Origin of the sequence: Janthinobacterium sp. HH104 (assembly GCF_001758715.1) — a bacterium.
GTDB classification, from domain to species: domain Bacteria; phylum Pseudomonadota; class Gammaproteobacteria; order Burkholderiales; family Burkholderiaceae_D; genus Janthinobacterium; species Janthinobacterium aestuarii.
In genome coordinates this window covers 1-57114 of sequence record NZ_LRIB01000048.1, presented here as the reverse complement: position 1 = coordinate 57114, position 57114 = coordinate 1, and the positions used below count along the sequence as shown (strand labels likewise).

At 62.1% G+C, this 57114-nt stretch carries 52 protein-coding genes and 1 tRNA gene (1 of these 53 only partly in view); 24 read left to right on the top strand and 29 right to left on the bottom strand.

The genetic code is table 11. The features are described from left to right. The 8 genes from ureC to tssK form a co-directional block, all read right to left on the bottom strand. Positions 1-529, bottom strand: partial view of an urease subunit alpha gene (gene ureC, locus JAB6_RS22625; RefSeq protein ID WP_034751934.1) — the beginning only. Its footprint begins 1172 nt before the window's first position; 529 of the gene's 1701 nt are visible here — the first part of the coding sequence; its start codon is at positions 527-529; its stop codon lies beyond the left edge, outside the window. A gap of 1 nt (position 530) precedes the next feature. After that, positions 531-860 (bottom strand): urease subunit beta, encoded by a 330-nt coding sequence (locus tag JAB6_RS22620; protein WP_034751935.1) that lies wholly within the window; start codon positions 858-860, stop codon positions 531-533. A gap of 21 nt (positions 861-881) precedes the next feature. Next, positions 882-1184 carry an urease subunit gamma gene (locus tag JAB6_RS22615; RefSeq protein ID WP_034751936.1) on the bottom strand — a complete coding sequence of 101 codons (303 nt, stop codon included), beginning with the start codon at positions 1182-1184 and terminating at the stop codon, positions 882-884. A 21-nt stretch (positions 1185-1205) separates the two neighbouring features. Next, positions 1206-2072 (bottom strand): urease accessory protein UreD, encoded by an 867-nt coding sequence (locus JAB6_RS22610; RefSeq protein WP_070304677.1) that lies wholly within the window; start codon positions 2070-2072, stop codon positions 1206-1208. Between the two features lie 130 nt (positions 2073-2202). After that, positions 2203-4419, bottom strand: coding sequence for a GGDEF domain-containing response regulator (locus JAB6_RS22605; RefSeq protein WP_070304675.1), 2217 nt, complete (start codon positions 4417-4419; stop codon positions 2203-2205). Positions 4420-4593: 174 nt separating this feature from the next. Continuing rightward, a complete protein-coding gene (locus JAB6_RS22600; RefSeq protein ID WP_070304673.1) occupies positions 4594-6759 on the bottom strand; it encodes a HAMP domain-containing sensor histidine kinase in 2166 nt (721 codons plus the stop codon). Beyond that, positions 6756-9740 carry a PAS domain-containing hybrid sensor histidine kinase/response regulator gene (locus tag JAB6_RS22595; protein ID WP_175444598.1) on the bottom strand — a complete coding sequence of 995 codons (2985 nt, stop codon included), beginning with the start codon at positions 9738-9740 and terminating at the stop codon, positions 6756-6758. The genes JAB6_RS22600 and JAB6_RS22595 overlap by 4 nt, the downstream gene beginning before the upstream one ends. Positions 9741-9957: 217 nt before the next feature. Next, on the bottom strand, positions 9958-11304 hold the full coding sequence (gene tssK, locus JAB6_RS22590; RefSeq protein WP_070304670.1) for a type VI secretion system baseplate subunit TssK: 1347 nt from the start codon (positions 11302-11304) through the stop codon (positions 9958-9960). 174 nt (positions 11305-11478) lie between these two features. Here tssK and tssF point away from each other — a divergent pair, with 174 nt between their 5' ends. The 7 genes from tssF (at position 11479) to JAB6_RS22550 (ending at position 20734) form a co-directional block, all read left to right on the top strand. After that, positions 11479-13284, top strand: a complete 1806-nt coding sequence (gene tssF, locus JAB6_RS22585; RefSeq protein ID WP_070304668.1) for a type VI secretion system baseplate subunit TssF — start codon at positions 11479-11481, stop codon at positions 13282-13284. Further along, positions 13248-14273: a type VI secretion system baseplate subunit TssG gene (tssG, locus tag JAB6_RS22580; RefSeq protein ID WP_070304666.1), complete on the top strand. Its 1026-nt coding sequence runs from the start codon at positions 13248-13250 to the stop codon at positions 14271-14273. The genes tssF and tssG overlap by 37 nt, the downstream gene beginning before the upstream one ends. A gap of 29 nt (positions 14274-14302) precedes the next feature. Next, entirely contained in the window at positions 14303-14557 is a 255-nt protein-coding gene (locus JAB6_RS22575) for a PAAR domain-containing protein (protein WP_070304664.1), read from the top strand. 12 nt (positions 14558-14569) lie between these two features. After that, positions 14570-17167, top strand: a complete 2598-nt coding sequence (locus tag JAB6_RS22570; RefSeq protein WP_070304662.1) for a type VI secretion system Vgr family protein — start codon at positions 14570-14572, stop codon at positions 17165-17167. Continuing rightward, the gene (locus tag JAB6_RS28590; RefSeq protein ID WP_083292912.1) at positions 17164-19074 is read left to right on the top strand and encodes a triacylglycerol lipase; all 1911 of its coding nucleotides are present in this window, start codon (positions 17164-17166) and stop codon (positions 19072-19074) included. The genes JAB6_RS22570 and JAB6_RS28590 overlap by 4 nt, the downstream gene beginning before the upstream one ends. A gap of 94 nt (positions 19075-19168) precedes the next feature. After that, positions 19169-20182: a T6SS immunity protein Tli4 family protein gene (locus tag JAB6_RS29750; protein WP_254671746.1), complete on the top strand. Its 1014-nt coding sequence runs from the start codon at positions 19169-19171 to the stop codon at positions 20180-20182. 72 nt (positions 20183-20254) lie between these two features. Then, positions 20255-20734 (top strand): GNAT family N-acetyltransferase, encoded by a 480-nt coding sequence (locus JAB6_RS22550; protein WP_070304650.1) that lies wholly within the window; start codon positions 20255-20257, stop codon positions 20732-20734. A 102-nt stretch (positions 20735-20836) separates the two neighbouring features. On the opposite strand, the gene JAB6_RS22545 is transcribed toward JAB6_RS22550, so the two are convergent. The 3 genes from JAB6_RS22545 to JAB6_RS22535 all read right to left on the bottom strand — a co-directional run bounded on the left by JAB6_RS22545 (position 20837) and on the right by JAB6_RS22535 (position 23499). After that, positions 20837-21226: an Imm1 family immunity protein gene (locus tag JAB6_RS22545; RefSeq protein WP_070304648.1), complete on the bottom strand. Its 390-nt coding sequence runs from the start codon at positions 21224-21226 to the stop codon at positions 20837-20839. Continuing rightward, positions 21223-22863: a SulP family inorganic anion transporter gene (locus JAB6_RS22540; protein ID WP_070304646.1), complete on the bottom strand. Its 1641-nt coding sequence runs from the start codon at positions 22861-22863 to the stop codon at positions 21223-21225. The genes JAB6_RS22545 and JAB6_RS22540 overlap by 4 nt, the downstream gene beginning before the upstream one ends. Before the next feature lie 66 nt (positions 22864-22929). Beyond that, positions 22930-23499: a TetR/AcrR family transcriptional regulator gene (locus JAB6_RS22535; RefSeq protein ID WP_070304644.1), complete on the bottom strand. Its 570-nt coding sequence runs from the start codon at positions 23497-23499 to the stop codon at positions 22930-22932. 127 nt (positions 23500-23626) lie between these two features. Here JAB6_RS22535 and JAB6_RS22530 point away from each other — a divergent pair, with 127 nt between their 5' ends. The 3 genes from JAB6_RS22530 to JAB6_RS22520 all read left to right on the top strand — a co-directional run bounded on the left by JAB6_RS22530 (position 23627) and on the right by JAB6_RS22520 (position 27925). Beyond that, positions 23627-24613, top strand: a complete 987-nt coding sequence (locus tag JAB6_RS22530; RefSeq protein ID WP_070304818.1) for an SDR family oxidoreductase — start codon at positions 23627-23629, stop codon at positions 24611-24613. Positions 24614-24616: 3 nt separating this feature from the next. Next, complete coding sequence (locus tag JAB6_RS22525; protein WP_070304642.1) at positions 24617-25492, top strand: Ku protein; 876 nt, start codon at positions 24617-24619, stop codon at positions 25490-25492. Between the two features lie 120 nt (positions 25493-25612). Further along, positions 25613-27925, top strand: coding sequence for a PAS domain S-box protein (locus JAB6_RS22520; RefSeq protein ID WP_070304641.1), 2313 nt, complete (start codon positions 25613-25615; stop codon positions 27923-27925). Here the strand turns inward: JAB6_RS22520 and ligD are convergent. Beyond that, positions 27909-30398, bottom strand: coding sequence for a DNA ligase D (gene ligD / locus JAB6_RS22515; RefSeq protein WP_070304639.1), 2490 nt, complete (start codon positions 30396-30398; stop codon positions 27909-27911). The two genes, JAB6_RS22520 and ligD, sit on opposite strands and share 17 nt — an antisense overlap. A 210-nt stretch (positions 30399-30608) precedes the next feature. Here ligD and JAB6_RS22510 point away from each other — a divergent pair, with 210 nt between their 5' ends. The 6 genes from JAB6_RS22510 to JAB6_RS22485 all read left to right on the top strand — a co-directional run bounded on the left by JAB6_RS22510 (position 30609) and on the right by JAB6_RS22485 (position 33882). Beyond that, positions 30609-30920 carry a hypothetical protein gene (locus JAB6_RS22510; protein WP_034751951.1) on the top strand — a complete coding sequence of 104 codons (312 nt, stop codon included), beginning with the start codon at positions 30609-30611 and terminating at the stop codon, positions 30918-30920. A gap of 222 nt (positions 30921-31142) precedes the next feature. Continuing rightward, positions 31143-31514: a hypothetical protein gene (locus tag JAB6_RS22505; RefSeq protein WP_070304637.1), complete on the top strand. Its 372-nt coding sequence runs from the start codon at positions 31143-31145 to the stop codon at positions 31512-31514. Positions 31515-31553: 39 nt separating this feature from the next. Beyond that, positions 31554-31895 (top strand): hypothetical protein, encoded by a 342-nt coding sequence (locus JAB6_RS22500; protein ID WP_034751953.1) that lies wholly within the window; start codon positions 31554-31556, stop codon positions 31893-31895. 201 nt (positions 31896-32096) lie between these two features. Next, the gene (locus JAB6_RS22495; RefSeq protein ID WP_070304636.1) at positions 32097-33110 is read left to right on the top strand and encodes a serine hydrolase; all 1014 of its coding nucleotides are present in this window, start codon (positions 32097-32099) and stop codon (positions 33108-33110) included. Between the two features lie 115 nt (positions 33111-33225). Then, positions 33226-33576: a hypothetical protein gene (locus tag JAB6_RS22490; RefSeq protein WP_070304634.1), complete on the top strand. Its 351-nt coding sequence runs from the start codon at positions 33226-33228 to the stop codon at positions 33574-33576. 42 nt (positions 33577-33618) lie between these two features. Continuing rightward, positions 33619-33882 (top strand): hypothetical protein, encoded by a 264-nt coding sequence (locus JAB6_RS22485; protein ID WP_070304632.1) that lies wholly within the window; start codon positions 33619-33621, stop codon positions 33880-33882. Positions 33883-33948: 66 nt separating this feature from the next. Here JAB6_RS22485 and JAB6_RS22480 read toward each other — a convergent pair whose 3' ends face one another. From JAB6_RS22480 to JAB6_RS29115, 6 genes are all read right to left on the bottom strand, one after another. Then, positions 33949-34506 carry a fasciclin domain-containing protein gene (locus tag JAB6_RS22480; RefSeq protein ID WP_070304630.1) on the bottom strand — a complete coding sequence of 186 codons (558 nt, stop codon included), beginning with the start codon at positions 34504-34506 and terminating at the stop codon, positions 33949-33951. Between the two features lie 247 nt (positions 34507-34753). Continuing rightward, a complete protein-coding gene (locus JAB6_RS22475; RefSeq protein WP_070304814.1) occupies positions 34754-36199 on the bottom strand; it encodes an efflux transporter outer membrane subunit in 1446 nt (481 codons plus the stop codon). 44 nt (positions 36200-36243) lie between these two features. Continuing rightward, positions 36244-39444: an efflux RND transporter permease subunit gene (locus JAB6_RS22470; RefSeq protein ID WP_070304628.1), complete on the bottom strand. Its 3201-nt coding sequence runs from the start codon at positions 39442-39444 to the stop codon at positions 36244-36246. 2 nt (positions 39445-39446) lie between these two features. After that, on the bottom strand, positions 39447-40691 hold the full coding sequence (locus JAB6_RS22465) for an efflux RND transporter periplasmic adaptor subunit (RefSeq protein ID WP_070304626.1): 1245 nt from the start codon (positions 40689-40691) through the stop codon (positions 39447-39449). Positions 40692-40962: 271 nt separating this feature from the next. Continuing rightward, positions 40963-41823, bottom strand: a complete 861-nt coding sequence (locus tag JAB6_RS22460) for an alpha/beta hydrolase (RefSeq protein WP_034751961.1) — start codon at positions 41821-41823, stop codon at positions 40963-40965. Then, entirely contained in the window at positions 41820-42032 is a 213-nt protein-coding gene (locus JAB6_RS29115; RefSeq protein ID WP_139143481.1) for a hypothetical protein, read from the bottom strand. The genes JAB6_RS22460 and JAB6_RS29115 overlap by 4 nt, the downstream gene beginning before the upstream one ends. A gap of 148 nt (positions 42033-42180) precedes the next feature. Between JAB6_RS29115 and JAB6_RS22455 the strand changes: the two genes are divergently transcribed. Genes JAB6_RS22455 through JAB6_RS22445 form a run of 3 tightly spaced genes read left to right on the top strand, consistent with a single transcriptional unit; the run spans position 42181 to position 44566 of the window. Continuing rightward, positions 42181-43143: a LysR family transcriptional regulator gene (locus tag JAB6_RS22455; protein ID WP_034751962.1), complete on the top strand. Its 963-nt coding sequence runs from the start codon at positions 42181-42183 to the stop codon at positions 43141-43143. After that, positions 43140-44111: a D-2-hydroxyacid dehydrogenase gene (locus JAB6_RS22450; RefSeq protein WP_070304624.1), complete on the top strand. Its 972-nt coding sequence runs from the start codon at positions 43140-43142 to the stop codon at positions 44109-44111. Before JAB6_RS22455 ends, JAB6_RS22450 begins: the two co-directional genes overlap by 4 nt. Then, complete coding sequence (locus JAB6_RS22445) at positions 44108-44566, top strand: hypothetical protein (protein ID WP_070304622.1); 459 nt, start codon at positions 44108-44110, stop codon at positions 44564-44566. Before JAB6_RS22450 ends, JAB6_RS22445 begins: the two co-directional genes overlap by 4 nt. Before the next feature lie 3 nt (positions 44567-44569). Here the strand turns inward: JAB6_RS22445 and JAB6_RS22440 are convergent, their stop codons facing one another. The 7 genes from JAB6_RS22440 to JAB6_RS22410 form a co-directional block, all read right to left on the bottom strand. Then, positions 44570-45073, bottom strand: a complete 504-nt coding sequence (locus JAB6_RS22440) for a DUF1993 domain-containing protein (protein WP_254671745.1) — start codon at positions 45071-45073, stop codon at positions 44570-44572. Between the two features lie 60 nt (positions 45074-45133). Beyond that, complete coding sequence (locus JAB6_RS22435) at positions 45134-46009, bottom strand: PHB depolymerase family esterase (protein WP_070304619.1); 876 nt, start codon at positions 46007-46009, stop codon at positions 45134-45136. Positions 46010-46084: 75 nt separating this feature from the next. Next, on the bottom strand, positions 46085-47305 hold the full coding sequence (locus tag JAB6_RS22430; protein ID WP_070304617.1) for a HAMP domain-containing sensor histidine kinase: 1221 nt from the start codon (positions 47303-47305) through the stop codon (positions 46085-46087). After that, positions 47302-48003: a response regulator transcription factor gene (locus JAB6_RS22425; protein ID WP_070304607.1), complete on the bottom strand. Its 702-nt coding sequence runs from the start codon at positions 48001-48003 to the stop codon at positions 47302-47304. The genes JAB6_RS22430 and JAB6_RS22425 overlap by 4 nt, the downstream gene beginning before the upstream one ends. Continuing rightward, entirely contained in the window at positions 48000-48539 is a 540-nt protein-coding gene (locus JAB6_RS22420) for a GNAT family N-acetyltransferase (protein ID WP_070304606.1), read from the bottom strand. Before JAB6_RS22420 ends, JAB6_RS22425 begins: the two co-directional genes overlap by 4 nt. A 15-nt stretch (positions 48540-48554) precedes the next feature. After that, positions 48555-48902: an SMI1/KNR4 family protein gene (locus JAB6_RS22415; RefSeq protein ID WP_070304605.1), complete on the bottom strand. Its 348-nt coding sequence runs from the start codon at positions 48900-48902 to the stop codon at positions 48555-48557. Beyond that, entirely contained in the window at positions 48899-49462 is a 564-nt protein-coding gene (locus JAB6_RS22410; RefSeq protein ID WP_034751971.1) for a GNAT family N-acetyltransferase, read from the bottom strand. Before JAB6_RS22410 ends, JAB6_RS22415 begins: the two co-directional genes overlap by 4 nt. Positions 49463-49600: 138 nt before the next feature. Between JAB6_RS22410 and JAB6_RS22405 the strand changes: the two genes are divergently transcribed. From JAB6_RS22405 to JAB6_RS22390, 4 genes are all read left to right on the top strand, one after another. Then, positions 49601-51184 carry a sensor domain-containing diguanylate cyclase gene (locus JAB6_RS22405; protein ID WP_175444597.1) on the top strand — a complete coding sequence of 528 codons (1584 nt, stop codon included), beginning with the start codon at positions 49601-49603 and terminating at the stop codon, positions 51182-51184. Between the two features lie 8 nt (positions 51185-51192). Then, positions 51193-51960 carry a CPBP family intramembrane glutamic endopeptidase gene (locus tag JAB6_RS22400; RefSeq protein WP_175444596.1) on the top strand — a complete coding sequence of 256 codons (768 nt, stop codon included), beginning with the start codon at positions 51193-51195 and terminating at the stop codon, positions 51958-51960. A gap of 254 nt (positions 51961-52214) precedes the next feature. Beyond that, a complete protein-coding gene (locus tag JAB6_RS22395; RefSeq protein WP_070304603.1) occupies positions 52215-52715 on the top strand; it encodes an ATP-binding protein in 501 nt (166 codons plus the stop codon). A 120-nt stretch (positions 52716-52835) separates the two neighbouring features. Next, positions 52836-53540 (top strand): hypothetical protein, encoded by a 705-nt coding sequence (locus tag JAB6_RS22390; protein ID WP_139143480.1) that lies wholly within the window; start codon positions 52836-52838, stop codon positions 53538-53540. A gap of 40 nt (positions 53541-53580) precedes the next feature. Here the strand turns inward: JAB6_RS22390 and JAB6_RS22385 are convergent, their stop codons facing one another. Together JAB6_RS22385 and JAB6_RS22380 are read right to left on the bottom strand one after the other, a co-directional pair. Then, positions 53581-54726, bottom strand: a complete 1146-nt coding sequence (locus tag JAB6_RS22385; protein ID WP_070304600.1) for an alpha-hydroxy acid oxidase — start codon at positions 54724-54726, stop codon at positions 53581-53583. A gap of 82 nt (positions 54727-54808) precedes the next feature. Next, a complete protein-coding gene (locus JAB6_RS22380) occupies positions 54809-55780 on the bottom strand; it encodes a phytanoyl-CoA dioxygenase family protein (protein ID WP_070304598.1) in 972 nt (323 codons plus the stop codon). A gap of 115 nt (positions 55781-55895) precedes the next feature. On the opposite strand from JAB6_RS22380, the gene JAB6_RS22375 reads away from it, so the two are divergent. Then, complete coding sequence (locus JAB6_RS22375; protein ID WP_070304595.1) at positions 55896-56771, top strand: AraC family transcriptional regulator; 876 nt, start codon at positions 55896-55898, stop codon at positions 56769-56771. 55 nt (positions 56772-56826) lie between these two features. Here JAB6_RS22375 and JAB6_RS22370 read toward each other — a convergent pair. Together JAB6_RS22370 and JAB6_RS29585 are read right to left on the bottom strand one after the other, a co-directional pair. After that, positions 56827-56903, bottom strand: a tRNA-Arg gene (locus JAB6_RS22370). Next, on the bottom strand, positions 56881-57114 hold a 234-nt coding region (locus JAB6_RS29585; protein WP_217494652.1), incomplete at its 5' end, for a hypothetical protein. The genes JAB6_RS29585 and JAB6_RS22370, both read right to left, overlap by 23 nt.

The following is a 57114-nucleotide window of genomic DNA, read 5'->3' as shown; positions in this document are numbered from 1 at the left end:
AATGCCACGGTCCCGGCGTGCAGGTGGTGGCGGCCGTACCCACGGCCGGTCCCGTGCCGCCGCCCAGCATGGTGGTCACGCCGCTCATCAGCGCTTCCTCGATCTGCTGCGGGCAGATGAAGTGGATATGCGTGTCGACGCCGCCGGCCGTGACGATCATGCCTTCGCCGGCGATGATCTCGGTCGCACCGCCGATGGCTAAAGTGACGCCGGGCTGGATGTCGGGGTTGCCCGCCTTGCCGATGCCGAAGATCAGCCCGTTCTTCAAGCCGATGTCGGCTTTGACGATGCCCCAGTGGTCGAGGATGACGGCGTTCGTGATGACGGTATCCATCACCTCGGCCGCGCAGCGCTGCGACTGGCCCATGCCGTCGCGGATCACCTTGCCGCCGCCGAATTTCACCTCTTCGCCGTAGATCGCGTAGTCATGCTCGATCTCGATGAACAGTTCCGTGTCGGCCAGGCGGATGCGGTCACCCTTGGTGGGGCCAAACATCTCGGCATATGCGCTGCGGGGAATGCTGGCCATCTCAATCCTTTCCCGGTGGAGTGTCTTGCAGTTCGCCCATCACTTCGCCATTGAAACCGTAGACCTTGCGCTCGCCCGCCAGCGCCACCAGTTCCACGGTGCGCTGCTGGCCCGGCTCGAAGCGCACGGCCGTGCCGGCAGTGATGTTCAAGCGCATGCCGTAGGCGCGCCAGCGCTCGAAAGCAAGCGCGGGATTGACTTCAAAAAAGTGGAAGTGCGAGCCGACCTGTATCGGCCGGTCACCCCGGTTGGCCACCACCACGGTGGCCGTGGCGCGCCCGGCATTCAAGCTGATTTCGCCTTCTTCCAATTGGTATTCGCCTGGGGTCATGAGGGGCTCCTTCTCAAAAAACTACGGTATCGGGTGGTGGACGGTCACCAGCTTGCTGCCATCGGGGAAGGTCGCTTCCACCTGGATGTCGGGGATCATCTCGGCGATGCCGTCCATGACGTCGGCACGCGAGAGGATCTTGGTGCCGTCCGACATCAGCTGCGCCACCGACTTGCCATCGCGCGCGCCTTCCATGATGGCGGCGCTGATCAGGGCCACCGCTTCCGGATAGTTCAATTTCAAGCCGCGCGCCAGGCGCCGTTCAGCCAGCAGCGCGGCCGTAAAAATGAGCAGCTTGTCTTTTTCGCGGGGAGTCAGGTCCATGGTTTCCTTGTTCTTTCCTGATTAAGTGTTCCAGATGCGGGGCACGACGGCGTCGCGTCCCAGCATGGCGGGGCGCAGCAGCTGCCAGGCGGCCAGCATGACGCGGCGCGCCGCCTCGCTGTCGCCGCACAGCAGGCGCACCACCACCAGCGACTTCATGTGCGTGGCGCCAAACGCGGCGCCGGCCGGCACGGCGATCTCGCGCACGGCCGCCAGCACGGCGGGCGTAACTGGCGTGCCGACGGTGATCAGGGTGGCGCACACGGTGTGGCCCGCCAATCCCAGCGGACTGGCCATCAGCGCGCCGCCACCGGCCAGCACGCCCTGCTCCCACCACAGCAGCTTGCCGCCGCGGCGGATCTGCACCTGCTGGCTGATGCTGCCCGTGCTGAAAACTTCGCCCGAGGCGCTGCGGCCCAGGCAGACGATGTCGCAGCCGATGTAGCTGGCGTCCGGCGCCAGTTCCACTTCGTGGCGCAGGCGCACGCACGCCTGGTCGAAGAAAATGCTTTCCTGTGGCAGCCACTCGATGGCCGCGCCGCTACCGGCGCGCAGCACGATGTGCTGGCCCGAGACGTGGCCGTTGGCGCGGTACCACTTGGCGGCGCCCGGCGACGTGAGCAAGGCGTGCGCGCCCTCGCCCACCGTGGCGTCGACGGCCAGCTGGTCGCCGCCCACGACGCCGCCGGGAGGATGGATGATGATGGCGTGGCAGACGGCGCCCCCTTCCGGATACAGGGGCTTTTGCACGCGCAGGGGCCCGCTGTGCGTGCGCTCGACGAGGCGGCTGACGCCCTCGTGCAAGGCAAAGCCCAGGCGCAGGTGCGCCTGCCAGGCGCCGTGCGCGCTGGCTGGTAAAGGCGTGACTGGTCGGGTGCTGTCTGGCATGCGGGGCAATCGCGTAAATAAGCGATTACCTAAGCAGGATATGTGCCAGCGTCAGGGGAAGGAAAAGTGAGAATCGTGCACCGCGCTGCGGCGGGCGCACCGGCATGGTGCATCGGCCGCACCGCGGCGCTCAGGCCACGGCCACCGTCACGACCAGGGTGCGCCGTTCGCGCAGCAAGGCCGTGAAGGCTTCCGCAGCCAGGGGGCGGCTGAAAAAATAGCCCTGCATTTCATCGCAACCGTGTTCCGTCAGGAAGTCGACCTGTTCGCGCGTTTCCACGCCTTCGGCGATGACGCGCATGTCGAGGTTGTGCGCCAGCGAGATGACGGAGCGGGCGATGGCCGCGTCGCTACTGCTGGTGGTGACGTCGTCGACGAAGGATTTGTCGATCTTCAGCACGTCGATGGGGAAGCGTTTCAGGTAGCCGAGGCTGGAATAGCCGGTGCCGAAATCGTCGAGCGAAATGCCCACGCCGATATCCTTCAGGCGCGTGAGGGCCGCCACGGCCTTGTCAGGGTCGCCCATCACCGTGCTTTCCGTGATCTCGATGCCGAGGCAGGCGGGCGCGATGCCGTATTTGCGCAAGGCCGCCTCGACGAACGGCACCGTGCGGTCCTGTGCGAACTGTTTGCCGGACAGGTTGACGGCCACCTTGATGCTGCCCAGGCCCGCGTCGTGCCAGGCGCGGATTTGCGCACACACGCTTTCGAGCACCCATTCGCCGATGGCCGTGATCGAACCGTATTCCTCTGCCAGCGCGATGAACAGGCCGGGCGGCACCTTGCCCAGCACCGGGTTATCCCAGCGCAGCAGGGCTTCCGCGCCCAGCAAGGCACCCGTGCGCAAGCACATCTGCGGCTGGTAGTGCACTTCGAATTCATCGCGGCAGATGGCGCCGCGCAGCTGCTGCTGCATCGCCAGGCGGGCGCGGATATCGCTGCCCATGCGCTCCGTGAAGAAGGCATAATGGTCGCGCCCCATTTCCTTGGCGCGCACCAGGGCCGTGTCGGCGTGGCGCAGCACGTCATCGAGGCTGTCGCCGTCGGCCGGGCACATGGCGATGCCGATGCTGGTCGTCAGCGCCAGGCGTTCGCCATCGACGCTGAGTTCCTCGCGCAGGCCGGCCAGGATGGTTTGCACCAGCTCCAGGGTACGCCCCAGCAGGGCATCGTCCTGCAGCAGGATCTGGAATTCGTCGCCGCCCTGGCGCACCACCGTGTCGCCTTCGCGCACGCAGCCGGACAGGAAACGCGCCACCACTTGCAGCGCCTTGTCGCCGACGGCCTGGCCGTGCGAATCGTTGATGTTCTTGAAGCGGTCCAGATCCAGGCACATCAGCACCACCTGCTGGCTGTCGCGCACGGCGTTCACGCGCGCCTGCTCGAAGCGCTCGCGCAGCAGCACGCGGTTCGGCAAACCGGTCAGCGCATCGTGGTAGGAAAGGAAATCGATCAGATGCTGCTCGGCCTTGCGTTCGCTGATGTCGAGGAAGACGCCGATATAGTTGACGACGGCACCATCGGGCCCGTGCACGGTGGAGACGCTGAGCAGGCAGGGATAGGTATCGCCGCTCTTGCGCCGCGTCTGCACCTCGCCCGACCAGCAGCCGCTGCTGCGCAAGCCCTGGCGCAGGGCCAGCAGCACCGCTTCACCCGTGTATTCGGCATGCAGGCGCATGATGTCCGTGCCCACCACTTCCTGTGCCGCGTAGCCGGTGATGCGCGTAAAGGCGGGATTGGCAGTGACGATGACGCCGGCCGCATCGGTGATCAGGATGGCGTCCTGGGTCGCTTCGAAGACCTGGCCCGACAGGCGCAGCAATTCTTCATTCGCGCGGCGGATCTGCACTTCGCGTGCCAGTGTGCTGGCCACTTGCTCCAGTTCGGCCGTGCGTTCGGCCACCCGCCGTTCCAGGTTGGCGCGCTCCTGCGCCAGCTGCAGCTGCGCCCGCGCCAGGCGCACATGGGCGTCGGTGCGGGCGAGGATTTCCTCGGCCTGGAAGGGCTTGGCGATGAAGTCGACGGCGCCCAGCGCAAAGCCGCGCACCTTGTCGTCCGTGTCGTACTGGGCCGACAGGAAGATCACCGGCACCTGGCGCAGGGACGGTATCTCCTTCAGGCGACGGCACACTTCAAAGCCGTCGAGGCCGGGCATGCGCACGTCGAGCAGGATCAGCTCGGGCGGGCGCGCCTGGGCCGTCCACAGGGCCAGCTCACCGTTCGGCGCCTGGCGCACGGCATAGCCGGCGCCGCCCAGCAAATCGCTCAACAGCTTCAGCGAAGCCGGCGTATCTTCAACGATCAGTACTTCGCCCTTCGAGTTCACTTCCGAAAAATCGCGGTGCATGTAGCAGTTCTCTCAGCTTTGGATGAGGCGCGGCGGTCGGTTGCCACGCTGGACAAGACATTTCTTTGCGATGAACTACGTACTATCATCATAATCTTTATTGCAATTTAGCACCATCCATCGGCGCTACTTAGTCCTTCTTTTCAGCGAATCCGATGTTGTCAGCCCACACTTTCAAGCGTGCGCCAGCGCCCCCTCAATCTCCAGCAAGTCGCACAGCTGGCGGTACTGATGCTGGTCGAGCATGGCTTGCAGCGGTACCAGCAACGGCGCCGCCGTCGCGGGCAGGGCCGCCAGCATCTGCGCCACCCTGGCCAGGTTCAATTCGCGCAGCGCCACCAGCAAGGCGGCGCGCTCTTCCCCGGTCAACAGCAGCAAATCTTGCGCCCGCAGTGCCGGCCGCGCCTCGGGCGCCGGCGACACGGGCTGCGGCACGGGCACCTGCAGCGGCGCCTCGGCCGCCTGCGCGGGAATGCTGAAGCTGAAGACGGCGCCCTGCCCCGGCGTCGATTCCACCGTCAGTTCGCCTTCCATCAGCTGCACGAATTCGCGCGAGATGGCCAGGCCCAGGCCCGTGCCATCTTTCGGTCCCGCGCTGTCGGCCTGCACGAAGGGCTCGAAAATGCGCTGCTGGTCTTCCGGGGCGATGCCGATACCCGTGTCGCTGACGGCGAACGACAGCATCCATTGATCGCCACCGCGCCGCTCGCCGCGCACGCGCAAGGTGACTTCGCCGCCGCCGGCAAACTTGACGGCGTTCGACATCAGGTTCAGCAGCACCTGGCGCAAGCGCGTCGCGTCGAGCAGCACGGCCTCCGGCAGGCCCGCGCAATCGAGGCGCAGGGCCAGCCCCTGCTGCTCGGCGCGCATGCCCAGCATGTCCATCACTTCCTGCAACAGGGGCGCCAGCGCCACCACGGCCGTCTGCGCCTGCAGGCGCCCCGCCTCGCCCTTCGACAGTTCGAGGATTTCATTGATCAGGGTGAGCAAATGATTGCCGGAGCGGTGGATGATGGCCAGGTTGCGCTTTTCATCGTCGTGCATATTGGGCGAGGCGGCCATCAGGCGCGAAAAGCCGATCACGGAATTCAAGGGCGTGCGCAGTTCATGGCTCATGTTCGCCAGGAAGGTGCTCTTGGCGCGGTTCGCCGCCTGCGCCTGGCTGACGGCCACCGACAGGGCGCTCGTGCGCTCGGCCACCAGTTCTTCGAGGTGATGGCGGTGGCGTAGCAGTTCGAGTTCGGCCTCGCGGTGCGCCGTGATGTCGTAGTTCGACCCCACCAGGCGCATGGGCTGGCCCTGCCCGTCACGGAAGATCACGGCGTCGACCTTGATGTAGCGGATGGCGCCATCGGGCCACAGGATGCGGTATTCGTGCGTGAACGCCTGGCCGGCGCCCAGCGCGGCGCGCAGGGCCTCCTTGGCGGCCGGCACGTCGTCGGGCATCAACGCCGCGCGCCAGATCGCCGCCGGCGCCGTGCCGCTGTCCGCATCGGCCCTGAACTGCGCGTACATCTGCTCGTCCCACTGCAAGGCGCCGTTGATCACGTTCCAGTCCCAGATGCCGATGCTGGCCGCGCCGGTGGCCATCTGCACGCGCTCCTCGCTGCGCTGCAAGGCGCGGTAGCGGCTGTCGAGCAGCGCCACCATGTCGCGGATAGAACGGTACAGCGTGCGCAGCTCGCCCAGGAACCACGCTTTCGGCGGCGTGCCGAACGCTTCGCCCTGCCCCGCCTGGATGCCGGCCGCATACTGGCCGATCGCCTTCAGGGGCTTGAGCATCAGGCACCACATGAGCAGCCAGATGCTGGCCACGAGGATCACGTCGAGCGCCACGATCATGGCGCCGATGCCCAGCGCGCGCTGCCGCAGCTGCGCGTGCAGCAAAGCAGGCGTCGCATACACGGCAACGCTGCCGATGACTTGCCCGCCCATCGTCACGGGACGCCGCTGCACCAGCCAGTCCGGCTCCGCGGACAGCGAGGAAAAGCTGCCGATGGCGCCGTCCGCGGTACGGCGCAGGACCAGCGCTTCCTTGCCGATGCCCGGCGTCAGCGAGCTGGCCACCAGGTCGCGCTTGCCCAGCATGCTGCGCATGATGGCCTGCATCTGCTTTTCATCGAGATTCCACAAGGGCAGTTCGATGGCCACGGCCAGCTGGTCCGCGCTGACGGACAGGCTGCGCTGCAGCTGCTGCCAGCGCTGCTCGCGTTCGGACTGGTAAAACAGCACGGCAAACACCAGCAGCAGCGCGGTGACGACAAAGGTCAGCGCCACGCTGACGGCCAGCACGATGGACACGCCGCCCAGGCGCGCGCCCTTGGATGGGTGAAGCGTCATGCGTCTTCGCCCTGCGGCTCGCTGGCCAGCTGCGCCAGCAAGGCGCACAGTGGCTGGTATTGATGCTGTTCCAGCATGGCGGCGATGTGCGCGGCCAGCTGCGGCAGGCTGGTCGCCACGCCGGCCAGCACGATGGCACTGCGCCGCAAATCGAGGGCTTGCACGGATGCGAGCAGCGCCTGGCGTTCGTCCGCGCCCAGCTGGCCCAGCGACTGCTGCAGGTCAAATGGCGCGACCGGCACGCGCGGCGGCACGGCGCCGGTGCGCTGGAAGCGCACGCCCAGCTGCTGCTCCAGCATGGCGAACAGGTGTTCCTGCTCGATCGGCTTGCGCAGGAAGCCGTCGGCGCCGGCCGCCAGCGCTTCCTGCTTTTCTTCCTCGAAGGCGGAGGCGGTCATGATCACCAGGCGCGGCTGCACCAGCGCCGGCTGCGCGCGCAGCCAGCGCGTCAGCGCCAGGCCGTCCATGTCCGGCATGCGCCAGTCGCTGAGCACGATGTCGTAGCGCTGCGCCGCCAGCATGGCTTGCGCCTGCACGCCGCCCGCCGCCTCCTGCAGCTGGAAGCCCAGCGGCTCCAGCAAGCCGGTCAGCAGCTTGCGGCAGTTGTCGTCATCGTCGACCAGCAGCACCGTGCGCCCGCGCTGGGCCGCCGGCAGGCGCGCCACGCGGCCCGGCGCCAGCGGCGCGACGGCCGGGCACTGTACGCAGGGCGCGCGCAAGTCGAAATGGAACATGGAGCCGGTCCCCAGGGTCGATTCGACGCGCAGCTCGCCGCCCATCAGGCGCACGAATTCGCGCGAAATGGTCAGCCCCAGTCCCGTGCCGGCCTGCGCCACGGCGCTGTCGGCCTGCACGAACGGTTCAAAGATGCGTTCCAGGTCCTCTTCCGCGATGCCGCTGCCCGTATCGCGCACGGCAAAGGCCAGCGCCACTTGCCCATCGTCCTCCGCGTGGCAGGCCAGCGACAGGGTCACGCTGCCCTGCTTGATGAACTTGAGCGCGTTCGACAGCAAATTGAGCAGCACCTGGCGCAGCTTGGCGCCATCGAGACGCACCAGCGGCGGCACACCGGCACGTTCGAGCCGCAGCGCGATGCCCTGGTCGCTCGACCGCATGCGCACCATCTCGAGCACTTCGTCGAGCAAACCGTTCAAGTCCACGGGCCCCGCCTGCAGCTGCATGCGGCCCGCCTCGATTTTCGACAATTCCAGGATGTCGTTGATCAAGGTGAGCAAATGGTGGCCGGCGCGGTTGATGATGGCCAGGTTATGCTTTTCTTCCTCGAACATGCTGCTCGAATCGGCCATCATCTGCGAAAAGCCGATCACGGAATTCAAGGGCGTGCGCAACTCGTGGCTCATGTTGGCGAGGAAGACGCTTTTCGCGCGGTTCGCCGATTCGGCCTCGGTGACGGCCACCGACAGGGCGGCCGTACGCTGCTGCACCAGTTCCTCCAGGTGGTCGCGGTAGCCGAGCAGTTCCTGCTCGCTTTGCTTGCGCTCGGAAATGTCGACGATACCGCTGCGCACCAGGCGCCGCCCTTCCATCGGCAAGCGCACCAGCCGCACTTCGCAAGGGAAGATGCTGCCGTCGGCGCGCCGCACATTGCGCTCGACCAGGATGGGTTCACCGAGCATGGCGCGGCGCAGATGCTCTTCCATCATCAGTCCCAGAGGCAGACCATCGGGCTGCTCGCCCGTGTACAGGTCGAACGGTCCGCGCGCCAGCAGCGCTTCGCGCGACATGCCCAGCATGCGCTGCGCACTGCTGTTGGCGTCGATAAAACGGTCCAGGTCCAGGTCATACACGACGATGGCTTCGGGCGCATGCTCGACGAGGATGCGGAAGCGCTGCTCGCTTTCGCGCGCATCGCCCTCGGCGCGGCGCAAACGGCGGCGCTGCAGCAGCAAGGCGCTCAGCATGCACGCCATGGCGAGAAACACGGCGCCAGCCGACAGCACGGCCGCGCGGTGCTCGTGCCACAGCTGCGGCGGACGGTTGAAGAACAGGGTGTTCGGCGGCAGCCGGCTGATGTCGGCATCCCAGCGCTGCAGCTGCTCCCAGTCATACATGGGCACGGGACGGACCGGCGGCAGCAAGGCGCCCGGTGCGGCTGGCGCCTTGCCGGCCAACACGGCCAGCGACATCTGCGCCACCTGCTGCGCGGCCCCTTCGATGTGCAGGATGGAGCCGCCGAGGATGCCCTTGCCCACGTTTGTGTTGTACATGCCGAAGGCGGGCACGTTCGCCAGCCGCGCCAGTTCCCCGGCAAACTGCACGGGGGTGGCGATGGCGCCGTCCACGTCGCGGTTGACATTGCCCGTCACCAGCAGCGTATCGGCGGGCAGGCGCGCCACCTTCGCGCGCATCTGCGCCAGGGTCAGGCCGTCGAGATACTCCATGAAAACGATACCCTGCCACGCCTGCGCCGCCTGCTGCATGCTGCGCTTCAAGGCCTGGTCGGCTTCGCTGGCGCCGACGGCCATGACGATGGTTTTGGTCTCCGGGAACAGCGCCATCGCTTGCGCCAGGGTGCCGGGAAAATCGACGTTCGCCTTTTGCTGCCAGATGGCCAGCGGGCTGCCTACCGGCAAGGCCTTGCCCGAGGTGTTAATCGCCAACACGGGCACGCCGCGCGCCAGCGGCGCCAGGTCCGACAGCAAAAAATCGAGCGCCGGCTGCTGCATGGCAACGATCAGGTCAGCCTTGCGCCCCATCATCTGGGTGTATCTTAAAAGCAACAAATCACGCATCTCGTTGCGCAGCGCCGGGTCGCCCTGGGTATTGAGGTTCAGGTGCTCGACCATGATGTCTTCGCTGGCCAGGCCCGCTGCGGCCATGGCGGCCACGTAAGTGCGCGTGTACGATTCCACGCCGGCGCGGCCGTAATCGTAGGCGTTGAGGACCAGCACGCGCTGCCCCTGGTGCGGCGGTGCCGCGCCTGCAGCCAGGGCCGGCGCGGCCGCGGCGACGCATAGCATCAACAGCAATGCGCGGCCGCAGCGGCGCACCGCTGCCCTGCCCATCCCGCCGCCAGACACATCACGCATCATTCGCCATGCCCATGCTCACTCTCGCTGTCACCATGTTTCACCATTGCGCTGACTGCTCAGCGACCGACACTTACAAAAACATGATAACGTCAACTGCTGGGGCAAGTCTATTGCTTAGGGCAATCTTTTGCCAAAACAACCATCGTTACGCGGCGGTACCGCTGATGCCGAACAATTCCAGCTTCAGCCCTTTTATGCCAGACGGCACATAAATCGCAATCGCCTGGGCCTTGATCATGCTGTCATAAATGCTGCCCTTGTTATCGATCGAAAAGTAATAGGTATTGGGCCGCACTGGCACTTCAGCAGGAACCTGGGCCATATGACGCAAGTCGGCACCCGGAAGTGCCCTGCCAAGCAATAGTTCGATATTGTCCGGAGACGATATTTTGAACTGCAACGGCACCGTGGCAACCAGTTCCAGCGCCGGCATATCGGCGTTGACCGCAAGGCAGAGTTCAGTCTGACGGTCAATCCGCTTGGCATCGAGCAAGCCGTGATAGTGGGTGTTTTGTTGCGTGTCGTTGGACAGTGCAATCGGGAAGTAACGCGACAGGAGCACCGTATCGATCAAGTCGCGAATGATGCCATCGAGCTTGCCGAAACCGGGAGCCGCGTCATCGTGACAATACGCCGGCAAGTCGCTCAGCGTGTACTTTTTCGAGAACGTCATCAAGCCGCCGGCCAATGCCATCAATTTTTCAAACAAATACACGGGATGGTGGCGCCGGTAACTGGCGCAATGACTGAGCGTGGCGCTGGCCGTGCTCAGTGTATTGAGCATCCAGAACGAGGAAACATCCCCGCCATGAAATTCAACCGTATTGTTACCGGGTTGACGGTGGCGACTGTACAGCGCCTCGATTTTCGCGCCCATGCGGTCGATCAGCGAATCGAGCATTTTCTGCAACGAAGACTCGGCGCTGATGGTCAGGCCAGGCGGAATGAAGGAGGCATCGATTTCAAAGCTGCCATTGCCAGCGCGGTACAAACGGATCACCGGGATGGCAAGATAATCATGGAGCGGATCCAGTTGCGACAGCAGATACACGCGCTTCTTCAGGTAAGCCACATCGATGCTGACTGCCTCGCTGTACAGATCCGGGGTTTCGATATCCGCCTGAACATAGCGCGCGCCGGCAGAACTCACATTGCCGCCGTGTGCCTGCAGCGCCGGCAGCGCGGCGTAAAAAGTGAAACTATGTTCGCTGGAAGGCAGCTTGGACAAGTCAACTGCACTGGGCAATACATCGCCAAGCGGCGCCTCAAAGAATTCCCCATCCTGAAAGACGAGCGACATGGCGTCCGCCCGCAGGCTATTGTTGGCCAGTGCATCCGCATTCCAGCTGACGCCGTGCACGCCCCATAAATGCGGATTGATGAGTGAAGCCAGACGCTGCAAGCGCGCTTCATGGTAGCGGTCCAGCTGCTGGAATTGCTGGGGGCCGATGGCCAGCCCCTCGGACCACAGTAATTTGGATGGCAATGTCATGGCGTTCTCCATGTTGGCTGTTGGAATCATGCTGCCTTGCCAGTCTGATGTTGCCAGTTTGAAAGTCCTTGATGTTGCGCAGCAACCCTGTTCAATTATTGCGCAAACGCAATTTACCTTGGAGCAAACGCTCGGATACTGACCATTCCGCCGCGAAGACACAGGAAAAGAGAGATGGAGGACTTGCTGCCGTATTTCGAACGCGAGCTGGTGATGCTAAGGCGGCATTGCCGTGAGTTCTCCGAACGCTATCCGAGAATCGCCGGCAAATTGCACATGTCCGGCGAGTCTTGCGAGGATCCGCACGTCGAACACTTGATCGAATCGGTGGCCATGCTGGCGGCACGCATCTCGAAACGGCTCGATGACGACTATCCGCAATTTACCGAAGCCCTGTTCGAAGCCCTGTTTCCACATTATCTGCGCCCCTTTCCATCGTGCACCATCGTCCATCAGTCTGTCCCAGCGGCTGGAGCGGGTGTAATGCACCTGCCGGCCGGCAGTGAAATGGACGCCACGCCGGTACGTGGCGTACGCTGCCGCTTCAAGACGGTCTACGACATGACGACCGGAGCATCGGTACTGGAAAGCGCGGTTTTCGATGCGATGATCAAGCCGCCGCCAGGCGTACGCCTGCCAGCATCAGCCAGTTCCTCGCTGAACATCGGCATCCGGCATCTCGACGCGGCGCCCGCATCACTGCGCATCTTCATCGATGGCGAAGCTTCTTTTTCCGCCGCCTTGCGCGATGCCCTGTTCATGCATGCAGTCTGCGCTTTTGTGTCGATCGACGCGGCGCAGTGGATGGCCCTGCCCGCCGTCCCCTTGGCGCCCGTCGGCTTCGCCGACACGGATGCCTTGATACCTTTCGGTGCCCGTTCGCAACCGGCCTACCGCATCCTGAGCGAGTATTTTGCGTATCCGGAAAAATTCAATTTCTTCGACATCGATATCGCGGCGCTGAGCGCTGCCCTGCCGCCTGGTTGCCAGCGCTTTACCCTGCATCTGTGCATGGCCGGTTTGCGCTCCGATTGCGCTGCGGCGCGCATGTTGTCCAGTATTTCCAGCGACAACTTAAGGCTGGGCTGCAGTCCGGCGGTCAACCTCTTCCGCCAGGAAGGCGTGCCGATCGCCATCACCCGGCAAAAAATCGACTATTCCGTGCTGGCCCATGCTACCCATGCCCATGGTTACGAAGTCGTCACTGTCGATGCCGTGCGTTTGCTGCGCCAACGGGGAGGCGAAAGCACGCTGACCGAATTTCGCCCGCTGTACAGCCTGCGCCATGGCGAGGGCGCGGGGCAACAAGGCCATTACTGGATCGTGCGCCACGACATGGCTTTGGCCATGAAAAGTCCTGGCCACGAAAAGAAAATCACGCTGGTCGATAGCGGCTTCAATCCCTTGATCAACGAAAAAGCCAGCTTGTCGCTGTCGCTGACCTGCAGTAACCGCGACCTTCCGCTGTCGCTCAAATACGGCCAGCCGCAAGGAGACTTGCAACCGTGCGGCGGCGGACCTGCACTGCACATGCTGCGACGCCCCAGCCAGCCGCGATGCTTTTCACCCGGCGCGGGCCTGCACTGGCGGCTGATTTCGCACCTGACGCTGAATCATCACGCGCTGGTTCAGGAAGGTCTGCCAGCACTGCGTGAAATGCTGACACTGTATGACCTGTCTCAATCGGCAAGCTCGCAACGCCAGATCGGCGGCATCGTCGCACTCGCGCACTCGCCGGCCACGACATGGCTGCGGCACAAGCGCGGTACCTCGCTGGCGCATGGCGTGGAGGTGCGCATCACGCTGGACGAAGAAGCGTTCGTCGGCAGCAGCATGCACCTGTTTGTGCAGGTGATCGATCACTTTCTTGGGCTGTATGTGCAAATCAACAGTTTCATCGAACTGGTGGTGCTGTCAGGGCAAAGCGGAGAGGAGCTGATCCGATGCAAACCAAGAAGCGGACTGCAGAATCTGGTGTAGTACAACACCTGCTGGCCGAACCGTACCGCTACCAGTTTGTGCAGGCGGTGCGAATTCTGCTGTGCTGGCTACGCGAGCAGAACGTGTCCCATGCGCAAGCCTTCGGCCAGGTGTTGCGCTTCAAGAACAGCTTGTCCTTGAGTTTTCCCGCCAGTGAAATCGAACAGCTATCGCTCGACGGCAATGAACAGCTGACCCTGACGCCGACGTTCATGCGTTTTCTCGGCGTCGGCGGCACCCTGCCCTTGCACCACTCTGAACGCATCGCCGCCTACCGTTTTTCGAGCAAAGATGCTGGCGTCTCGGCCTTTCTCGATATCTTTTCACACCGCATGCTCACGCTGTATTACCAGGCATGGGAAAAGTATCGGCTGGAATCCACGCTCCAGACCCAGGCAAGGGATGTACAACTGCCTTTGCTGACGGCACTGGCCGGCGTGCGGCGCGGTGCGCTGCCGTCGAACGGCGAAGCTGACGCCGTGACGCAGGATGTCGCGGCCTGGTACGCGGGTCTGCTGCGCTGCCGCCCTGTCTCCGCGCAGGCGATTGGCCCCGTGCTGGCCGAGTACTGCGGCGTACCCGTCACCGTGCAACAATTTCACGGTGGCTGGGACTATCTGGAAAAAAACCGGCGCAGCCTGCTGGGCAGTGTCAACTTTACCCTGGCGCGTGGCGCAACGCTTGGCCTGCGGCTTTGGCGTCAGGACATGCGTGTCTGCCTGCATCTCGGCCCGCTGGATCCCGCCGGCCTGCAGCGTTTCCTGCCGCGCAGTACCGGCGCGGCGGCGCTGGCAAAGATACTGGCGCTGTTTGGCGTACCAGACCTGCAATATGAAGTGCGGCTGATATTGAGTCCGCCATGCATTACCCCCCTGCTCCTGAGTTCCAACCCGTCAGAAAGACGACGTCTTGGCTGGACGACGTTCTTGCAGACAACACAAGGCAAGGTACGCGGCGCCGAAGTGCGTTATCTGCTGCAACTGACCTGAGCAGCCCATCACTGGAAAGCGAGGCAAGCATGAAACATACGGGACGCGGCGTCATCCGGCTCGGAGACGCAACCGATCACGGCGGCAAGGTCACCAGCGCCTCATCAGGCAGCACCGTGATGGGGAAGACGGCGGCGCTGGCCGATGACACCACCTTCTGCCCCAAGTGCAAGGGCAACTTCCCGATCAAGCCCGATGGCGCCGGCGCAAAACACATGGGCAAGCCGTACGCCTATGACGGCGACGTCACCGCCTGTGGCGCCCACCTGATCACATCCCTGTAACGGAGGCAGGCCATGCATGCAAACATCCAGGCGGCACTGTCGGCCTTCGACCTCGCCGCGCAAGAACGGCGCCTGCTGAAGATCGACTTTCCCCATGAAGATGGACCTGCCGGCGCCATCCTGCTGGTCAATTCGCTGACCGCCAGGGAGGAAGTGTCGCGCGACTTCCGTTTCGAGGCCGAATTACTGTCCGATGATGCGCATATTGCGCTCAAGGCCATGATGGGCCGCATGGTGACCATTTCCATGGTGCGCGACGATGGTACGCTGCGCTACTTTAACGGCTATGTGGGCGAGTTTTGCCTGCTGCGCGCCGATGGCGGCTTTGCGTGGTACCGGATGGTGCTGCAACCATGGCTGGCCTTCGCCAGGCTGCGCCAGGACAATGTGTCCTTTCATGGCCAAAGCGTAATGCAGTTGACCGAAACGACGTTTGCCCACTACGAGCAGCGCGACTGGAAAACCAGCATCCATGGCGACGATCCGCAGATCACCTGCGCCAACCAGCACAATGAAACCGACTACAACCACCTGCACCGGCGCTGGGAAGCGCTGGGCTGGCACTACTGGTACGAGCACCGCGCCGATGGCCATACGCTATGGCTCGCAGACAACAGCACCCTGGCTGACATGATCGCCACGGCGTCCGGCGACGGCGCCATGCGTTTTCACTCCGAGTCGGGTTCCATGGAAGACGATGGCTTGCAACAGTGGCAAGCCGTGCGCCGGATCGGCTCCGGGCAACTGACCTTGGCCAGTTTCGACTATAAAAATCCGCAACCGCGCCTTGCCAGCGGCTACTCGCTGAATCGGCAGGGTGATGTATTTGCCCACGAACTGTATGAAAACACGGGCGCCTATGGCTATAAGGATGTCGATGCCGGGGAAGCTCTGGCACAACGCCGCATGGAGGAAAGCGACCATTTGCGCCAGTATTTCGAGGCGGCAGGCAATCACCGTGGCGCGCAGCCCGGTCTTTGTTTCCGGCTCGATGGACATTTCAGCGCCGAGGAAAAGCGCTATCAGCCTGGCGAGGAACGCCCGGACAGTATTGCCGAACGCGAGTACCTGATCCTGTCAGTCGAGCATAGCGCCAGCAATAATTATCAGGTCGGTCCGAACGCACCCTCCCACTATGTCAACAATATGCTGTGCGTGCGCCGGGACATCCGTTGGCGCCCGGGCCGCAGCTACAACAGCACGCCATGCACCGTTGCCGGTGTACAGACGGCGCTGGTCGTCGGACCGGCCGGGGAGGAAATCCATACCGATGCACTGGGGCGCATCCGCCTGCAATTTCACTGGGACCGCCTCGGTGAATTCGATGAGCGCAGCTCGCCATGGATACGGGTCATGATGCCGATGGCGGGTCCGCAAATGGGACAAATCGCCTTGCCGCGCGTGGGCCAGGAAGTCGTCGTGCAATTCCAGGACGGCAATATCGACCATCCCATCGTCATCGGCGTGGTCTACAACAGCGCCAATCCACCGCCTTGGCAACTGCCGCAGCAACGCGCGCTGTCCGGATTGCGCAGTCGCGAACTGGGCACCCGCAGCGCCAACCATCTCGTGCTCGACGATACCAAGGGCGCGATTCAGGCGCAGCTGCGCAGCGAGCATCAGGATAGCCGCCTTTCATTGGGTAACATCACCCGCATCGACGACAATGCCGGCCGCAGGGAAGCGCGCGGCGTGGGCTTTGAATTGGCCAGCAGCGCCTGGGGCGCCCTGCGCGCAGCCAAAGGCATGCTGATCACCACCGAAACGCTGGCAGGCGCCGGCTCCGTCAAGCAACTCGACGAAACACAGGCCCGCCTGGCGCAGGCACGCCAACTGCAGCAAGACTTGGCCGGCATGGCCGTTGATGCGGGGGCGCAAGACAGCGCAGCACAACAGGGCGCCGTCGCTGAATCCATCCAGCGGCAAAACGCCGCCATCAAGGGTGCCAGCGGCGATTTCCCGGAGCTGTCCGAACCGCATTTGCTGCTGACCAGTCCGGCCGGCATCGAGCTGAGCACGGCCCAGTCCATGCACCTGGCCGCCAGCGAGCATGTGGCGCTCACCAGCAGCAAGCATATTTCACTTGCCAGCGGTGACAGCATGTTTGCCAGCATCGCCAAGACCTTCAGCCTGTTCGTGCACAAGGCCGGCATGAAACTGATCGCCGCCAGCGGCAAGGTGTCCATCCAGGCCCACAGCGACGAGGTGGAAATCCTCGCCCAGAAAGTCTTGTCGCTGATCAGCGAAGCGGACTGGGTCAACATCAAGGGCAAGAAAGGCGTACGCCTGCACGGCGCCAACCACATGCTGGAAATCAGCGACAAGGTGCAGTTCTTCACCTCTTCCCCTGTGCTCTTCAACGGCAACCTGGAAACCTTGGCGCCGAAGAGCGTGTCGCAGGAATTTAATGAAAGGCCCGTGACCCGTTTTGATCAGGCCGTCCGCTTGATGGAAGTGGACGGGAAACCTGCATCCGATATCGCCTTTGAACTCATACGGGACGACGGCAACATTATTAGCGAAAAAAGCGGCGCCGACGGGCTGACGCCATTACAAAAAGGAGATGGCATGGACAGCTATACGATACGTTACAAGGGAGAACTGCCATGAGTGATGATAACGACTTGAATGAACACGGCAATCACCAAGGCGAGTTTCGGCAGAGTGTCGGCGGATGGGCGGAATACACAGTCAATATGACAGAAATAAACGATACCATCCGCCATGACCTAACTATTCCGCCTAAAAAAATAATCCCTATTATATTTTTACCTGGGGTTATGGGTAGCAATTTACGCATGAGCAAGGTACGCCAAAAAGAACTGGATAAATCCGACAATATCGCCTGGAGGCCAGACGACATGTTGGACGCTGCGGGAAAAATGAATGCATTCGAAGGCAATGGAATTGGCGGGTGGTTTAAAACTGCATCACCGGCGCAACGCCAAATGGCACTTGATCAAAATGAAACAGAGGTTGAATATTACGCATATACCGAAAACAAGGGCAGATTTGAGCCAAGTGGAAGTATTACCGTGACTTCTGATACAAGGCATAAAAATATCCCACACGATCTTCCTGAAGTTCCTCCATTAATTACTATCAGCAAGAAAAAACGGGCAGAACATGTATCCTACAAGTCACCAGGTGTAAAGGACACGTATCTCTCTCCAGATGTGCGAGAGACCCCGGCGCAAATTGCCAGATGGCGTGGTTGGAGTGAAATACTTTTTACAGGCGCCTACGGAGAAATGCTAAAAACTACAGAATTTTTCATGAATAACATAATAAAAAAAGGGGAAGTATTACCTATTTGGCGACAAAAATCATCAAAAAGTGAAAGAAGTTCACATCCTGAAATTACCACGCTGTTGATGAAAAATCCTCAGGAATTTGGGGCATCCTCTGGCACGGCCATTAGCGAAATCGATCTTAAAAAAATAGCTCCGTGCTGGTACCCGGTTCATGCCATGGGCTACAATTTCTTGAAGAGCAATGCAGACTCCGCAAAAGTAATTGCTGAACGAATACGTGGTCTTGTCGCAGGCTACGAGAAATGTGGTTTTAAATGTAAAGAAGTAATCTTGGTCACACATAGCATGGGCGGGTTATTAGCGCGTGCCTTGATACATCCAAAGTATGGAAACATGACTAATGATAAAAATGTAAAGATATTGGGCATTTATCATAACGTCATGCCATCGACAGGTGCTGCGGGCGCGTATAAACGCATGCGATTCGGGTTTAAGGAAAAGTCTGGTCTTAAGGCGGACGTCGAAGCAAAAATTCTTGGTATCGATGGCAAGCATGCCACAGCCGTCTTGGCGAACGCACCTGCTCCATTAGAAATGATGCCAGGCTTAGCGTATGGCTCGAACTGGCTTAAAGTTATCGATACAAAAGACCAAGTGCTGTGGAGTTGGCCTTCTGAAAAACAAACGGCATTGGAAAGTATTTATCTTCAACCAGCTAATAACTGGTGGCGTCTGATCAATCCTTTATGGGTTAACCCAGGAAATGTGCCTAATGAAAAAGGTGGCGGAGCGGAAAAAGTTAAAGCACGTTTAAAAAGAGCATTTCTATTTTCAGAATCCATAAAAAATTTCTTTCATGATACGACATACGCAAGCTATTGCGAATCAAAAGAGTATCTCAGTTACGGCGAAATAGTTTTCAAAGTAATCGATGGAATGAATGGAGGACTATTTAACTTCTCAAGAAAAGATCAAGTCCCTTCGGCGGAAAAATGGAAATTACTTAGTGATGATGCGAAGGGAATATTGACCGTTCAAGCGGGATCACGCGTATTAAAACTAAAGCTACAAACAGCGACATCACCCGGCGACGACACTGTTCCTGCAACCCGTTCGGCTCAACAAATTAAAGGCAACCTTTTTCTCCACGGACAGAAAGAAGACACCGGGTATAAACATCAGGATAGCTACGAAGACAAAAAGGTCTTGGCATCGATGATTTATTCTATAGTTCAGATCGCAAAAAAAGCAGATTTGGATTAAAATGAAAATTTTCTTTATAAGAATTTTCATTTTAACAATAATTATATCGTCAATAACCGCTTGCATACGAACCAACACAAACAAGGAGGAAGTCATGCCTGGAACTATAAAGTTAAATGATCAGCTGACAACCATATTCTCAAAAACAAAATTATTATGCTTTGGTCGCTATGCTTTGAAAGTTCCAATAGATGCGAAACTAATAATTGGAAGTGGAAATATTGACATAATTAAAGCAAACCCAGAAAAAGTCGCCTCAATAATTAATGAGGATATAGGAAAAATATATTTTAAAGATGAAACTGCACAAATTATTTACAATAAAGAAGGCCCGATCGAAAATAGCTGGCAGTTGCGTTACTACGAAGGAATTTTCGAAAAAGAATTAAGTTTACTTTTTTTTAAAACCTATATCACCAAAGGAAATTTCACATTCATCGCAGGAGATTCCGTGTCTAATGGACAAGGAGAGGAAGATGTGGCTAAGCGACAGCATGTTCTCGCCAAAAATATTCGACTGCGTGATGAAGAGGAAGTTCCTGAGGATCCCGGGCTTTGCCTGGAACATGGTTTTTTGGCGGAACAGATATATAAGACACAAGAAATCGATAGCGCAGGTATTTATATTCCAAGCCTTCCCGATGTGCGTTTTTCCATCAGCTCAAACAAGGATGCATACGGCGATTACCCACCCGAACAGTTTGAGAAAGAAGAGCGGGAAGAATTATCATTGCTTAACCGCATACAAAGCGCAAAAGATATACAGGGTAGCGATTATCCCAAGCGCACCTTGCTGCGCGAAGGCAAGCGCACTGTTCAACACTGGAAAGGCGAAGAGTCGCTGATACGGCGTACCGATGGTGTCCATGATTTTGAATGGGCATTGGTAGGCAAACCGAAAGACATCGCAAATCCGTCTGTGCTGGAAGTCAAGATGTACACCAAAGTCGCCCACAACATGGTCGGCGCCGCCGACGCATCGTCGCTGACTGACGAGGAGGCGATTGCCTTGTGGGACAAGCTGCTGTCCGGCTTGAAGTTCCGGGTGAAGGTGCCGGGTGCGCCGCTGGGTTCGTACTACATCGATCCGGACAAGCCTGCGCAGTGACAGCTGAATAAGCTCATGCTGGCGCCATGCCAGCCATTGCGCTAGCATGATCCTTTTGCCCCGAAAGCTTCCATGCCCATCACCCTGCGCCCCGCCCTGCCCCTTGATATCGACGCCCTGTGGGCCCTGCGCACGGTGGCCGTGCGCGTCAGTTGCGCCACGCATTATGCGCCGGAGCAAATTACTGTGTGGACGGCTTCGCCCGTGCCGCCAGCTTATGCCGCCATGCTGGCTGCGGGTGTCGGCATTGTGGCGATGCAGGGCGAGGCCATTGCCGGCTATGCCATGCTGGACGTAGATAAACACGAAGTCGATGCCGTGTTTGTCGATCCCGCGCGCGCGGGGCTCGGTATCGGCAAGCGGCTGCTGGCGGCGCTGGAGCAACTGGCGCGCGGGCGCGGCATTGCGCGCCTGCACCTGTCCGCGTCGCTGAACGCTGTGCCGTTTTACCGGGCCGCAGGATTTATCTCCTTGCGCGAGGAAGCGTATGCGCATCCCAGCGGCATCAGCCTGGCCAGCGTGGCGATGGAAAAACAGCTGGTAACCGCCTGAGCCGTCAGTCTTTGCTGGCAGCAGCTTCGGACTCGGCCAGGCATTGCTGCAGCTTCGCGATCAGGGCACTTGCCCGTCGTCCAGGTCCAGCGGGTTAGCATCTCAATCCGCTTCCCACGCAATGCCGGCCGGCCGCGCGCCGCCTGTCTTGAAGAACGCGATGATAGCCCGCTGGCATTGTTCCACATCCACGCACCATGCTTCCGGATACACGTCCACCTGCCCGTTCGACAGCAGATAGCTGCATTCGCCCGTTTCCTCTTGGTCTCCCAAGGAGTGAAAACTCAGGTCGTCCTGTCCCGACAGATACATCAGCCAAGCATTGCCGCCATTGCGCAGCATGCACAGGGCCGGGCCCTGCTCGGCATCTTCGGCCATGGTCAGCCACAGTTCGCACTGGGCCAGCGTGCGTGCGTCCAGCAGCGCCTGCTCCAGCATAGGGATGCTATCGACCACACGCGGCTCGCCATGCAGATTCAGTTCCATCGTCATGCTTTTTCCCCGCTCAGGTCATCCATGGCCAGCGCCGTGCTCAGATACAGCTTGCCGCTGAGGTCCTTTAACAGGCTGCTCTGGCGCAGGCGGTCCATCACGGGGCCCTTCACTTCGGCCAGGTTCAGGCTGATGCCGCGCTTGGCCAGCGTGCTGTTGAGTTCGATCAAGCCCAGCAAGGCCGTGCTGTCGATCTGGTTGACTGCCGACAGCACCAGCACCAGGTGGCGCGCCGTCGGGTGGCTCCGCAACTCGTCTTCCACGCGCTCCGTGACGGCTTCCACATTGCCGAAGAACAGGCCCGCATCGATGCGCAGCAGCAAGACGTCCGGCAGGGTTTGCGCTTCATAGCGCTCCACGTTGCGGAAGTGCTCGCTATTCGGGATACGGCCCAGCACGGCAATGTGCGGGCGGCTGGCGCGCCAGATCAGGGTACCCATCGACAGCAGCACGCCAATCACCACGCCCGCTTCCACACCCAGCACCAGCACGCCGGCCGTCGTCGCCAGCAGGGCCAGCGCATCGCTGCGGTCGTAGCGCCACGACAGTTTCAAGGTATCCCAGTCCAGCAGGCTGCTGACGGCAAAGATGATGGTGGCCGCCAGCACGGGCAGCGGCAGCAGGGCCAGCCAGCCCGTGGGCGCCACCAGCGCCAGCGCAAGCAATCCCGCCGTGATGATGCTGGCCAGCGGCGTGTTGGCGCCTGCCTGGAAATTGACGGCCGAGCGCGAAATCGAGCCTGTGACGGGGAAGCCGCCCGACAGCGCGCTGGCCACGTTGGCCGCGCCCAGGCCCAGCAGTTCGCGGTTCGTATGCAGCTTTTCACCGCGTTTTTGCGCCAGGGTCTGGGCGGCGGACATGCTCATCAGGAAGATGATGAAGGCGATCAGCAGCGCCGGCGACAGCAAGGTGCGCCAATGGGCGCTCGAGGTGGCCAGGTTCAGGCCCGGCAAACCGCTGGGCACGTGGCCCGTCGTCTGCACGCCCATCGCTTCCAGGCCGCCATAGGCGACGAGCGCGATGCCGGCCAGCACCAGCGCCATCGGCGCCAGGCGCGCACCCACGTCGGCCGCCACCTTGTTCAGGCCGCAGCGTTGCAACAGCCGCGACAGATAGCGCTTGGCCAGCCACAGGAACAGCAGGCCGGACAGCCCGAGCACGAGGCTGGGCGTGTGCCAGTGGGGCCAGGTGGCGCCCAGGAGCGGCGTGATCTGGCCCCAGATGATCAGGATCGCGGCGCCATTGCTGAAACCGCTGATCACGGGGCGTGACAGGAAACTGGCCATGAAGCCCAGGCGCAGCATGCCGCACAGCAGCAGGACAAGGCCGCTGATGAAGGCCAGCTGGGCGGCTAGCACGATATACAGGGAGGAGCCGGGATCGGCCAGCGGCGCCAGGGCGGCGGCCGTCATCAGGGAAACGATGGCCATCGGGCCCACTGATTGCGTCATGCTGCTGCCGAACAAGGCGTACAGCACGGGCGGCAGGATGCTGGCGTAGATGCCCACCACGGGCGGCAAACCCGCCACCAGCGCGTAAGCCATGCCTTGCGGCACCATCATCATGGCGACAACGATACCGGCAGTGATGTCTCCGGCCAACAGAGGACGCCGGTATTGCCTGAGCCAGAGCAGCATGGATGATCCCAAAATCTGAAAACCGAAGCCTATCATGCGACGAGGCCGGCTGACAGGGGGACGTACTTACTCTTGCAGCAATTGCGCCTTCACGGCGTCGAGGATTTCCGCCGATAACACCTCGTCATCGACGCAGCGCGCCAGCACCATGGCACCCACCATGGCGGCGAACGTGGCGATCGCCTGCTGGCGCCGCTCTTCCGGTGCGCCGTCGGGCAGCAAGCCTTCCAGCAACGCGAACTGCTGCTGCGTCGCCTTTGTAAACGCGGGACGCGCGCCGGGCGACATGCGCGCCGCATCGACGCCCATGGCCGCCGCTGGGCAGCCGCCGCCGGGCTGGTCGCGGTGCCGAGTGGACAGGTAGTTGTCGATAATCGCCGGCAGCGCCCGCTCCGGGTCGCTGGCGGCCTTCGCCCGCCAGCCTTCCAGCGATTTCTCCAGGGCATGCTGGCACGCCTCGATCATCAAGTCTTCCTTGGACGCGAAATGGCCGTAGAAGCCGCCATGCGTGAGGCCCGCGTTCTTCATCAGGTCGGCCACGCCGATGCCGTCATAACCCTTTTCGCGGAACAATCTGGCCGCCACCTCCACGATGCGCTCGCGGTTCAGCGCCGCCTGTTCCCTGCTTACTTTCATGCTGCCCTCCTACATTTATGTCAACCATCATATAACTTTACGCCCGTTTGCGCCACTCTGTTAGCGAGCGCACCGTTTGATGCGCATGCCGCGCCGATACTGGACCTTCGTTTACAAGGAGGCCAGCATGAACGAGAACAAGGACCAGTCCGCCGGCAATTTGCAGCGCAGCATCCAACAGGAGCAGGATCAGCACGATCAGCAGCACGATGCCGCCAAATCCGGCCAGGAAAGCAAGCAGCCCGTGCAGACGGGCCACCGCAGCCAGCCCGTCCCTCCCCTGCCCGCCCAGCACCTGGACAAGCCGGGCATCGAAGGCGAGATGCAGTTGCAACCGCGCTTCCTGGCGCCCGATTACTGCGGCAGCGGCAAGCTGGCCGGCATGGTGGCCGTCATCACGGGCGGCGATTCGGGCATCGGCCGCGCCGTAGCCGTGCTGTATGCGCGCGAAGGGGCCGACGTGGCCATTATTTACCTGAACGAACACGCCGATGCCCACGAAACGAAGCGCTACGTGGAAGCGGAAGGCCAAAGCTGCCTCCTGATTCCCGGCGACGTGCGCGACCAGAGCTTTTGCCAGGAAGCCGTCAGCCAGGTGTTGGCCAAGTTCACGCATATCGACGTGCTGGTGAACAACGCCGCCTTCCAGGAACATGCCGAGTCGCTGCTCGACCTGAGCGAGGAACGCTTCGACCTCACCATGAAAACCAATGTCTACGGTTACTTTCACATGGCCAAGGCCGTGCTGCCCCATTTGCAGCGGGGCGCGTCCATCATCAACACGGGCTCGGTGACGGGCTTGCAAGGCTCGAAGCACTTGCTCGACTATTCCACCACCAAGGGCGCCATCCATGCGTTTACCATGGCGCTGGCAGGCAACTTGCTCGACAAGGGCATCCGCGTCAACGCCATCGCGCCCGGCCCCGTCTGGACGCCGCTCAACCCGGCCGACAAGTCGCCCGAGGATATCCAGAAATTCGGCCAGGACACGGACATGCGCCGCCCGGCCCAGCCGGAAGAACTGTCGCCCGCCTACGTCTTCCTGGCCTCGCCCGCCTGTTCCAGCTACATCAGCGGCATCGTCCTGCCCATCACCGGCAGCGTGGGGGAATAAGCGATGGCGCGCGCACTGTGGAAAGGCGCCATCAGTTTCGGCCTCGTGCACATCCCCGTCGAGCTGATTTCCGCCAGTCTCGACCATGAACTGGACTTGTCCATGCTGGACCGGCGCGACTTCGCCCCCATCGGCTACAAGCGCTACAACAAGAAGACGGGCAAGGAAGTCGAGTGGGACGACATCATCAAGGGCTATGAATACAAGACGGATGAGTACGTGGTGCTGTCCGAGGAAGATTTACGGCAAGCCAATGTGAAGGCCACGCAAACCATCGACATAGACACCTTTGTCGATGCGGCCGAGGTGCCGCTGACCTTTTACGAACACCCGTATTATTTACTGCCCGCCAAGGGCGGCGAGAAAGTCTATGCGCTGCTGCGCGAAACCTTGCGCAAGGCCAACAAGGTAGCCATCGCCAGCGTGGTCATGCGCACCAAGCAGCATTTGTGCGCGCTCGTGTGCGTGGGCGACACCATCGTGCTCAACACCCTGCGCTACGCCGATGAAATCCGCCCCACGGATGACCTGGACTTGCCGCCCAACACCATGAGGGCGGCAGGTATTTCCGACAAGGAACTCAAAATGGCCCTGTCGCTGGTCGAAGGCATGAGCGAGCAGTGGGAACCCCGGCAATACCACGACAGCTACCGCGAAGACGTGCTGGCGCTGGTGAAGAAGAAAATCAAGGCCAGACAGACCAAGACCATCACGCCGCCCGCGCCCGAGCCGGAAGAAGAGCAAGGCAGCAACGTCATCGACCTGGTCGCCCTGCTGCAGCAAAGCCTGGGCAAGAAAACGCCCGCCGCACCGGCCCGCAAGCGCGCGGCCTCGTCCACTGCCCGCAAACCGGCACCATCGAGGCGTAAGGCGGCCTGAACCACCCATACAGCCCGGGAGACTCTTCAATAATATAAATGCATTGACTTTGATCAAGCTTCTCGCTACGTTATGCACAGGCCTGCCACCCGGCAAGCCCTGTCATGCGTGCGGGAAAAAATGGATGCCGAGTTAGATCAGCTTATCCTCAACGGCGCCCCTGGCGGCGTTGTCATCACGAACGAAGAGCATGCCGTCGTGCGCTGGACGGCCGGGGCGCAGCGCATTTTCGGCTATGCCAGCGACGAAGCGCTGGGCCGCACGCTGTGGGAACTGATTTCCTTGCCCGGACAGGCGGAAGCGTCCCCGCTGATCGACGAGCAGTTGACCGTGCACGGCAGCTACGACCGCGAATCGCTGCGGCGGCGCAAGGATGGCGAGCTCATCTACGTCGATGTCGCGTGCCAGACCGCACAGGCCGGGGTGGACGCCCCCCGCTACCTGATTTCCACCATGAAGGACACGACCTTGCTGAAGGCGGCGCGCGACGCCCAGTTCGTCGACGTGCGCTACCGCGTGCTGTTCGAATCGACGCCGGACAGCGTCATCATGGTCAATGCCACGGGCGCCATCGTGCTGGCCAACCAGCAGGCGCAACGCCTGTTCGGCTACGCGGAAGGCGAATTGAATGGCAGGCAAATCGATAGCCTGCTGCCGCAACGCCTGCGCCATTCGCACGTGGCGCACCGCTCGCGCTATTTCGACCAGCCGCGCACGCGCACCATGGGCGCCGACCTGGAATTGCTGGGCTTGCGCAAGGACAACATCGAGTTCCCCGTCGAAATCAGCCTGTCGCCGATCCAGACGGAGATCGGCACCTTCGTCATCAGCGCCATCCGCGACGTCAGCGACCGCCGCCGGGCCGAGCAGAAATTCCGCGGCCTGCTCGAATCGGCGCCGGACGCCATCGTCATCGTCAACGGCGATGGCGAAATCGTGCTCGTCAATTCGCAGACGGAACGCCTGTTCGGCTACTCGCGCGCGGAACTGCTGGGGCGCAACGTGGAAGTGCTGATCCCGGCCCGCTATGCACACGATCACCCGCGCCACCGCCAGTCGTTTTCCACGGCGCCGCGCGCCCGCTCCATGGGCGCGGGCCTGGAACTGTACGGCTTGCGCCGCGATGGCACCGAGTTTCCCGTCGAAATCAGCCTGTCGCCGCTGGAAACGGACGAAGGCGTGCTGGTCTCGTCGGCCATCCGCGACATCACCGAGCGCAAGCGCATCGAGCGCACGCTCAACGAACAGAAAATAGAACTCGAGCGGGCCAGCCAGGCGAAAGACCGCTTTCTCACCAGCATGTCGCATGAACTGCGCACGCCGCTGAACGCCATCCTCGGCTTTGCCCAGCTGCTGGCCAACGAATCCTTGCCCGCCACCGTGCCGCAAAAGCGCGCCTTCGTGCAGAACATCGTCACGTCGGGGCGCCACCTGCTTACCCTGATCAATGAAATCCTCGACCTGGCAAAGATCGAATCGGGCAGCCTGAGCCTGTCGATGGAAGCGGTGACGCTGCCCGCGCTGATCGAGGAAGTGCGCGTGATGGTGGAAGAGCAGGCGCAGCAGCGTCATATCCACCTGGTTTTTCCCGCTTGCGAGCCGCTTACGGTCCGGGCCGACCATACGCGCCTCAAGCAAGTCCTGCTGAATCTGCTGTCGAACGCCATCAAGTACAACCGCCCGGACGGCAAGGTGGAGCTGGAAATTTCGCAGCTCGATGCGCAGCACGTGCGCATCGCCATCCGCGACACGGGCAAGGGCCTGGACGAGGCGCAGGTGGCGGAACTGTTCCAGCCGTTTAACCGCCTGGGACAGGAGGCGGGCAGCGAGGAAGGCACGGGTATCGGCCTCGTCGTCACCAAGCGCCTGGTCGAACTGATGGGCGGCAGCATGGGCGTGCACAGCTGCATTGGCGTGGGCAGCGTATTCTGGATCGAACTGGGCACCACGGCCGCGCCGCCCGCCAGCCGGCAGCCGGACACGGAATATCTGCCCGAGCCCGCCGGCGACAGCGGGGACGATGACGGCGGCCAGGGGCTGCTGCTGTACGTGGAAGACAATCCGGCCAGCCTGCGCCTGGTGGAAGACATCGTCAGCTTCCTGCCCCACCTGCGCATGATTTCGGCCACCGACGCGCGCCAGGGCATCGCGCTGGCGCTGGAACGCCATCCCGACGTCATCCTGATGGATATCAACCTGCCCGGCATGAATGGCAACCAGGCGCAGCGCATCCTGCGCAACGATGCGCGCACGGCGCACATCCCCGTCATCGCCCTGACGGCCAACGCCATGAAAGGCGACATCCGGCATGGCCTGGCCTCGGGCTTTTTCCGCTACCTGACCAAACCCGTCGAGATTCCCCAGCTCAACGCTGCCATCGAGGAAGCCCTGCAACTGGCGCGCGCCACCGTGCCGCTCAAGCCGGAGGCGTAAAAGCCAGCTTTTTCATGGCCGCGTCGAGGCCTTTCGCGCTGCGCGCATAGCCGTCCCACGGGGTATTGCCCACGCCGAGACGGCTGTGCACATTGCCCACGTTCCACTGGTCGCCCGCCTCCAGCTCGTCGAGTTCCTCCCAGGCCAGCGGCACGGAAATGCCCAGCCCCGAGCGCGTGCGGGCCGACCACGCGCACACGGTGGTGGCGCCCCGGCCGTTGCGCAAATAATCGATGAAAATCTTGCCGACGCGATTTGCGGGACCGCTCTTGACGACAAACCGCTCCGGGATGTGCCGCGCCATGTGCGCCACGATGGCTTGCGAAAACGCTTTTACCGTGTCCCAGTCGTGCTTGGGCCGGATCGGCACGACCACGTGCAAACCCTTGCCGCCGCTGGTTTTCAGCCAGGCGGGCAAGCCCAGCTCCGTCAAGAAGGCGCGCAGCAGCATGGCCGCTTCGCGAATGGCGGGCCAGGCCACGCCCTTGCCCGGGTCCAGGTCGAACACCAGGCGGTTCGGCGTGTCATAGGCGCTGGCCAGCGCGTTTTGCGTGTGAAATTCCACCACATTCCACTGCGCCGCGGACAACAGCCCTTGCAAGCTGGCCACTTCCAGCATGGGCGGGTGTTCCGGATCCAGCCGGGCATCGAGCTGTTTGATGCCTGGCATTGTCGAAGTGTCAACATGTTTCTGAAAAAATAGCTCGCCTCCGACGCCAGCGGGTGCACGCACCAGCGACACGGGGCGCCCGCGCAGGTGTACGAGCATCAGCTTGCCCACCAGCGCGTAATAGCACACCAGGTCGATCTTCCTGGCGCCGCTGTCGCTGTCGATCACGCGATCCGCATGACTGACCTTGAAACTGGCCGGTAAGGCACAGTCCGGCATGGATTTGCTCTCCATTGTCTTCTCCTTCTCGATTCGCCGTGCCCGCTCGCGCACGATGGCGGCCGGCTTTTTATCTTCACGCAAGCCGTGAAACACGGCATGGCGCACGGCGCCGCCACTGGTCCATTGCGCAAAACTCACTTCGGCCACCAATTGCGGCCGGACCCAGATGGGCTGGCGCACGCCGCCCGCCTTGCCTTCAAACGGACTCGTCTCGATAGCCAGCGCATCGAGCCGGCGCCGCAAGTCGCGCAGGCTGGCATCGTCAAAGCCGCTGCCCACATTGCCTGCATAGCGCAGCTTGCCCTGCTCATCATGCACGCCCAGCAACAGCGAACCGATCCCTTCGCGCGCGCCCTGCGGCGCCGTATAGCCGCCGATGACGAATTCCTGGCGCAAGCCGCATTTGAGCTTGATCCAGTCGCCCGAGCGGCGCGTGACGTAGGGCGATCCGCGCCGCTTGCCGACCACCCCTTCCAGTCCCAGGCGGCAGGCGTGGTCCAGCAGCCGCTGCGGGGCGGCATCGAGCGCGTCGCTGAAGCGCACCAGGGGCGACGCGGGCAAGCTCTGCAGCAGCCCTTGCAGCAGCGCCCTGCGCGCCTCGACGGGCTGGCCCCGCAGATCGTGGCCATCGAAGTACGGCACGTCGAACAGGTAGTACACGATCTCGCTGGTCGTTTCCGCGTCGAACGCGCGCTGCAAGGCGCCAAAATCCGGGTGCCCGCGGGTATCGTTGACGACGATTTCACCGTCATACCAGCCGGGCGGCAAGCTCAACTGTTCCAGCGCCTGCCGCAACTTCGGCAGTTTTGCTGTCCAGTCATTGCCATTGCGCGTGATTAACGCAATATGATCGCCATCGCAACGCGCGAGGATGCGGTAGCCGTCGAATTTCACCTCGAAAATCCAGTCTTGCGCATCCGGCGGCGGTGCATCGACGAGGGTGGCCAGCTGGGGCGACAGGGTGGCGGGCAACTCGGCAGTTGGCGGCGCGGCAGCCACCTTGCGCTTGGGCATGGCCTTGTTCCTGACGCTGTCGGGGAACTCGTCCACGACAGAAAATTCCTGTGCCGGCCGCGCATAATCGTCTTTTTCCTTGATCAGCAGCCAGGCAGGCTGCTTTTCGCTGCGTTTGTCTCCCCGGCCTTTCATGCGCACCAGAACCCACTTGCCATGCATCTTGTGGCCATGCAAGGTGAATTTCAGTTCGCCGGCCGCCAGCGCCTTGCGCGCATCGGGTGTGGCTGGCTGGGGCTGCCACGTCCCTTTATCCCAGATGATGACCTTGCCCGCGCCATATTGTTTCTCGGGGATCGTGCCTTCAAAGCTGGCATACGCAATCGGATGGTCTTCCACCTGCACGGCCATACGCTTGTCGCGCGGGTCGTAGCTGGGGCCTTTCGGCACGGCCCAGCTTTTCATCGTGCCGTCGAGTTCCAGCCGAAAGTCATAGTGCAAACGGCTGGCCCAGTGCTTCTGGATGACGAAGGTGAGCACGTCGTTTGCAGCCTCGTCGCCTCCTGCAGGCTCGGGCGTGACGGCGAAATTGCGTTTGGCTTGATACGTTTTCAAGGCGGCTTTCATGGCGGCCCCATGCGGTGATGATGGCTTCGAGTCTAGTCCGCTGCAGGTCATGGCGCGGTACGCCAGCTAACAGAGTGCCTGCCGCGGCAAATGTAAGTGTTTGTAATTAGAAAAAAACGTGTCAACGGTATTGCCGCACGGCGCGTTTTTGCCTCAGTGACAGGGGACTGATCTCCTGAACTACAACCCCACTTCTTGAGGAACTGCACCATGAAAAAAGTAATCGCTACTCTGATCGCCGGCTTGTTCGCTACCGCAGCCTTTGCTCAAACGCCAGCCGCACCTGCCAAGGCCGAAGCCAAGCACACCAAGGAAGTGGCAAAAGCGGAAGCCAAGGAAACCAAGGCCGTAGTCAAAGCCGATGCCAAGGAAGCGGCCGTCGTCGCCGATGCGAAAGCCGATGTTGCCAGCGCCAAGGCCGACGCCAAAGTCACCAAGGAAAAAGCCCATCATAAAGCGAAAAAAGCCAAGGCCAAGGCTGACGAAGCCAAAACTGAAGCGACCGCAGCAGCAGCCAAATAATCCCTACAGCGCGTTTCATGCGCCATGCAAAAAGACAGCTTCGGCTGTCTTTTTGCATTTTTACGCCGCCTTCTTCAATTAACGTCGCTTAAATCAGCCGATTGTAAGAAAGTGTAAACAAGGTCAACGGTAACATTCCGGGCCGCGTTTTATGCTCAGTGACACGGGAATCATCCCTGCACCAACAGACATACCAGACAAACCACCACTGAGGACTGCACCATGAAAAAACGCATTTTCAACCTGAGCGCTACCCTGATCGCCGGCCTGTTCGCAACTGCAGCCTTCGCCCAAACCCCGGCAGCTCCTGCAGCCGCTCCTGCAGCCTCGGTTCCTGCCAAAGTGGAAGCGGCCCATACCAAGGCTGTCGTGAAAGCGGACGCCAAGGAAGCGCAAGCCGTCGTCAAAGCGGATGCCAAAGAAGCGAAAGCAGTCGTCGCCGCAAAAACGGACGTGGCCAGCGCCAAAGCGGAAGCGGCTACCACGAAATCCAAGGCACACCACAAGGCCAAGAAAACCAAGGCCAAGGCTGACGAAAAGCTGGCATCGGCCACCGCCGAAGCAGCACCAGCCGCACCTGCATCAGCCAAGTAATTCCCCACACAATCGCTTATCACTCGCCAGGAAAATACAATGAAAAAAGTTATCGCCACCCTCATCGCCGGCCTGTTCGCTACCGCAGCCTTCGCTCAAACCCCTGCCGCTCCGGCAGCCTCGGCTCCGGCCAAGGCGGAAGCTGCCCACACGAAAGCCGTGGTCAAGGCTGAAGCCAAGGAAACCAAGGCCGTCGTGAAAGCCGATGCAAAAGAAGCGGCCGTCGTCGCCGATGCAAAAGCAGACGTGGCCAGCGCCAAGGCCGACGCCAAAGTCACCAAGGCCAAGGCCCATCACAAGGCGAACAAAGCCAAAGTAAAAGCGGATGCGGCGAAAGCGGCGGAAACCGTTCCGGCAGCACCGGCAGCGCCAGCGAAGTAAGCGCGAACGACGCCACGCAAGCGCATCCGCCGGGTCTGCGCTTGCGTGGGCACTTCGCCCGCATTCCCTGGGACAGCTTCGGCTGTCCTTTTTGCATGGCGTGCCTTCATGCAAACTTCAGCGAACAAAGCAGCTTGCGCACGACAAAGCGGCGCAGATGGTGGACACTGGCACTCCAACCATCGCCGCGAAGCCTATTCCATGCGCCACCTGCTGCTGATTACCGCCCTGTCCCTGCCTTGCGCCGCCAATGCGCAAAACGCCCCCACCGCCCTCGAACAAGTCCTGCTCGCCCAGGACCATGACAGCCATGGCGACTTGCACGCCGTCGTCGTGCTGCGCAATGGCGCCATCGTCGCCGAACGCTATTACAACGGCGAGACGGCCGACACCCTGCACGACATCCGCTCGGCCGGCAAGAGCATCACCGCACTGCTGGTGGGTGCGGCCGTGGCGCGCGGCCAGCTGGCGACGACAAAGACGGTGGGAGATTACTGGCCTGAAGTGGCTGGCAGCCCGGCAGGCAAGGTGCTCATCGACGACCTGCTGACCATGCGTTCGGGCCTGGCCGCCTTCGATGAAGACGAGCAGTCGCCAGGCAATGAAGACAAGCTCGATGCGGCGCCCGACCCTGCCGCCTTCGTGCGCGGCGTGCCGTCTGCAACGGCGCCCGGCAGCGCGTACCGCTACAACTCGCTGGGCGCGTATATCGCGGGCAGAGTGGTGGAAAGCGCCAGCGGCGCCGACCTGGAAGATGTCGCCGCCAAGGCGCTGTTCGCGCCGCTGGGCATCACGCGCTGGCGCTGGGGCCGCGACGTGGCCAACCATCCGAAGGGCCAGGGCAATCTGTCGCTGCGCGCACGCGACACGGCAAAAATCGGCCAGATGGTGCTCGACGACGGCGTAGTTGACGGCAAGAGGGTGATCGATACGGCCTGGCTGCACGCAGCGCTGGCGCCGCGCGTGGCCATCGGCGCCGGCGACCGCTATGCCGACAGCTACGGCTATTTCTGGTACGCGAAGACGCAGGACATCGGAGGCCAAAAGATCGCCGTGCATTTCGCCTCGGGCAATGGCGGCAACAAGATCTACGTGATACCTGCGCGCCGCATGGTGGTCAGCATCGCGTCCGGCGCGTATGGCAAGCCCTATGGACAGCGCCGTTCGGAAGACATCCTGAAGGCCATCCTGAAGGCGGGTGCCACGCAGATGTAAGCGTTTGTAATGACCGTCAACGGCAGCGATCCCGGGCGCGTTTTATGCTCAGTGACACGGGAATCATCCCGGCACCAACAGACATACCAGACAAACCACCACTGAGGACTGCACCATGAAAAAAGTAATTGCTACCCTGATCGCCGGCCTGTTCGCAACCGCAGCCTTCGCCCAAACCCCGGCAGCACCTGCAGCCGCTCCTGCAGCCTCGGTTCCTGCCAAAGTGGAAGCGGCCCATACCAAGGCTGTCGTGAAAGCGGACGCCAAGGAAGCGCAAGCCGTCGTCAAAGCGGATGCCAAAGAAGCGAAAGCAGTCGTCGCCGCAAAAACGGAAGTGGCCAGCGCCAAAGCGGAAGCGGCTACCACGAAAGCCAAGGCACATCACAAGGCCAAGAAAACCAAGGCCAAGGCTGACGAAAAGCTGGCATCGGCCACCGCCGAAGCGGCACCAGCAGCAGCCAAGTAATTCCGACACTCTTTACTGACCACACATACCAAGGATTTCATCATGAAAAAAGTTATCGCCACCCTGATCGCCAGCCTGTTCGCCACCGCTGCTTTCGCCCAGGCGCCAGCCGCTCCTGCCGCCACGCCAGCGACGCCTGCCGTCGCAGCCACGCCAGCAGTCAAGGCAGAAGCGCCGGCAGCCGCCGTCAAGCCAGCGGCGCACAAGAAAGCCAAGCATCACAAGGCGAAGAAAGCCGCTCCTGCAGAAAAAGCAGCACCGGCCACACCTGCAGAACCAGCAGTGCCAGCAACGCCAGCCAAGTAATCGCGGCGGCACGAATGAAAAAGACAGGGTTTTCCCTGTCTTTTTTTTCGTCCGTTTTTCGCCCGCCTATTTAGGCATCAGCACCGAGTCGATCACATTGATCACGCCATTCGACTGGTACACGTCGTAGGTGCTGATGTTGGCGCTGTTGCCGCCCTCGTCCGTCACCACGATGTTGTGCATGCCGTTCATGGCGAACATCAGCTTGCCGCCGCTGGCCGTGGGCAAGGTGGCTTTACCGTCATGCATCTTGATTTCCTTGGCCAGCGCCTTGAAGTCGTATTTGCCGGGCACCACGTGATAGGTGAGGATTTTCGTCAGGGTCGCCTTGTTTTCCGGCTTGACCAGGGTCTCGACGGTGCCGGCCGGCAGCTTACCGAAGGCCGCATTCGTCGGCGCGAACACGGTGAATGGGCCCTTGCCTTTCAGGGTATCGACCAGGCCGGCCGCCTTGACGGCGGCGACCAGCGTCGTGTGGTCGGCCGAATTGACGGCGTTGTCGACGATGTCCTTGGACGGATACATGCTCTGGCCACCGACCATGGTCGTCATGTTGGCGGCAAACGTGGCGCTGGCGGACAGCATGGAAGTGATGAACAGTGCTGCGGGAACGAAGGTGCGCATGATGGTATCTCCTGGATGACTGCGTTTGCGTGATTGCAGGAGTATTTACGCGGTGGGTCGGGGATTGGATTCAATTTATTATTTTAGTCTGGCATTGATTGAGGACGCGGGTGGTGTCGGCTTACGCGCTATGCGCTAAGCCGACCTACCGCGCTACGGGCCAAGCCGGCCTGCGCAAGCCATAAAAAAACGGCGCCGTGCCAAGCACGACGCCGTTTTCGACAGGCTTATCGCCGCGGACCGGAAACTAGTTGGCCGCCACTTGCGGCTCCGTCTCGCCCCAGCCGCCGCCCAGGGAGCGGATCAGCGCCACCGTGGTGACGGCGCGGTTGCCGCGCAATTGCACGGCGTTGCGCTCGATGGCCGCCAGGTTGCGCTGCGCGTCGAGCAGGTCCAGGTAGCTGGAACGGCCAGCGTCGTACAGCTTTTGCGCCAGGTCGGCCGAGCGGCGCGCCGAGACGACGGCTTCGTCGATCTGCTGCGTCTGGCCCGACAGGATGCGCAGGCCGGCCAGGTTGTCTTCTACCTCGGCGAAGGCTACCAGCACGCTCTGGCGATACGTCGCCACCGACTCTTCCAGTTGCGCTTCGCTGCGGCTCACGGCAGCTTTATTACGGCCACCGTCGATGATCGGCATCGACATCAGGGCGCCCAGCAGCCAGGAGCGGCTGCTCCACTTGAAGATGTCCGAGAAGGTATCGGAGGCACCGCCGCCGGAGGCGTTCAGGGTCAAGGCCGGGAACATGGCCGATTTCGCCACGCCGATGCGCGCATTCGACGCTTCCATGGTGCGCTGCGCCGACGCGATGTCGGGACGGCGCTCCAGCAAGGAGGACGGCATGCCGGCCGGGATCACGGGCAGGAAGCCGCTATCCTGCAGCGGGTTGACGGTCGCCGTGAAGCTGGCGGCCGGTTTGCCCAGCAGGACGGCCAGCGCATGTTCGCTGGTGGCGCGCTGGCGCTGCAGGCCGATGGCTTCGGCGCGCACGGTCGACAGCTCCGTGCGGGCACGCGACAGGTCGAACTCGCCGATGTCGCCCAGGTCGTAGCGGCGCTGGTTCACATGCACGCTTTCTTCGCGCAGGCGCACCGTCTGTTCCAGGGTCGCCAGTTCGGCGTCCGTGGCGCGCAGCTGGAAGTAGGTCTGCGCCACGTCGGCCTGCAAGGACAGCAGCACCGAGCGGTACGTCGCTTCCACGGCCAGCGCATCGCTGCGCGAGGCGCTGACGTTCGACGCCACGCGGCCGAACAGATCGACTTCGTAGCTGGCCGTCAGGTTGGCCTGGTAGACATTCGTGGCCGCCACCGGCGCGCCGTTCGGCAAGCCGAGCGACACGGCGGAAGCGCGGTTGCGCTGGCCGCCCACGTTCACGCCTACTTGCGGGATGCGGTCCGCTTCGGCGATGCCGGCAATCGCCCTCGCCTGCTTGACGCGGGCGGCGGCGACGGCCAGGTTGGCGTTCGCTTGCGTGGCTTCGTTGATCAAGCCAGTCAAAGCCGGATCATTGAAGGCCAGCCACCACTCGCCGCGCGCCTGGCGCTCGGCCGGCACGCCCTGCTTCCAGCGCGTGCCATCGGCCGCCGTCTGCACGGCGGGCAAGGTTTGCGCTTCCTTGAACACGGCCGGCGTCTCGATCTGCGGCTGCTTGAACTCGGGCGCCGCGCAGGCGGCCAGCAGCACGGCTGCGGCCATGGCGGTCAGCACGGGCTTGACGCGCCAGATGATTTCCTTGGTTTTCAATATATATCTCCTTCCAGGTCCAGCGCTGGCGCGGCGACAGGCTTGGCGGCAGCGGCGGCTGGTTTTTTCTCAAAACGCTGCGCCAGGGTGCGCAGCAATACATAGAACACAGGCGTCAGGAACAGGCCGAAGAAGGTCACGCCCAGCATGCCGGCGAAGACCGCCACACCCATGGCATGGCGCATTTCCGAACCGGCGCCGTTCGAGAACACCAGGGGCACCACACCCATGATGAAGGCGATCGACGTCATCAGGATCGGACGCAGACGCAGACGGCACGCTTCCAGCGCCGCTTGCACGACGGTACGGCCATGCTCTTCCAGTTCGCGGGCAAATTCCACGATCAGAATCGCATTCTTCGACGCCAGCCCCACCAGCACGAACAGCGCGATCTGGGTAAACACGTTGTTGTCGCCACCGGTCAGTTTCACGCCGAGCAAAGCACACAGGATCGACATCGGCACGATCAGGATCACGGCCAGCGGCAATGTCCAGCTTTCGTACTGGGCGGCCAGCACCAGGAACACCAGCAGCACGCACAGCGGGAACACATAGATCATCGTATTGCCGGACAAGATGTCCTGGTAGGTCAGCTCCGTCCATTCATACGAAATCCCCTGCGGCAGCACTTCCTTGGCGATGCGTTCCAGCGCGGCTTGCGCCTGGCCGCTCGATACGCCAGGGGCTGCGCCGCCATTGAAGTCGGCTGCGGCATACGCGTTGTAGCGCTGCACGCGGTCCGGGCCATAGCTGTCCTTGACGCGCATCAGCGACGACAGCGGGATCATTTCGCCCTTGTCGTTGCGTACCTTCAGCTGTGCGATATCCTGCGCATGCGAACGGAACGCCGCATCGGCCTGCACGCGCACCTGGTAGGTACGGCCAAACTGGTTGAAGTCATTCACGTACAGCGAACCGAGGTTGATCTGCAAGGTCTGGTAAATCGTTTGCAGCTGCACGCCCATCTGCTTGGCTTTCACGCGGTCGACGTCGGCGAACAGCTGCGGCACGTTGATCTGATAGCCCGAGAATACGCCCGCCAGTTCCGGCGTCTGGTACGCTTTCGCGGCCAGCGCCTGGGTGGCGTTGTACAGCGCGTCGTAACCGAGATTGCCGCGGTCTTCGATCATCATCTTGAAGCCGCCGATGGTACCGAGGCCGTTGACCGGCGGTGGCGGGAAGACCATGATGAAGGCGTCCTGGATACCGCCCAGGCGCTTGTTGATCTCGGCCGCGATGGCGCCGCCCGACAATTCCTTGCTGGTGCGCTCGTCGAACGGTTTCAGGGTGGCGAAGACGATACCGGCGTTCGGCGCATTGGTGAAATCGTTGATCGACAGGCCGGGGAAGGCGATGGTCGATTCGACGCCAGGCACCGACTTGATGACGTCGGACATGCGGCGCACGACATCTTCCGTGCGGTCCAGCGACGCGGCGTCAGGCAATTGCGCAAAGCCCACCAGGTATTGCTTGTCCTGCGCTGGCACGAAACCGGCCGGCACGGACTTGAAGGTGAAGATGGCGGCAACGACCAGCAGCGCATACACACCCAGCGAAGCGCTCTTGCGGCCCAACACGCCTTTTACGCCAGCTTCATAGCGGTGCGAAGCGCGGCCGAAGAAGCGGTTGAACCAGGCGAAGAAGCGGCCGAAGACCATGTCCATGCCGCGCGTCAGCGCGTCTTTCGGCGCATTGTGCGGTTTAAGCAGCGCGGCCGACAGGGCTGGTGCCAGGGTCAGCGAGCTGAAAGCGGAGATCACGGTCGAAATGGCGATGGTCAGCGCGAACTGGCGGTAGAACTCGCCCGACAGACCAGGCACGAAGGCGATCGGCACGAACACGGCGCACAGCACCAGGGCGATGGCAACGATAGGACCGCTGACCTCTTTCATGGCCTGGATGGTGGCGTCGCGCGGCGACAAGCCTTCCTCGATATTGCGCTCGACGTTTTCCACCACCACGATGGCGTCATCGACGACGATACCGATGGCCAGCACGAGGCCGAACAGCGACAGGGTGTTGATCGAGAAGCCAAAGCCCAGCATCACGGCAAAGGTGCCGACGATGGAGACGGGAACGGCCAGCAGCGGAATGATCGATGCGCGCCAGGTTTGCAGGAAGATGATCACCACCAGCACCACCAGGGCAATCGCTTCGAGCAGGGTATGGATCACGGCTTCGATGGACGAACGCACGAACTGCGTCGGGTCGTACTCGATCCGGTATTCCACGCCTTGCGGGAAGTCTTTTTTCAGTTCGTCCATCTTGGAGCGCACGTCGGAAGACAGTTGCAGCGCGTTGGCGTTCGGCGCTTCGAAAATACCCATGCCGACGGCCGGATTATTGTTCAGCAGCGAACGCAGCGAGTAGCTGTTGGCGCCCATTTCCACGCGCGCCACGTCCTTCAGGTGCGTCACGGCGCCATCGGCATTCGTGCGCACGATGATGGCGCCGAATTCCTCGGGCGTCTGCAGACGGCCCTGGGTATTGACGGTCAGCTGGAAGTCCGAGTTCTTCGCTGGCGAGGCGCCGATCACACCGGCGGCCACCTGCACGTTCTGCTCGCGGATCGCGTCGACGACGTCATTGGCCGTCATGCCGCGCGCCGCTACCTTTTGCGGGTCGAGCCAGATGCGCATGGCGTAATCGCCGGCGCCGAAGATCTGGATGTCGCCCATGCCGGGCAAGCGGGCCAGTTGGTCCTTGACGTTCAGCACCGCGTAGTTACGCAGATACATATCGTCATAGCGCTTGTTCGGCGAAACCAGGTGCACCACCATGGTCAGGTTGGGCGAGGACTTGACGGTCGTCACGCCGATCTGGCGCACTTCCTCGGGCAGGCGCGGCAAGGCGCGCTGCACGCGGTTCTGCACCTGCGTTTCGGCCTGCTCGACGTTGGTGCCGATCTTGAAGGTCACGGTCAGCATCATCGCGCCATCGGACGTGTTTTGCGAGGACATGTAGAGCATGTTCTCGACGCCGTTGATCTGCTCTTCGAGCGGCGCGGCCACGGTTTCGGCGATCACTTTCGGGTTGGCGCCCGGGTACTGCGCGCGCACCACCACGGATGGCGGCACGACGTCAGGATATTCGGAGATGGGCAGGCCGAAAATCGACAGCAGCCCGGCCACGAATATGACGATCGACAGCACCGCCGCGAAAATCGGCTTGTCGATGAAAAAGCGGGAAAAGTTCATGTTTATTCCTTGGAAGTCGATGCTGCTTTCGCGGCGATCTTGGCATCTTTTGCTTCAGGTTTTGCAGGAGCGGCAGGCGCGGTCGGATCGAAATCCATGGCCACTATCTGCGGCGTCACCGGGGCGCCCGGGCGCACGCGCTGCAAGCCGTTGACGACGATTTTCTCGCCCGCCTTCAAGCCTTCGCGCACCACGCGCAAGCCGTCCGAAGTCGGGCCCAGCTTGACGGCGCGGTATTCGGCCTTGTTGTCGGCACCCACCACGTAGACGTATTTGCGGCTTTGATCCGTGCCGACGGCGCGGTCGCTGATCAACAGGGCCGTGCTTTGCGCCTGCGGGCCGTTGCCGCCGTCGAGCTGGATGCGCGCGAACAGGCCAGGCACCAGCTGGCGCTCGGCGTTGGCGAAGGTGGCGCGCATGCGTACGCTGCCCGTGGCCGGATCGAGCTGGTTGTCGACGAATTCCAGCTTGCCTTCATGCGGGAAGCCCGTTTCATTGGCCAGGCCGACCTTGACGGTGACGGGCGTGCCCTTTTGCGCCGTGCCGGCTACGCGCAGGTACGTATCTTCATCGCCGTCGAAGCTGGCGTAGATGCGGTCCGTCGACACCACCGAGGTGAGGATGGCGGACGCGTCGATCAGGTTGCCGACGGTGATTTCCGCCTTGCTGACGCGGCCGCTGATCGGCGCCTGCACCTGCGTGTACGACAGGTTCAGTTTCGCCGCTTCATACGCGGCTTGCGCCGAGCGGACATTCGCATCCAGCTCTTTCAGGCCCGACGCCTTTTCATCGAATTCGCGCTGGGCGATGGCTTTTTCAGCCAGCAGCTTTTCAGCGCGCGACAGTTCCAGCTTGGCCAGTTCCGCCTTGGCGCGGGCCGAGGCGGCAGTGCCTTCGGCGCGCGACACTTCGGCCTGGAATGGGCGCGGATCGATGACGAACAGCACGTCGCCCTTTTTCACTTCGCTGCCCGGCTTGAAATTGACGGCCGTGATGAAACCGCCGACTCTCGAGCGGATTTCCACGCGCTCGATCGCTTCCAGGCGGCCCGAGAATTCCTGCGTTTCCGTGATCTGTTTTTCAACGACGGCGGCGGCCGAGATGGGCGGGCCGCCGGCCGCTGGCGCGTCGGGCACCTTGCTATTGGCCGAATCGCAGCCGGCCAGGCTCACGGCCACCAGTCCGGCCAGCGCGAGCGAGGCAGCCAGGGGCTTCAGCAGAGTGGAAAATTGTTGAACGTTTTTCATTTTATTTCCCTGTTTTATGAAAATTTCTAATGGTATGGGCGGCAGGAAGCAACCCAACTGAAAAAGTGAATGGTGGTGCCATGGCGCCCGACGGCGCTCGATCAAAGGTAAACAGGCCGCCAGCTGTTTAAAAGCGGACGGGGACGACAAAGCTGGCTGTGCGAGCGCACAACTCAGGCAAGATGGGAACTACACTCCGTAGTGTAACAACCGAAACTCAAAAAGTAAACTGATTAGTGTAAGTTTTTTTGCGGTGCATCAGATGGCGGCGTCATGACTCGGGCTCCTGCCCCAGTCCGGCGACAAAGCTGGCAATCTCGTTCAAGGCATGCACCTTGCAAGCGCACTCATTACGCGCGCCTGCATCCTGCAGCGGCGCGGCGGGCATGCGCCGCACCGTGGTCTTGATGCCGCAGGCGATCAGCTTGCTGCCGTATTGTTCAGCCTCATCGCGCAATGGGTCATCTTCGCCGGACAGGATGAGCGCCGGCGGCAGGTTCTTCAGGCGGCTCGACTGCAATGGCGACGCATACGGATGGGTACGGTCAGCGGCATTCGGCAGGTAGCCCCGGTAGGCGGCGGCGCATTGGTCAGCCACTTCCGCCAGGTCTGGGCACGTCGGCAAGTTACGCATCGAGCAGGTCGACAGGCCGGGGTCGAGCATCGGCATGATCAGCACCTGGCCCGCGAGGGGCGGTCCGCCCCGGTCGCGCGACATCATGGCGCACACGGCAGCCAGATTGGCGCCCGCTTCGATGCCCGACACCACCATCTGCTTGCCCGTCCAGCCCAGCTTGGACTTGTTCTTTTTTGCCCACAGCAGCACGGCATGCGCGTCTTCCACGGCGGCGGGGAAAGGCCGCACCTTCGCCAACGTATAGTTCGCGGCCAGCACCACGTGGTCGGGGTTGCTCAGCACGAGGCAGCGCAGGAAGTCGTCCGCGTCGTCCAGGTCGCCGTCAACAAAGCCGCCGCCATGGAAGAAGACGATCAGGCTCGACTGCTTGGCACCCGGCACGCCGGCCGTGTAGACACGCGCGGCGAGCGCATCCTGCGCGCCCTGCACCTGGATGTCGCGTATCTTCAGCGCCTGGCCAGGAGCCAGTTCGGCCACGGTGCCGGCAACGCTCATTGCGCCACCACCGGCTGCACCGCAGCATCGAGTACCGTGTCGTTCAGGCACAACAGGGCGATGCCGCCCACTTCATGGGTCAGGGCGCTATAAGCACTGGCTTCGCTTTGCGCCGCCAGTGAATACGCATCCGTCGATACCATCGCGGCCAGAGCGAGCGCAACCGCAACCAAGGCGGGTACTGCAAAGTGTCCATTCCGATAAGCCATGATGTTTCTCCTGTTGTCCTGCCTGCGGCATCACATTTATGCTGCAGTACAACAACTATAGACTTGATCTACAATCTGATAAAGAGTGCAATGACGAATTGATTGTTCAGGATTCTGAATAATCACGGATAAAGTGACAGGAATTCAAGTGAACAAGCTGCAAGCAATGGAAGTTTTCATCCAAGTCGTCGATGCGGGCGGCTTTACGCGCGCGGCGGAAAACATGCAGCTGCCGAAAGCCACCGTGTCGACCCTGATCCAGTCGCTGGAAGCAAGCCTGTCGGTCAAGTTGCTCAACCGCACGACGCGCCACGTCAGCATCACGTCCGACGGGGCCGCCTATTACGAACGCTGCGTGCGCATCCTGTCCGACGTGCGCGAGGCCGAAGAATCGCTGTCGCGCACGCGATTGAGTCCCAGCGGACGACTGCGCGTGGATGCGCCCACGGCCCTGGCGAGCGAACTGATCATCCCTGCCCTGCCCGATTTTTTTGCCCGCTACCCGGACATTTCGCTGGAACTCGGTTGCAGCGACCGTCCCGTCGACCTGATCGAAGAAGGCGTCGACTGCGCCGTGCGCGGCGGCGAACTGGGCGACCTGAACCTGATCGCGCGCCGGGTCGGCGTGCTGCACTTCATGACATGCGCCTCGCCCGGCTACCTGGCGCACCACGGCACGCCGCTGCATCCGAACGACTTGCCCCGGCACCGCGGCGTGAATTTTTTCTCCGCCAAGACGGGCAAAACGTTTGACTGGGATTTCACGCGTGCCGGCGAACGCATCCAGATCGCCATGCCCAGCCATATCGCCCTGAACGATTCGAATGCCTACTCGGCCGCAGGCCTGGCGGGCCTGGGCATCGTGCAAATGACGCATTTCATGCTTGCGCCGCTGATAGAACAGGGCAAAATGGTGGAATTGCTCAGTGAATGGGAATCCGACCCGCTGCCCATCCACGTGATCTATCCGCCCAACCGCCATCTGTCCGCCAAGGTGCGCGTGTTTGTCGAATGGGTCGCCGACATGTTTACCAACCACCCGGCCACGCAGCTCAAGGGCAAGAACGCCAGCCCGAGCCCGCGCGCCACCCTGACCGAGGCCCAGCCATGACCGCAGCAAGCACATCGCCCCACCGCATCGTCTTTCTCGACCGCGACAGCCTGATCGCCACCGTGCGCCCACCCGCCTTCGCGCACAGCTGGGAAGAACATGCGCACACCAGGGGCAGCGAACAGACGGTGTCCCGCCTGCAAGGCGCCACCATCGCCATCACGAACAAAGTGCCGCTGCGCGCGGCCGAGCTGGCGCAGCTGCCCAAGCTCCAGATGATCGCCGTGGCCGCCACCGGCACGGATATTGTCGACCTGGCCGCCTGCCGCGAGCGGGGCATCGTCGTGGCGAATATCCGCGACTATGCGCGCGCCACCGTACCCGAACACACCTTGGCCCTGATGCTGGCCCTGCGCCGCCAGCTGCTTGCCTACCGCGCCGACGTGGAAGCGGGCCTGTGGCAGGCATCGGACCGCTTCTGCCTGTTCGGCCACCCGATCCGCGACCTGGCCGGCAGCCGTTTGGGTTTGCTCGGCTACGGCGCGCTGGGCAAGTCCGTGGCGCAGCTGGGGCGCGCCTTCGGCATGCAGGTGCAAGTCCACAACCGCTCGCCTGTCGAGGACGACGGCGTGACGCAAGTGACGTTCGACGAGCTGCTGGCCACGTCCGACGTGCTCAGCCTGCACCTGCCTTTGACGGACAAGACGCGCAACATCATCGGCGCGCAAGAACTGGCGTGCATGCAGCCGACGTCGCTGTTGATCAACACGGCGCGTGGCGGCCTTGTCGATGAAGCGGCGCTGGCTGAAGCATTGAAAAACGGCGTGATCGCCGGCGCCGGCTTCGACGTGTTATCGAAGGAGCCGCCGCTGCCCGACAATCCGCTGTTGAATTTACGCCTGCCCAACTTCATCCTCACGCCGCACACGGCGTGGGCCAGTGGCGAAGCCATGCAAAAGCTGGCGGACATCCTGATCGGCAACGTGGAAGCGTTCGAACGGGGCGCGCCCACGAACGTGGTGGCATGAGCGTATTGCACGAACTCGATGAACTGCTGTGCGGCGACGACGAGGAATACGACCGCCTCGACCTGTTTCACGAAGCGGACGAGCTGATCGGGCAACTGCGGGCGGCCGACGTGCCCGCACTGCTTGCCCTGTGGCAAGCGCGCAGCCTGTGCTGGAGGCAGCGTTTCACGCAAGCGAGCAGGTCCATCGGCGGCGACGTGCTGCGCGCCCTGCTGGCCGGTTTGCTGCAGGTCAAAGAGGCCCCACACGGCGTGTTCGAACTGATGAACCGCCTGCCGCCCGTGGCCGACACTTCTGCGCTCAGCGACGCGCTGCTCGATTACGCCGAGCAAGCCTGGCATGCGCAGGGGCCGGCAAGACACCGGCAAATCCAGATCAGTTGCTGGAGTTGCGGACTGTCGGGCCGGCTGCTGAAACGGCTGGGGTTTTCCTCCTGGAAGGAAGCGGGACTGTAGTTCTTACGATGCCACCGGCGTCTCGAAGGAAAATCCCGGCGCATACGCGTGATAGCCGTCGAAATCGCCCTTGCCGATGCTGGCTCCCTGGCTGCGGGCAATCGCATACGCCATGCTGAAGTGGAAATAGAAATTCGGCAGGATATACAAATTGAGGTATTCGTCGGCCGGCAGCGCGATGTCGGCAAAGCCGGCGCGGTCGCGGCAGATGCGCCCGGGCGGCCCGTCAAAACGTTCGGCGGGAATATCCTGGAGGTAGCGCATGGTCTGTGCGATCTGCTCCTGCAGGCTGGCGGCGGCGCTGAAATCGGCCACATCCAGTCCCGCCAGCGGGCAGCAGCCACGTAGGGAAAAGCTCACGGCCGCGCGCACTTGCTGAGCAAACGGCAGCATGTCCGGGTGCAAACGCGCCGCCAGCATCGACGGCGCGGTGCCGGTCTTGTCGAGCATGGCGGAAAGCTGCGCCAGCGAGCGGCAAAATATGGTGACGGGGTGGATGTTCATCATTTCCTTGTGCAAGATTCAATATGACAAGAGTGTGCCACAGGCAACCGCGTCCCCGTCACCTTAACGCCGGTGCTTGCTGAAAAATTCCCAGATGACGTCATTCGCGTCGACGGCGCGCGTGGTCTTGCCGATGGGCAGGCCGATATTGAAGGCATCGGCGCCAGGCCACGTGTGGCCGCCATCCTTGACGGTGAGCAAGGCAACGCTGGCGCCGCCAGCCCCCTGCTCCAGCCAGCTTACTTGCGTCGTATCGCCAGCCGGGCCAGGAATCAGGCGCGGCTGCGGCGTGGCGCCATCGATGCCGTTGTGCTTGCGCCAGTAATCAAAGGTGCCCTGCGCCGACAGGTAGCCGGCGGCCTTGCCTTCGTACAGCACGACCTTGTCAGCCGTCCCCTGTATCAACAGCATGCCGACCTTGCCGCGCTGTTGATGGTGCCGCACCACGGGTTCCGGCATGGGCGCGCCCACCGAGGCGACGGCGGCGAACTGCTGCGGCAGCTCGGCCGCCAGGCGCAGGGCAAAGAAACCGCCGCGCGACAGGCCCGTCGCATAGATCCGTTTGTCATCGATGCGGTAATCCTGCTTGAGTTTACTCAGCATGGCTTGCGTGAAACCGACGTCATCCGTGCCCGCCAGGTAATCCATGCCGAAGCCCACGTTCCAATCCTGCTTGATGCCTTGCGGATACACGACGATGAATTGGTGCCGCTCGGCCGTCTTGTTCATTTGTGTGTACAGCATTTGTTCCGCCATGCTCATGCCGCCGCCATGGAAATTGAAGACGACGGGAAAGGCTTGCTGCGGCGCGCTTTGGTAAGACGGCGGCGTGTAGACGATGTAGCGGCGCTTGTCTTCCTTGTAGACGAGGCTGCTCACCTGGGCCGGCGCGGATGTGCACACACAGGACAGGATCAACAGGCTGATGGCGATTTTCATGGGCTTCCCTTAAAGTCAAAGAGCAGCCAGCATAAGCAGGGGCAGGTGAAATCGCGGTGAAATCCGCTGACTTTATTAAGCCTGGGTGGGAACGATCGCGACACGGTACTGCGTCGCGCCGGGGTGGAAAGCAATGTCCCAGCGCATCGCTTGCGCCAGGCGCAGCAGCAGGTTCTGGCCATGCGCGAAACCGTGGACGCGCCGTGGCTGCCCCGCCTGCACGGTATTGACGATGTTCAGGTGGCCTTGCGCAAACGCAATGCTGATGCGGCAATCGGGGCCGCCATGAAACAGCGCATTCGCCAGGCAATTATTGATGAGCAACATGACCAGCTGCCCGTTGCCGGCCACGTCCAGCCGCCCGGGCAAGTCCAGGGTCAGCAGGCTGGCGTCCCACGGATGTTCGTCGAGCAGGCGCAGCAGGCATTGCTCCATGCAGCCGCGCAACTCCACCACGTCGCCGGGCAGTTGCTCTGCCCGTGCCAGCGCGAACAGCACGTCGATGGTAGCGCGCATCTCGTCCGAGGATTGCCGCAGCTGCGCCTGCTCTTGCCTGCCCAGGGGCCGCGCCTCGGCCAGCGCCAGCGTGTTGTGCATCAAGGTCAGCGGCGTGCGCAGTTCATGGCTGACGTCGCGGGCGAAGGCCTGTTCGCGCTGCAACACCGCCTGCAGTTCGGCAAACGTGGTTTCCAGGCGGTGCGCCAGGAAACCGATCTCGTCGGGGCGATCGCGCTCGCTGAAATGGACGGTGCTGCCGGGCGCCAGCTGGCGCGCTTCCTGGGCCAGGCGCTGCAGGGGCAGCACGAGGCGCCGCGCCAGCCAGTACGCCAGCAGCAAGGCCAGGGCGATCAGCGCCAGCGCCACGCCCAGCACGACACCGCCCACCTCCCGCGCCAGGCGCTGCACCACCAGCACGGGCGCCACGTCGGCCAGCAGATAGCTGCGCTGCGGCTGGCCAGCGGCGACGAGGTCCAGCGCCAGCACGTGGTAATGCTGGCCCGTCGTGGTAAACACTTCCCCGCGCGGGGCTGACGGCAGCACTTGCTCGCGCACCACTTGAGGCAAATCATGGTAGCTGGCGTATGTCTTGATGAGGTCGCTACCAGACGGCGTAAGCTCACCGTGCTGGCGCAAATGCTGGCTGACCACCACCGCTTCGCGCTCGAGCAGGCGCTGCACCAGCATGTCTTCCGTCACGTAGGCGATCACCAGCGCCAGGCCCGTGTAGCACAGGCACAGCAACACGGTGAAACCGGCCAGGGCCGCGAACAGGCGCTGCCGGATCGATTTGCTCATGATGACGCCGCGGAACCGAAGGCAAGGCGGTAGCCCAGCTGCGGTATGGTCACCAGCACGCCCGCCGCGCCAGCAAGCTCAAGCTGCTTGCGCAACGCGTAGATGTGCGATTTGAGCGCGTCGCTATCGGGCGGCTGGCTGCCCCACAGATGCTGCAGCAAGGCCGAACGTGACACGGCGTGCGGATGCTCGCGGCACAGCAGCAGCAGGATTTTAAAACCCGTCTGCGTCAGCGGCAGCGCCACGTCACCGAGCCGGGCGCGCCCTTCGCGCGTCTGCAAGGTAAAGGGGCCCACGCGCATTTCCTGATGCACGTGCAGCTGCTGCCGGCGCGCCAGCGCTTCGCAGCGCAAGGCCACTTCGCGCAAGTCGAACGGTTTGCTCAGGTAATCGTCGGCGCCGTCGCGAAAGCCGCGTGCTTTGTCTTCATACGCATCGCGCGCCGTCAGCATCAAGATCGGCACATTGCTGGGTGCCCCCGCCTTGATGGCGCGGCACACTTGCAAGCCATCGATGTCGGGCAGGTTCAGGTCCAGCAGCACCACGTCATAGTTGTTGCGCGTGGCCAATTGCACGGCCAGCGCACCCGTGCCCGCATGGTCGGTCTGCCAGCCCAGGCCGTCGAGGAAGTCGAGCACCTGGCGCGCGATGGCCAGGTGGTCTTCCACCAGCAGTATGCTCAGGGGCAAGCGATTCATGGAGTGTGGGCAATGCGCGCATACAGCCAGAAATTGCCGGACCTACCGCGAATTTGCCGGTAGCAGCGCAGATAGCCTTCGCGCTCGAAACCGCAGCGCTCGAGTAGGCGGATCGAACGTTCATTGCTCTCCAGCACAGTTGCCTGGATGCGCAGGAAGCCCAGGCGCTGGAAGCCCCAGTCCATGACCGACGCGGCGATGGACGTGGCCACGCCCTGCCCCCATACGGCAGGAGACAGATCGTAGGCGATTTCGGCCGTGCGGTGCTGCGGGGAAATGGCATTGAAGCCGATCGTGCCCACCAGCTGGCCGCCCTCGCGCAGCACGATGGCCAGGCGGATGGACGACGCTGGCTGGGCCGAGGCGTAATCATCGAAATTGGCCTGCAGATCGTCGGCGCAACGCAAGTCCCAGCTCGTGTGTTCCACGACAACAGGATCGGCCAGATACACATACCAGGCGGGCGCGTCGCTACGTTCCAGCTGGCGCAACGTCACCAGTGGATGGGCTGAAACGGGTAAATCGGCAGCTTTCATTGCTTGGCATCCTCCTCAATCCAGCGGGCAATCAGCGGCCAGCCAGGACATGAAATCATCGGCAGCCAGTTCGAAATCGTCGCGCTGCATGGAACCGTGCCCGACCAGGTACACGGCGCGGTAGCCATCATCGAGGGCCAGCATGACGGCGCGCCCGCCGCTGTCGTCGCCGATGGTGATGTAGCCGGGGCAGGATTGCAGCGTGTCATATGTTTCGTTACGCTCCACCAAACTTTCTGCGCCATACAGCAATACCTGCTCGCCACGGAGACCTTCCTGCCAGTCCAGGAGAAAGCGCAGGTAGTACGCTGGCAAGGCGCAGCCCAGCCAGCGCTCGAGCGCTTCGGTTTCCTGCTGGCTCACGCGGCGCCTTTGCGCCGTGCCTCCCACGTACGCCGCAGCAAGCCGTACAGGGCCGTATCGCTGACGTGGCCGCCGACGATCCAGCGTTCGGGCAAGAAACCTTCCTTGCTGAAACCCTGGCGTTCCAGGGCGCTGGCCGAAGCCGTATTGAGCGGATCGATATCGGCTTCCAGGCGGTTCAGGTCGCGCTCGATGAACGCGTATTCCAGCAGCGCCGACAAGGCTTCCTGCATATAGCCCTTGCCCCAATGCGGGCGCGCCAGCGCGTAGCCGATTTCGGCACGGCGGTTCTGGCGGTGTTCGGAAAACAGGCTGCAGCTACCCATATATTCGCCCGTCGCCTTCAGCGTGACGGCGAAGCGGAAGAATTCCTCGCTCTCGAAAGCGGCGATGTCCTCGGCAAGCTTGCGCGCGGCGATGCTGGCATCCTGCCATGGCGGCTCGCTGAAATAGCGCATCACTTCGGGATCGGCATGCATGGCGAAGAAGTCCGCTTCATCTGATGGTTGCGGCTTGCGCAGGATCAGGCGTTCAGTGGTGATGGTTTTCGTGTAGGCCATGCGACTCCAATCAAAGGTTCAAGGGGCAATGCTTATTATTCCATGCAACTATAACGAAGTGGCAATTTTGTGACGGTGCTTTTAATGTAGTATGGCAATATTTCCACCATATCATTGATGCAACTTCATGATCCGCTTATGCACGCAACAAAAGAAGCAGCAGATACCGATGCCATCCCGGCGCAGCCCGAGGTCTTGAGCAAGCACAAGCGGCCAGTGATCGTCTGGGCCAGCATCGCCTTCTTTTGCATGTGCGCCATGCTGCTTGGCATGACCATCTGGATCGTCTGGTCTTCGCGCGAAGTGCGCTTGCACGAGGCGAGGGCGACGACGGAACACATGGCGCGCACCCTGGCGACCCAAGCGTACATGGAGCTGGAAGTCGCCGATGTGATGCTGGAAGATATCGTCGAGCACATCCGCAACGAAGGCAATAATGACGCTACCGGCGAGCGGCTGCAATCGCATCTGCAGCAGCTGTCGAAAAATATCGTGGAAATTGCCGGCGTCTTCATTTTTGACAGCCGCGGAGACTGGCTGGCCAGCTCGTCCGGCACCGGACAGGACGGCAACAATGCGGACCGCGACTACTTTACTTATCACAAGACGCATGCGCAGCTAGGCAGCCGCATCAGCGCGCCCGTGCGCAGCAAATCCAGCGGGCAATGGGTGTTGCCCGTGTCGCGCCGGGTGGAATTGGCGGACGGCTCCTTTGCGGGCGTGGTGCTGGTCACCCTCGGGCTCGCCTCCTTCGAACGCATCTACGATAGCCTCAACCTTGGCAATACGGGCACGGCCTTTTTTGCCCTCGACGACGGCACCTTGATCTACCGCCGGCCATTCCAGCCCGGCGTCATCGGCATGGATATTTCGTCGGGTGCAGTCCTGCGCGCCTACCGAGAAAAAGGGCCTGTCGGCACGGCCATGATGACGGCGAAGGTGGACGAAATCGAACGGCTGTACAGCTATCGCCACCTGCAGCGCTTTCCCGTCATCGTGGCGGCGGGGCTATCGGAGGAAGATATTTTCGCCGAATGGCAACGCTTGAGCATGCAAATCGTGCTGGCGTCGCTGGCGGCAGGCGCGGCGCTGATCTACCTGTTCCGCAAGCTGATGCGGCAGATTGCCGTACGCGACCGTATCGAAGCCAGCCTGCGCGTGGCCACAACGCAGTTGCAACACGCGAATGCGGACCTGGCGGCGCGGGCGTCGCAGGATGGCTTGACGGGGCTGGCCAACCGCCGCTGTTTCGACGAGACCTTGGCACATGAACTCAAGCGCGCCCAGCGCAGCGGGCACGCGGTATCGCTGATCATGCTCGACGTGGATTTCTTCAAGAAATTCAACGATCAGTATGGCCACGTGGCGGGCGACGAGTGCCTGCAGGCAGTTGCTGGCGCCGTGGCGCGCAGCGTCGGCCGGGCCGAAGACCTGGCGGCCCGTTACGGTGGCGAAGAGTTCGCCGTCATCATGCCCGGCACGGGCGCGGCGGGCGCCCTGGAAGTCGCGCAAGCCATCCGGGCGGCCGTGGAAGGTTTGCAGATTCCCCACGCGGCCAGCGCGAACGGCGTCGTGACCGTCAGCCTGGGCGCGGCCACGCTCCAGCCCGGCCAAGACCGCCCCACGGATAGCAGCGAGCTGATACGCGAGGCCGATGCCTTGCTGTACCAGTCGAAAAACACGGGCCGCAACCGCGTCAGCGGCGGCGTACCAGCGGCATGAGGCCGCTTATGTCCGGGAAAAGAATCGCCCTCACCATGCCGCTGTCCCTCATCGCACTGGCCATCTGGCTGGGCTTGAGCATGGGCGGCCGCTGGCTGGAAGCCGCCGGCTACGCCTTGCCGGGCGCAGCCGTCACCGGCCGTATCGGCCTGTCGTGGGCGCTGGCCGCACTGTTCGCGCTGGCGCTGCTGCTGGCGTCGCGACAGCGCCGCGAAGCGGGCTTGTGCGCGCCGCAGCCATGGAAAACGCTGTGGCTCGTCTGGCCGCCCCTGCTGTATGCGCTGCTGATGCTGTTGCTGGCCTGGGCCGGCGGCTGGCCGCAGCCGCGCGTGCTGCTGATCGTGGCGTGCAATGCGGCGCTGGTGGCCATCTCGGAAGAACTGATGTTCCGCGCCATCTTGTTGCAGGGCATGCTGGACCGCTACGCCGTCTGGCCAGCCGTCCTGATTTCTTCGGCGCTGTTCGGCCTGGCCCATACGGCCAACGGTCTGGCCACGGGCGACGTCAGCGGCGCCTTGTGGCAAGCCGTGGCCGCCACCTTGCAGGGTGTCGGCTATGCGGCCATCCGCCTGCGCACCCGTTCGATATGGCCGATGGTGCTCGTGCATGGGCTATGGGATTACGCGCTGGTAACGGCCACCTTGCCGAACCCGGCGGAAGACGGCGCGTCTATCCTACCATACGTCTCCCTGCTGGCCGTGCTGCCCTTGTGCCTGTACGGCGTCTACCTGCTGCGCCCTAGCCAGCGCGCGGCCATATCGCAACCGCAGCCATAATGTCGCGACAAGCTTTTCCATCCATTGGCCAAGAAAATGGCCGCGCATAAGGCAGGCTTGACAGCGCGGCCCATCGCATGGCATCGTTCAACCATGCAATCGCCACTCCCTCCCCTGCCCTCCATTATTGCCGCCATTCCAACGATGGTGGCTTAGCAGCAGTGAGATTGCCAAAGCCGCCTGAGAGGCGGCTTTGATGTGCAGTCACTGGTCAAACCGTCTCGCAGGCTTCATTTCTTTTTTAGCGAGCGACCATGACTTCCAGCACCAACGCCTCCCCCACCCTGCACCTCGTCTGCGGCAAGATCGCGTCCGGAAAATCCACTCTGACAACCCGGCTGGCCAGCGCGCCACAGACCGTGCGCATCAGCGAAGACAGCCTGCTGACGCAGCTGTATCCCGGCCAGATCGCCAGCCTGGCCGACTACGTGGCCTGCGCTGCGCGGCTGCGTGCGGCCATCGCTCCTTTGGCCCTGCAGATGCTGCAGGCGGGCGTGTCCGTCGTGCTCGATTTCCCCGCCAATACGCCGGCCAGCCGCGCCTGGATGCGCGAGCTGTTCCAGCAGGCGGACGTGGCGCACGTGCTGCACTATCTGGACGTGCCGGACGAAGAATGCAAGGCGCGCTTGCGCCAGCGCAATGAAAGCGGGTTGCACCCGTTTTCCACCAGCGACGCTGATTTTGACGCCATCACGCGCCACTTCGTGCCGCCCGATGCTTCGGAAGGTTTTTACATCGTTCAAACAAGCCGTTAATGTTTCCTGGCTGGCTGTCGGCAAGAGCTTGTGTACTTTCGACCAGGATGCTTTTTTTGACATGTCTTCGTTTCGGCTGATACTCTGCATGTCTCACAATAAGAAACAGGACAGCACTCCGTGAAAATAATGAAGTTCGCCGGCAGCGGCCTGGCCATTCTGCTTGCCTTGCTGGCTGGATCCGCACAGGCGCAATATGCGCCGGTCGATGCCGCGCGGACAAAGAACGAGGCAGCGGCCAAATTGATGCTTGAGTCCTTGAAACAGACCAGGTATTGGATCGTTCCCAATCCACAAGCCATCTCGCGCTATGAGTTCCAGGAATTGGACGAGGACGGGAATCCCGCTGGAAAAAAGTTTGTCGTCACGGAAACGACGAGTTTCACCGTGCATAGCTATGTAGATAAAGACTTCCGGCACTATGCGCGGATCGTCTTCGAAGATGACAAGGACGCGGCGCTGGAGCTCTCCTTCTATCTATTCGAGTCCAGGCCGGGACCGCTGACGCTATTTCGCAATGTCTACGATCCGGCCAAACGCTCGCGGTTGGATTTTGTCGAGTATCTTTTCACCTCGCCACCCAAAGATATCGAGATAGCAGAGGCCAAAGAAGGCATCCTGGAAATTATCTTCGAGACCGCCCTGCGAGCAAAAGGCGACGTCAACATTGGCATGAGCGCGAAGCAGGTACGCGCCTCCGGCTGGGGAAAACCTGTCAGCATGCACAAAAAATCCGATGCGGCCGGCGCGCACGAAGAGTGGCTATACGAAAGCAGGCGTTCCTTGCTTTTCACAAATGGCAGACTGGCCTCCATCCGGCGCTGATACGTGACAGCACGGCCAGGCAATTGCCGCCCCACTGGCCTTAAAACGTGCCCGGCAGCAGGATCTTTTTATCCACCTGCTGCAAGTCGCGCAAGCCGCAAAAGGCCATCGTCAGGTCCAGCTCGTTGCGGATGATGTCCAGGCATTTGGTCACGCCCGGCCCGCCCATGGCGCCCAGGCCGTATAAAAACGGGCGGCCGATGTACACGCCTTTCGCGCCCAGGGCCACGGCCTTGATCACGTCCTGGCCCGAGCGGATGCCGCCGTCCATGTGCACTTCGATCTGGCTGCCGACGGCGTCGACGATGGCGGGCAAGGCTTCGATCGACGATTGCGCACCATCGAGCTGGCGCCCGCCGTGGTTCGAGACGATCAGCGCGTCGGCGCCGCTTTCGACGGCCAGACGCGCGTCTTCCGGATCCATGATGCCCTTGATGATCAGTTTGCCACCCCAGCGCTGCTTGATCCATTCCACGTCCGCCCACGACAGGCTCAGGTCGAACTGCTGCTGCGTCCATGCCGACAGCGACGACATGTCGGACACGGACGTGGCGTGGCCGACGATGTTGCCAAAACCGCGCCGCTTCGTGCCCAGCATGCCTGCCACCCAGCGCGGCTTGGTGGCCATGTTGATGATGTTCGGAATCGTCAGCTTCGGCGGCGCCGACAGGCCGTTGCGCAAGTCCTTGTGGCGCTGGCCCAGCACCTGCAAGTCCAGGGTCAATACGAGCGCGCCGCATTTCGCCGCCTTGGCGCGGTCGATCAGGCGGTTGATGAATTCACGGTCCTTCATCACGTATAGCTGGAACCAGAACGGCTTTGTCGTGTTCGCCGCCACGTCCTCGATCGAGCAGATGCTCATCGTCGAGAGGGTGAACGGCACGCCGAAGCGCTCGGCCGCCTGGGCCGCGAGGATTTCGCCATCGGCATGCTGCATGCCCGTCAAGCCCGTGGGCGACAGGGCTACCGGCATCGACACGTGCTGGCCCACCATGGTCGAAGCCAGGCTGCGGTTTTCCAGGTTGACGGCCACGCGCTGGCGGAATTTGATCTTGGCGAAATCGCTGTTGTTGGCGCGGTACGTCGACTCCGTCCAGGAGCCGGAATCGGCGTAGTCGTAAAACATGCGCGGCACCCGTTTCTGGGCCAGCACGCGCAAGTCTTCGATGCTGGTGATGATACTCATGCGTTTCCTCGGTCGATGGCAAGTCAAGCCATGATCGTGCATTTGCCTGCAATTGTCTATCCAGCAGGCAATGCCGCCACACTTACCAGTCGCGCGCGCCGAGAATTTTCTCGCCCAGTTCAGTCAACTGCGCTTGTGGATAGCGCCGGCTTTCCTTTTCCTCGGGGTCGCCGGGAAACGCATAGCCCTGCGGCGCGCTGCGCTCGCGCCAGCTTTGCACCCTCCAGTCGCGCAGGGACTGATTGTCTTCCTGGGCCGGCGTAAAGGAAATGTATTGGGCCAGGCGCACCTGGTCCGTCGACGTGTTCGGGCGGATGCCGTGCGCCAGCAGGCTGTTGAAGATAAGTAACTCGCCTTTCTTCATGGCGATGAATTCCATCGGGTACGGCACGGTCGCCAGGTCCGGCTGCCATGGATTGCGGTCAAGCGGCACGGTCTTGCGCCACGCCAGCAGGTTGTTGAACAGTTCCGGATAGCATTGAAAACCGCCGCTCTCGGGCGACGTATCGGACAGGGCCAGCACGCCTTGCACGTTGACGGGCAGCGGGTCGAGCGTGGTGTCGGCATCCCAGTGGATGAAGCCGCCAAACTTGCGCTTGCCATTGTTCGGCGTGTTCAGGTTGGCGCGGTCGATGGTTACCCACAGGTCTTCGCGGTCCCAGATGTCGACAAAGGCGTCATAGACGCGCTGGGTCTGGCGGTTGTCCCACAGGGTCTGGTTGTGATACGCCTCGACCATGCCGGAACCGTTGAGTTCCTTCATCGCGTGGTCGCGCAACTGGTCCCGGTTCCAGGTGGCCGGGTCGTTCTCATCGAGTCCCTGGAATTCCCACAGAAAGTCCGTTGTGCGGCGCACCTGCTCGGGCGATACGGCATCCTTGACGATGACGTAGCCGTAGGTTTGCCAGTGCAAGAAGTCGCTGTCGGACAGCACGCGCAGCGGCAGCTGTTTCTGGATGTCGCGCAACTGGGTTTGTTCCGTGTAGGCCACGGACGGGTTGCCGGGCCGGTCTTCGCCGTACTGCGGGTTTACATACTGAACCTGGTCTTGCATCGCTGTCTCCTGTATTGGTGTGAGACAGATTGTGCGACGGAAGATTAGAGGGAAATGCGTGCGGAGCGACCAATACTGATACTATCCTGATCATCCATAGCTAATAAACGTCACGATGACGCCTTTATTCGAACAAGTCACGATCCCGACGGGCCACTCCTGGGGCTTGCTGTGGCGCGAACTCGATGCCATTCCCTTCATCTGGCATTACCACCCGCAATTCGAGCTGACCCTGACCGTGAATGCGCGGGGGCAGCGCTACATCGGCGACCATCTGGGCGACTTCGAACCGGGCGACCTGGTGCTGCTTGGGCCGAATTTGCCGCACACGTGGTCGGCCAGCGAGCGCATCGACAGCGCGCAACCGATGCTGGCCGTCGTCGTGTGGTTTTCGCTCGAGTGGGTGGAGCAGCTGGTGGCCTGTTTTCCGGAGTTGCACGGCGTGCGGCAGCTGGCGGCCCGTGCCGGCCCGGCCCTGCATTTTTCAGCGGACGCGAGCACGCGCTGCGCCCATCAACTGCTGCAACTGAATGCCCTGCCCGTGCCGCAGCGCCTGCCGCTGCTGCTCGACGTGCTGCTGGACCTGGCGGCCGATAGCGCCGCGCGGCCGCTGGCCTCGCAAGCGCAGGCGCCGGTGCATGCCGATGGGCAGCAAAAGCGCATGGCCATCGTGTTTGACTTCATGCACGCACATTTCCGGGAAGAGATCGCACTGGAAACCTTGGCACAGCGGGCGGCCCTGTCGCTGGGCGCGTTTCACCGCTGCTTCAAGCGCCACGCGCATTGCACGCCGGGCGAGTATCTGGCGCGGCTGCGCATCGGGCGCGCCTGCCAACAGCTGATCGAAAGCAATCTCGCCATTGCCGTCATCGCGCAAGAGGCGGGCTACCGCAACCTCGCGCATTTCAACCGCCAGTTCCGCGCCGCCAAGCACGTCACGCCGCGCGCGTTTCGCCTGCAATACCGGCACGGCGCCAAAGACTTGGCGTAAATCCGTTCGGAAACGAAAAAGGGGATCAGATTTTACAATCTGACCCCCAATATTCTGGTGCGGCTGGCAGGAATTGAACCCACGACCCCTTGGTTCGTAGCCAAGTACTCTATCCAGCTGAGCTACAGCCGCCTAAGACAAGATTATAGCAGGGCTTTGCAGAATGGCAAAGGGCGCCGTGCGGATATTTCACAATTGCCCAGGCCGCCAGCATGGTCGCTGCGAAGGCGCCGTGATGACGAAAAAAAACCCGGAAAGCGAACTTTCCGGGTTTTTTCACTACTGCTGATACTGGTGCGGCTGGCAGGAATTGAACCCACGACCCCTTGGTTCGTAGCCAAGT

Excerpts from the sequence above, each read along its gene's own strand:
- JAB6_RS22615 (WP_034751936.1), bottom strand. The coding sequence starts at position 1,184 with ATGGACCTGACTCCCCGCGAAAAAGACAAGCTGCTCATTTTTACGGCC.
- JAB6_RS22435 (WP_070304619.1), bottom strand. The coding sequence starts at position 46,009 with ATGAAAATCGCCATCAGCCTGTTGATCCTGTCCTGTGTGTGCACATCC.
- tssG (WP_070304666.1), top strand. The coding sequence starts at position 13,248 with ATGCAAACCAAGAAGCGGACTGCAGAATCTGGTGTAGTACAACACCTG.
- JAB6_RS22500 (WP_034751953.1), top strand. The coding sequence starts at position 31,554 with ATGAAAAAAGTTATCGCCACCCTCATCGCCGGCCTGTTCGCTACCGCA.
- ligD (WP_070304639.1), bottom strand. The coding sequence starts at position 30,398 with ATGAAAGCCGCCTTGAAAACGTATCAAGCCAAACGCAATTTCGCCGTC.
- JAB6_RS22605 (WP_070304675.1), bottom strand. The coding sequence starts at position 4,419 with ATGCACCGCGATTTTTCGGAAGTGAACTCGAAGGGCGAAGTACTGATC.
- JAB6_RS29115 (WP_139143481.1), bottom strand. The coding sequence starts at position 42,032 with ATGGCTTATCGGAATGGACACTTTGCAGTACCCGCCTTGGTTGCGGTT.
- tssK (WP_070304670.1), bottom strand. The coding sequence starts at position 11,304 with ATGACATTGCCATCCAAATTACTGTGGTCCGAGGGGCTGGCCATCGGC.
- JAB6_RS22530 (WP_070304818.1), top strand. The coding sequence starts at position 23,627 with ATGAACGAGAACAAGGACCAGTCCGCCGGCAATTTGCAGCGCAGCATC.
- JAB6_RS22460 (WP_034751961.1), bottom strand. The coding sequence starts at position 41,823 with ATGAGCGTTGCCGGCACCGTGGCCGAACTGGCTCCTGGCCAGGCGCTG.
- JAB6_RS22380 (WP_070304598.1), bottom strand. The coding sequence starts at position 55,780 with ATGCAAGACCAGGTTCAGTATGTAAACCCGCAGTACGGCGAAGACCGG.
- JAB6_RS22420 (WP_070304606.1), bottom strand. The coding sequence starts at position 48,539 with ATGAAAGCTGCCGATTTACCCGTTTCAGCCCATCCACTGGTGACGTTG.
- JAB6_RS22495 (WP_070304636.1), top strand. The coding sequence starts at position 32,097 with ATGCGCCACCTGCTGCTGATTACCGCCCTGTCCCTGCCTTGCGCCGCC.
- JAB6_RS29750 (WP_254671746.1), top strand. The coding sequence starts at position 19,169 with ATGCCTGGAACTATAAAGTTAAATGATCAGCTGACAACCATATTCTCA.
- JAB6_RS22465 (WP_070304626.1), bottom strand. The coding sequence starts at position 40,691 with ATGAAAAACGTTCAACAATTTTCCACTCTGCTGAAGCCCCTGGCTGCC.
- JAB6_RS22480 (WP_070304630.1), bottom strand. The coding sequence starts at position 34,506 with ATGCGCACCTTCGTTCCCGCAGCACTGTTCATCACTTCCATGCTGTCC.
- tssF (WP_070304668.1), top strand. The coding sequence starts at position 11,479 with ATGGAGGACTTGCTGCCGTATTTCGAACGCGAGCTGGTGATGCTAAGG.
- JAB6_RS22550 (WP_070304650.1), top strand. The coding sequence starts at position 20,255 with ATGCCCATCACCCTGCGCCCCGCCCTGCCCCTTGATATCGACGCCCTG.
- JAB6_RS22575 (WP_070304664.1), top strand. The coding sequence starts at position 14,303 with ATGAAACATACGGGACGCGGCGTCATCCGGCTCGGAGACGCAACCGAT.
- JAB6_RS22425 (WP_070304607.1), bottom strand. The coding sequence starts at position 48,003 with ATGAATCGCTTGCCCCTGAGCATACTGCTGGTGGAAGACCACCTGGCC.
- JAB6_RS22610 (WP_070304677.1), bottom strand. The coding sequence starts at position 2,072 with ATGCCAGACAGCACCCGACCAGTCACGCCTTTACCAGCCAGCGCGCAC.
- JAB6_RS22485 (WP_070304632.1), top strand. The coding sequence starts at position 33,619 with ATGAAAAAAGTTATCGCCACCCTGATCGCCAGCCTGTTCGCCACCGCT.
- JAB6_RS22595 (WP_175444598.1), bottom strand. The coding sequence starts at position 9,740 with ATGCTATGCGTCGCCGCGGCCGCGCCGGCCCTGGCTGCAGGCGCGGCA.
- JAB6_RS22430 (WP_070304617.1), bottom strand. The coding sequence starts at position 47,305 with ATGAGCAAATCGATCCGGCAGCGCCTGTTCGCGGCCCTGGCCGGTTTC.
- JAB6_RS22545 (WP_070304648.1), bottom strand. The coding sequence starts at position 21,226 with ATGACGATGGAACTGAATCTGCATGGCGAGCCGCGTGTGGTCGATAGC.
- JAB6_RS28590 (WP_083292912.1), top strand. The coding sequence starts at position 17,164 with ATGAGTGATGATAACGACTTGAATGAACACGGCAATCACCAAGGCGAG.
- JAB6_RS22620 (WP_034751935.1), bottom strand. The coding sequence starts at position 860 with ATGACCCCAGGCGAATACCAATTGGAAGAAGGCGAAATCAGCTTGAAT.
- JAB6_RS22400 (WP_175444596.1), top strand. The coding sequence starts at position 51,193 with ATGTCCGGGAAAAGAATCGCCCTCACCATGCCGCTGTCCCTCATCGCA.
- JAB6_RS22450 (WP_070304624.1), top strand. The coding sequence starts at position 43,140 with ATGACCGCAGCAAGCACATCGCCCCACCGCATCGTCTTTCTCGACCGC.
- JAB6_RS22600 (WP_070304673.1), bottom strand. The coding sequence starts at position 6,759 with ATGACGCTTCACCCATCCAAGGGCGCGCGCCTGGGCGGCGTGTCCATC.
- JAB6_RS22535 (WP_070304644.1), bottom strand. The coding sequence starts at position 23,499 with ATGAAAGTAAGCAGGGAACAGGCGGCGCTGAACCGCGAGCGCATCGTG.
- JAB6_RS22520 (WP_070304641.1), top strand. The coding sequence starts at position 25,613 with ATGGATGCCGAGTTAGATCAGCTTATCCTCAACGGCGCCCCTGGCGGC.
- JAB6_RS22395 (WP_070304603.1), top strand. The coding sequence starts at position 52,215 with ATGACTTCCAGCACCAACGCCTCCCCCACCCTGCACCTCGTCTGCGGC.
- JAB6_RS22445 (WP_070304622.1), top strand. The coding sequence starts at position 44,108 with ATGAGCGTATTGCACGAACTCGATGAACTGCTGTGCGGCGACGACGAG.
- JAB6_RS22510 (WP_034751951.1), top strand. The coding sequence starts at position 30,609 with ATGAAAAAAGTAATCGCTACTCTGATCGCCGGCTTGTTCGCTACCGCA.
- JAB6_RS22540 (WP_070304646.1), bottom strand. The coding sequence starts at position 22,863 with ATGCTGCTCTGGCTCAGGCAATACCGGCGTCCTCTGTTGGCCGGAGAC.
- JAB6_RS22570 (WP_070304662.1), top strand. The coding sequence starts at position 14,570 with ATGCATGCAAACATCCAGGCGGCACTGTCGGCCTTCGACCTCGCCGCG.
- JAB6_RS22375 (WP_070304595.1), top strand. The coding sequence starts at position 55,896 with ATGACGCCTTTATTCGAACAAGTCACGATCCCGACGGGCCACTCCTGG.
- JAB6_RS22385 (WP_070304600.1), bottom strand. The coding sequence starts at position 54,726 with ATGAGTATCATCACCAGCATCGAAGACTTGCGCGTGCTGGCCCAGAAA.
- JAB6_RS22475 (WP_070304814.1), bottom strand. The coding sequence starts at position 36,199 with ATGGCCGCAGCCGTGCTGCTGGCCGCCTGCGCGGCGCCCGAGTTCAAG.
- JAB6_RS22440 (WP_254671745.1), bottom strand. The coding sequence starts at position 45,073 with ATGATGAACATCCACCCCGTCACCATATTTTGCCGCTCGCTGGCGCAG.
- JAB6_RS22490 (WP_070304634.1), top strand. The coding sequence starts at position 33,226 with ATGAAAAAAGTAATTGCTACCCTGATCGCCGGCCTGTTCGCAACCGCA.
- JAB6_RS22410 (WP_034751971.1), bottom strand. The coding sequence starts at position 49,462 with ATGGCCTACACGAAAACCATCACCACTGAACGCCTGATCCTGCGCAAG.
- JAB6_RS22505 (WP_070304637.1), top strand. The coding sequence starts at position 31,143 with ATGAAAAAACGCATTTTCAACCTGAGCGCTACCCTGATCGCCGGCCTG.
- JAB6_RS22470 (WP_070304628.1), bottom strand. The coding sequence starts at position 39,444 with ATGAACTTTTCCCGCTTTTTCATCGACAAGCCGATTTTCGCGGCGGTG.
- JAB6_RS22525 (WP_070304642.1), top strand. The coding sequence starts at position 24,617 with ATGGCGCGCGCACTGTGGAAAGGCGCCATCAGTTTCGGCCTCGTGCAC.
- JAB6_RS22405 (WP_175444597.1), top strand. The coding sequence starts at position 49,601 with ATGCACGCAACAAAAGAAGCAGCAGATACCGATGCCATCCCGGCGCAG.